The following is a 57,671-nucleotide window of genomic DNA, read 5'->3' as shown; positions in this document are numbered from 1 at the left end:
TCATTTTCGTATATAGTTCTACTTTTGCGCCTGTTGTTTTTTCAATTAATTCTTTTTGTCTCTTATCTATATCGAGCAACAATGGTTTATATTTTTTCATATCATCTACTTTTGCTAATGTTACAGTATGTTCTGTTCCTTGAATTCCTTTGTAATGCTCTTCATCTGCAATTCTTACCGGTTTTCCGTTAAACTGATTATGTGTAATTTGTATCTCTCTTACAACCGCATCTTCCCAATCTTTTGGCATACGAGGAAGCTTATTCGCTACTTCAGGAGCTTCCAAAGCAGAATAGACAGGTTCAGTTAAAGGTGTAGCCACACGTTTACGAGCAGGTTCTTTTAAAGTCTTTGTATCAAAATGATCTGAAATAAGTGGTGGTTTTTCAGTTAAGTCGTTACGTAAATAATAAACCGCTTCTCCATCTACTTTATACTTATACTTGCTTTCTTCAACAATTTCCATTTCTTTTAATGCCGCTTTATCTTGCTCATTTGGATCATGAATTACGACATCATATACACGTGAGAAGTCTGTCATAATGCCTACATTCTTTTGAAACGCCATACCTGCTGTCATTGCACCTGCACCTAATGCAATTAACATCGCTACAGTGCCTAGTACCCTCGATAAACTAGTTACTCGAAAACGTAACTGTGCATAAGTAAAACTATTTAATCCCGTTTCATTTCGTTTTTTATTCCCCTTAATTTTCATTACAAAAAGTGGGAGCAACGAGCTAAAAATGAAATACGTTCCTACTGTCGTAACAATTGTCGCTATTATAAATCCTAGTTCAGCAAACATTTTTATATTCACCATAAAATAGTATCCTGTACTTACTAGCAATACACCTAGTACTGTCATAATAACAGTGCGAGTCTTACTTTTCTTCACCTCATCTTGCGTTTCATCTTCACGTATTAACTCTAATTCTGTTTTACGTAATAATCGGAAACTATTCATTAAACCAGTAATGAAAAATAATATTAAGAAGAAAATAGATGTAACTAATATAGCTGGTGTGTACACAGATGCGTAATTACCTTTTGCTGAAATTTCCATTCCATTCATTAAAAAATTTCCTGCTACACTAGCAAGTACTATTCCTACTAAAATACCGATAATAATACTGACAATCCCCATACCAAAAGTCTCAATAAATAATAATTGCGCTACTTTTTTCTTTTTCGCTCCAAGCATCATGTACATACCGAGTTCTTTTCTTCTTAATGTAAGTAAAAAAGAATTGGCATATATGATATAAAAAACTGTAATGAAAGAAAGCAATATTGCACCAACCCAGAAGACGAGCCTAATACTACTAATAAGACTATTATCTTTTGTAAATTCACTATTCATCGCCATCGTTTGGAACATGTAAAAAATACTAATACTAATGACTAGACCAATAAGTAAAACCATATAATCCTTTAACATTTTTTTCATACTATGACGTGATAATTTGAATAACATAGTCTCGCCCCCCTTACTTCGACTCAGTTGCTGAGCCCATTTGGGCAAGCACACCTAAAATATCTTGATAGAAATTTTCTCGTGTTCCTTGACGTTTTAACTCTTTATAAAGAAGTCCATCCTGTATAAATAAAATACGTTCACAATAGCTCGCACTAAATGCATCGTGTGTTACCATCAAAATACTTACATTGTGATTTTCATGTAAATCTTGCATCGCTTCTAATAAACTTTTTGCATTTTTACTATCAAGTGCTCCTGTCGGTTCATCTGCTAATACGATTGCCGGATTATGTACTAAAGCTCGTGCTGCCGCTGTTCTTTGTTTTTGTCCACCAGAAACAGCAGTCGGATATTTTGTTAAAATTTCAGTAATCCCTAATTTCGTCGCAACCCCATTTACTTTTCCAGTAATCTCACTTGACGGTACGCCTTGCAGGGAAAGTGGTAAAGCGATATTTTCATAAATTGATAAATTTTCTAGTAGATTAAAGTCTTGAAAAATAAATCCTAGTTTTTGAGAACGAAAATCTGATAATGCATTCCCCTTCATAGAAGTAATATTTGTGCCAGCTATTGTTACACTACCACCTGTCGCTTGATCAAGTGTACTAATCACATTTAATAATGTCGTTTTACCAGATCCAGAAGGACCCATAATCCCTACAAACTCTCCTTCTTTAATACTTAATGAAACACCCCTTAATGCTTTTGACTGATTCTCATTTCTTTTCCCATACGTTTTTTCTACACTTTCTACAGTAACTACATTTGTTGACATCTCTTTCACTCCATCCCTTTTGTATAGTATAAATTTCCCATATATTTCTTATATTTTTCTCATAAAAATTCTTAAGAATTTTTAAATTTTCCAAATGCAGATTGAGATACATAAGAAATACAAACGATTTCTCTGCTTAATATTCTCACTTTTCTAAAATCCTTTCATTCGATTTCCCTTACATTTACCTTACATTTTTGTAAGGTTAAAAAAAACAAACCACTTCATAAGAGCATTTCTTTGGAATGAGAAATGCTTTTTATTGTTATCAAAATTTAAAAGATATTTCAATAAAAATAATAACGCAATAAAAAACAATATATTTTTATTGCAAAACGATAAATCGCATGATAAAATCATGTTGTTATTACATAAGTGAGGTGCTTTTTATGAAACAAGTTACGACACTCTTTTTAAAGCTAGCTATTATTTTTATAGGATTCCCAGTTCTTGCATTGTGCATATTTTTGGTGCCTAAGATTGGGAATTTCGCTGGAGAATTGTATCCAGATATTGCTTATATGAAATCTCTCGTTTTAATCGATATGTACGCGGCAGCGATACCTTTTTACTTTGCTCTGTATCAAGCTTTTAAACTTTTAAGCTATATTGATAAGAACCAAGCGTTCTCGGAATTATCGGTAAAGGCTTTAAAGAATATAAAATACTGTGCCATCACGATCAGTACCTTGTACTTGCTAGGTATGCCACTCTACTATCTCATGGCGAAAAAAATTGATCCTCCAAGTTTCATACCAATCGGATTGACCATCATTTTCGCCTCTATGGTGATTGCCGTTTTTGCTGCTGTTCTCCAAAGGCTTTTACAAGAAGCTATTAATATAAAATCAGAAAATGATTTAACGGTCTGAGGTGGAGAATATGACAATTATTATTAATATTGATGTGATGTTAGCAAAACGAAAAATGAGCGTAACGGAGCTTTCGGAGAGGGTTGGGATTACGATGGCGAATCTTTCCATTCTGAAAAATGGGAAAGCAAAAGCGGTTCGTTTTTCAACATTGGAAGCGATATGTAAGACTTTAGATTGTCAACCAGGTGATATTTTGGAGTACAAAAGCGACGAATACACTCAATAAAAACAAATAACAACTTTCTTCAACCAATGGGATTAGATTGTGAAATTAAGATGAAGGGATAGCAATTAAGCTATCCCTTCTCTGCGTTTATTATTGTTATTTAATATACCTTTAATTACTTTAACTTCAGTATTACATATTAATGGTGTGTTTTATTATCAATCTCTATTTCCTATTTTTAATTTCCTCTTTCATACTTTCCACAAACGCATCTAGTTCAACAACTTCTGACTTCTCTTCACCATATTTCCGTACATTTACAGCTTCGCTTTCCATTTCCTTATCCCCAATAACAAGAACATACGGAACTTTTTGCATTTGCGCTTCTCTAATTTTATATCCTAACTTTTCATCTCGTATATCTCGTTCGACACGAATTCCGGCTTGTGCTAATTTATCTGCAATCCTATTTACATATTGTTCATGCACTGCATTTGAAACTGGAATTACTTTCACTTGAACTGGTGCCACCCATGCTGGGAACGCGCCTCCAAAGTGCTCAATTAATATTGCTAAAAAACGGTCTAAAGATCCTAAAACTGCTCGGTGAATGACAACTGGTCTTCTTTTTTCATTATTTTCATCTATATAATTTAAATCAAATTTTTCTGGCATTTGGAAATCAAGTTGGACTGTTCCGCACTGATGACTTCTATTTAAAGCATCTTTAATATGGAAATCAATTTTCGGACCGTAGAATGCACCGTCACCTTCATTTAATCTATATTTATAATTTAATGACTGTAATACATTTTCTAATGCCAATTCTGCTTGCTCCCATAATTTATCATCACCCATTGAATCTTCTGGACGAGTAGAAAGCTCTACTTCATACTCGAAACCAAAAGTTTTATACACATAGTCAATTTGCGCCAACACTGATTTGATTTCATCTTCAATTTGTTCTGGTGTTACAAATAAATGAGCATCATCTTGGCAGAAAGTACGAACTCTTAATAATCCGTTTAAAGCGCCACTAAATTCATGTCGATGCACTTGACCGAACTCACACATACGAATCGGTAATTCACGATAAGAATGTAATTTATTTTTAAACATAAGCATATGGCCTGGGCAATTCATCGGTTTTAACGCAAAACTTTTATGATCTACTTCTGAGAAATACATATTGTCTTTGTAATGTCCCCAGTGTCCTGACTTCTCCCATAATTCTTGATTCATCATAAATGGAGTACGCACTTCTTGATAATTGTACTCATTTTGAATTTCTCTTAAAAATGCTTCTAATTCATTGCGAATAATCTGTCCTTTTGGCAAGTAAAAAGGCATTCCCGGAGCCTCTTCCGAAAACATAAACAATTCAAGTTCACTACCTAATTTCCGATGATTTCTCTTTGCGGCCTCCTCAACAAAATGTAAATACTCTTCTAATTTTTGTTGAGAAGAGAAAGCAACACCATATATACGCTGAAGCACTTGATTGTTACTATCACCTCGCCAATATGCACCAGAAACATGAGTTAATTGAAATGCTTTCAAATAACCAGTAGATGGCAAATGTGGTCCTCTACATAAATCTACAAATTCACCTTGTTTATACAGTGTTACACTTTCTCCATTAGGAATTGCTTCTAAAAGCTCTAATTTCAAACTATCATTCATTTCTTGAAACAATTCTTTTGCTTCTTCTCGAGAAACCTCAACTCGCTCTATCTTTACATTTTCATTTATAATATTTTTCATTTCTTTTTCTATTTTCGGTAAATCTTCTACGTTTACACTACTTTGAAGATCCATGTCATAATAAAATCCATTTTCAATGACTGGCCCTACACCAAGGTTTACATCACCATAAATTCTTTTTACAGCTTGCGCTAATATATGTGCCGCAGAGTGTCTTGCAATTTTTACCCCTTCATCTGAATCCATAGTAATGATTTCAACTTTCGCACTTTCTTCAATGTTTCGTCGTAAATCAAAAGACTGATCATTAACTTTTCCTGCGACTGCTTTCTTTTTCAAGCTACTACTAATTGCCCCAGCAATTTCTTCTAAAGTAATGCCTTTCACAAATTCTTTAACGCTACCATCTGGAAATTTAATTTCGATCATCTGTTCTTTCATTTTTCATCTCTCCATTTCATAATAAAAAGCACACTCATCCCTAAAATAGGGACGAGTGTGCTTTTACCCGTGGTTCCACCCAGATTCCCATCGCAAATATACAATGGCTTCTTTTACGGTAACGTCGTTTACACGGCACTAGATACTTGATTTCCCCAGTGCAGCTCTAAGGTGGTAAGTTATTTTACTGCGTTAGGAAGTTCTCAGCTTTTCTTCCTTCTCTGTATAACCGTTTAAAATAACTCGTGTCCTTTTCTTCGCTTATTATGAAATAAAATATAAAAAAGCATATTCATCCCTAGTAAATAGGGACGAATATGCTTATATTCGTGGTTCCACCCAGATTCCCATCACAAAAAACATAATGGCTTCTTTTGCGATAACGTCGCTTACACGGCACTAGATACTTGATTTCCCCAGTGCAGCTCTAAGGTGGTAAGTTATTTTACTGCGTTAGGAAGTTCTCAGCTTTCCTTCCTTCTCTGTATAACCGTTTAAAATAACTCGTGTCCTTTTCTTTGCTTTTGTAACAAATACATTTATTGTTATTTAATATATCCTATTCATTTTATTTTTACAAGTGTTAAAAATATATCTTTTATTCAAAAAAAAGAAACCAAAAACATTTTTTGGTCTCCCCTTCTCTTTTTTACCAATCTTGTGGTTCGTAATTTAAGTCTGAAAATAGGCGTTTTTTCTCTTTTTTCGATAAATCTCTCCACTGTCCGACTGGTAAATTATTCAACTCAATATTCATAATTCTCGTACGTTTTAACGTGTATACTTGATAACCCAAAGCTTCACACATACGGCGAATTTGACGATTTAGCCCCTGTGTTAAAATAATTTGGAACTCATATTTTGATAACTGTGTTACTTCACAAGGAAGTGTTTTTGTATCTAAAATTTTAACACCTGCTGCCATTTTCTCTAAAAACTCCGGTGTAATCGGCTTATCTACTGAAACGATATATTCTTTCTCATGTTTGTTTTCAGCACGTAAAATCTCATTAACGATATCGCCATCATTCGTTAACAAAATTAAACCATCTGAGTCTTTATCGAGACGTCCGATGTGATTAATTCGTAAAGGATGATTCACTAAATCGATAATATTACCTTTTACGGCTTTTTCACTTGTACATGTAATACCTACTGGTTTATTTAAAGCGATATACACATGGTCTCGAGCAATACGAAGTTGCTCTCCATTTACTCGTACGTCATCACCTGGATTTACTTGGTCACCAATTTTTGCAACCTTACCGTTAATAATTACTTTTCTCTCGTTAATTAACTTATCTGCTCCACGTCGAGACGCTTTTCCAGCTTCACTAATAAATTTATTGATACGCAAGTTAGGCACATCCTTTTCATAAAAAATTTCAAGCTCACACTGCTTCTACCGTACAATACAAAAGGGTAAGCCTCCTATTATAACTTAAATATATTAACATGAAAGGGTATATGACGTCTTCACTTAATTACATGTTTACACGAAAATAATTGGTCCTCTTTTCCTTTTCACCTCAAACTGTTTAGCAGTCAATAGATTAACCCTTGAATATAACATCATTTATTTACTTTTTTCATAGATAATATACCGATATAAGTTTGATTAATCATGCCTAAATAACTCACAATATGTGAAAAATAAAAAAGAACCCTTTTGAAAATAATCAAAATGGATCCTTCTTCAACTAAACGAATACTAGTTTTTATACAAAAGTGTTCAATAATTATAATCTTTGATAGAAAACATCGTTCAACAAACAAAATAATCTCGAACTCCCCTAATTTTTACGCTTCACTATTTTCTTCACATACTCCAAAAAGAAGCCCTTGATTATCTATACAATAAGCAAAGTAACCCATATTAGGAATAGCAGTTTTAGGTACAACTACTTGTCCACCATTTTCAATAACTTTATTTATGTACTCATCAACTGAAGGTACTTCAATCGAATTAGTTGTCCTAGTAGCACCATCAGGTGATTTCATTAATCCACCATCGATACCAGGTCTATCACTCTCACCTGTAATTATGAACCAATAGTCATGTGGCCCAGGCATTTTTTCAAACTTCCATCCAAAACTATTTGTATAAAATTGAATAGCTTCTTCAGGGTTTGGGACTTGCAATTCAAATCTTAAAACTCTACTCATTTAAATATCTCCCCTCTTATTCTTGTACAAAGTAATTATACAAGAACTAATGTTCTGTATCGAATTTTTCGAAACTAGCTACTTTAATAAGTTCTAACTTTATTTAGAAGCGGCAACAGACCATTCTTCCTCCCGAATAACTCTCTTCCCATTTATATTTTCAACATACTCATTTACATTTGCTAACTGATATAACTCTGGGAAAATTTCTTTCATATAGAGTTCATGTGCTATTTCATCTTGCCAATACGTTAATACTATGTAACGATTTTCAGTCTTTAAAGACTTCCCAACAACTCCACCTAACATTCCTTTTGCATTTTCCATTCCTTTATTCCAAATTGTTTCTTGCGTATGTAAAAAATACTTTTCTTTTCCTTCTTTCACATCGCAAATTGCAACTCTTACAAATGATCCTTGTGCAGTTACGTCTTTCAAAGGAGTTTCTGTTATATCATACAACGTTTGAAACATTTCAATATTACAGGAAATATATGTGCCTTCTTGATTACTATTTAAAAAAATTGTATCATGAGCATCATTCATGAATGATTGATATGCATTTCTATCTTCCCATAAAGTATATACACACGCTTCCCCTTCATTCCACCCACCAAATTGTCCATAGAATCCGTCTAAATACTGTAAATCACGCCATTTTTCTTGCGCATCAGAAAACAATTCCCTTTTCTCTTCTTCCACCTTGCAAAATATTGTTTTTAATAGCATTTCTAATCCCCCTTATGATACGGTTCATTTCCCACTTGCAATACTTTCTATTTTTCCACCAACGCAAACATTAATTTTACTCTCAATCACCTCTGCTTCTATATGTATTAGAGAATGGCGATTTATCTCATCCCCTTGTCCAACATGCATATTTATCTTTTTCGTTCCAAGATAACGATATTTTATAAGATACGCCGCTAAACATCCATTTGAGCTTCCTGTTGCCACATCCTCTGTGATTCCATAATAATCTGCAAAATCACGGACATTAAGATCATTGATTTCCCAACTAGAAAATCCCTAATTTTCCATAAATAACGCAAGTTGATTACCTGAATACTTGCCTTGCGAGAATACATCCACAATGTAAAAATCCCAATATCTCTCTTCTATTCTTCAACACAATCTGTTTACATAATGAAATTATAGTTTATTAAATTTGTATATTTTTCAAAGAATCCTCTGCTTTTTCTATCAACCAATCACCAAACGTATCTAAAAATGATAAGATTTCTTCTATATCTTTTATCGGTTCAATTACATATTGTAGTGCTTTCCTCATATTTTTTTCTTGTTCGGGAAAATGCTTACTAAATAACTCATATGCTGGATATAAGTCCCTGGAATACAGCCCTTCTCTATCAATTGTTAATGCTAGACCTGCCCTGACTACAATCTTCATGATCCAACGACAACAATCCTCTATATCATCCACGTCCTTATTATGAATTAACTCTTCGTGTGTTTGTTCAATTTGTTTCCGCAAATGAATGAGATGTTCATACGCTATCTCCTGACTTACTTTATATTTAGGTAAATATAATTTTACGTCTTCACCTAATATACATACACTATGTGTCTGAATCATAAATCCTATAAAAGAAAAATCCTCTGAGTTTATTACTTCTTTTTCACTATAAAAACTTAATTCCACTCCTGATATACAATTAAACTGCTGTGTAATTTGGACTTCTAGCTCCTTGCTCCAGCTTAAGTCAATTACTTGAGGATTCTTTCGAACTAATATAATCATATCTACATCTGCAACCCCTTCTATCCCAATCCCTCTTGGAATAGAACCCCTTATATAAACACTGTGCAAATCATCCCGCAAAAATTGACAACAAGTATCCTTTATTTCTTGTATTACCTCCAAAAACACAGGCTGAATTTTATTAAAATGTGCATCGTTTATAATAAATCCTTCATCATCCACAGGACAAAAACGCCCTATTTTTTTTATTCTTGGCAATTTATCAACTCATTTCCCTATAAAATATTGGTTTATTCCACACATACAACAATTATAATTCAAATAATTCAGAATTGAAAATTTGAAAGTAAGACATAAATAATCCTACATTGTTACGTCCTATCTCTTTTATCACCATTCATTTTTCGAATATATAATAAGTAATCTCTCCTGAGATCATAAAATAGAAGATAAATTAGGAATACCAAAAAAATAAGTTTATTTACTATTTCAAAATAAAAAATGATTGCATTTCACTAATTGTATATCTATAATGTTTTTATTGATTCTATACAGAATCAATGCGTTTAAGTTTTTAATTTTATAATTCGGATGAACCATTCAGGAGAAGGTCTATTGATCTACCGACGGGGCAAAAAGTTGCTGAACCAACTTTGAAACTCTCAGGTCTTGTTTACAAGTAGAACTGCATGGGGACGAATCTCTGGAGAGACTCCCTCTCGCTTAATATAGCGCGGAGGAAAACGAGCACCGAAGGAGCAAATCCGCTAATCTAGCGGATAATCTCTCAGGTAAAAGGACAGAGACAAGCGAAAGAAAATGCCGATTTGTATCGGTTTATTTTTCTATCCCTTGTTTCTCCAGAGACCATTTCATTTCCTTGAAGTGGTTTTTATTTTTTCTAAAAAAGGAGAATACAGATGGAGACAGTAAGTAAAGTATTAGAACAAATTAATCAGTATGTGTGGGGGTTACCAACTTTGTTGCTACTTGTTGGAACTGGTATCATTCTCACAGTGCGCTTAAAAGGTTTACAATTTAGTAAACTAATATACGCTCACAAACTAGCTTTTAAAAAATCAGAGGATACATCATCTTCTGGAGATATTAGTCACTTCCAAGCACTGATGACAGCTATGGCTGCAACGATTGGTATGGGAAATATAGCAGGTGTCGCAACTGCTGTGACAATCGGTGGACCCGGCGCAATCTTTTGGATGTGGATTACTGCTTTATTTGGAATGGCAACAAAGTATGCCGAAGCAATCCTTGCGGTGAAATACCGTGTTAGTAATGAAAATGGTGAATACTCCGGTGGACCAATGTATTATTTAGAACGTGGTTTAGGGAAAAAATGGCTGGCTGTTTTATTCGCTATATTCGGCACAGCTGCTTCTTTCGGTATCGGTAATATGGTTCAATCTAATTCGGTTGCAGAGGCAATGCGAATCAATTTTTCTTTCCCTCCTGCATTAACTGGTATACTCATGTCATTCTTAATCGCTATCGTTATTTTGGGCGGTGTAAAAAAGATTGGTAGAGTTACTGGATATATCGTTCCTATTAAAGCATTCTTTTATATAATCGCTGGCCTTATTATTATTTTCTATCACTTTGATCAAATTCCAGAAGCATTTTCACTTATTTTTTCTGGTGCATTTCAAGGTACTGCAGCTGCTGGTGGTTTTATCGGAGCAACAGTTGCATCTGCAATTCAAATAGGAATGGCACGTGGTGTATTTGCTAACGAGGCTGGTTTAGGAAGTGCTCCTATTGCTGCGGCTGCTGCCAAAACAGATTCACCTGCAAAACAAGCTTTAGTTTCTATGACTGGTACTTTTCTAGATACATTTATTGTATGTACAATTACGGGGCTAGTATTAATTACTACAGGCGCATGGAAATCAGGTAAAACTGGTGTTGAAGCTACAACATTAGCATTCCAATCCGTATTCGGTACTGCTGGTAGTATGATTCTCGGTATCGCCATTATATTATTCGCCTACTCTACTATTTTAGGTTGGTCGTATTACGGAGAGAAGTGTGTAGCTTATTTATTTGGACAAGGTGCTGTACGATATTATAAAGCAATCTTTATCGTTATGATTGCAATAGGTGCTAATTTAAAGCTAGGTGTCGTATGGACATTTGCCGATATTGCAAATGGACTTATGGCGATTCCAAACTTAATTGGTCTAATCGGATTAAGTGGTATTGTTGTCGCTGAAACGAATCGCTTTTTACAAGCAGAGAAATTGAAAGAAAGTCATAAAAAACAGGCAAGTTAATCACTAAAACAAGGAATGGCTCATTTATAATAAGCCATTCCTTTTTTCTCTATTTCAATTCCTTTCCCTCCTGAACCATATGTAAATAAAGTACAAAATCCATCATTGTAGATGAATAACCAAGTTGACGGATCATTGCTGTTATATTCCCTCTATGATATGTACCATGATTTACGACGTGTTGCACTAACTCTAAAATGGAAGTGTCTAATGCACCTGCATATGGGTTCTCAATAACAAATACAGTATTTACGTCTTGTATTCTACTTAAAAATTCTTTATATTGATTTGCCATGTTTTCAAACATTTTTTCTAATTCATGTAACGATTTAGTTTCGATTTGTTTTCGTAATTTTTCTCGGTCTTGTATTACTTCACTCATACTTTTACCATGCAATATGTGTAACCACACTTGATCTGTAATATAAATATGTACAAAAGTATCCTTAATTGATGGGAATACACTCTGTATCTGTTCATTAAAAATTGTCTCATAGTTTGGTAACTCTTTTAGTCGGTTGAATAATCGTGTATTAGCCCAAGCATGGTAATCAAACTGTTTTAACATGTAATCTTTCAATCTAAATCTCCTCCTTATTGTATGAAACGAATGTTTTGCTTCTTCATTTCCGCTTCTCTATCAGCTTTTACAATCCCTTTTTCTTTAACTTCATGTTTATTTATAGTTTTATATTTTACATATGTATAAAATTCCGTTTTAAATGGAAACGATGTAATTTGAATTGTTTCTTCATCCACCCATTCAGCTTGAATAGGCTTCTCCCCCTTACTATTAAACATTTCTGTTCCTTCAAAACCATCTTTAAATAAATCAATTTCATCTTTCTTTTTTACACCAGGTTTATTCATACATACATATAAAGAAAGTTCATCACAAAACTTTAATAATCTATAATGTTTATCAAACATCGCATATTGTTCTTTTGTTAACGTTTTCAAAATTCTTTTTTGTCGTTCCAATTCATTTTTATAAAAAGACATCATCTCTTCATCTTCCTCATTTAATGAAAATGATAAAAAGTGCTTACTACAAAGTAGCGCCCCGTATGGATTTGACTCTTCAATTGCATTCAAACCAATCGTATAAAAAACAAAGCGTAATGAACTTGGACAATCCATAAATGTATATGGAATATTTTTAGTATCATTCAAAATTGGTACTTTATCAAGCTCTATCCATCCTCTATCATGCTCATATATAGCATCAATTGTCTCTTTTAAGTATATTTTATCTTCAAAAAAATCTTCTATTATATGTCTTGCAATTTCACCAGCTAAAAAACCATGATCATGTTGACGTATTAATATACTTTCTTTCTCATTCTTTTCACGAAAAATCATCCGTATATTCCCCCTCATCCTCATATTACAGCTTGTTGTATGCATCAATTCTTAATTAATCCCTAAATATTAGCAGGGATTCAGTTTCTTTCAACGAAATTAACATAAACATACAGCATTCTTTCTAATCACAAAGTTAGCTTTATCTTTACTAACCATTATACTAAAACATTCATTCTAAAAAATTTTTTATGAGGTGAAAACATGAACAAAACAGAATTAGTTAAAAATGTAGCACAATCAGCTGATATTTCTCAAAAGGATGCTTCTGCAGCTGTACAATCCGTATTTGACACAATTGCTAATGCATTACAATCTGGCGATAAAGTGCAACTAATCGGCTTTGGAACTTTTGAAGTGCGTGAAAGGTCTGCTCGTACAGGGCGTAATCCGCAAACTGGAGAAGAAATTCAGATTGCTGCTGGTAAAGTTCCAGCATTTAAAGCAGGAAAAGAATTAAAAGAAGCTGTTAAATAAACAAGAAACCAGCCATTTTATAGGCTGGTTTCTTGTTTATTTCTTATTTAAGCAGTTCCTTTATATTCTCTGCATGATACACTTCACAAATATAAAATACACATTTGCAGTTACTTACAATTTGATATTTTCTAGTTGGATAAACATTCGCCGCAACAGAACATCCATCAAACAATTCGATAATATTTCCAGATGGCTGATATCCTTCATATAATACGTTTCTTCTTACTTCCATCTTTTCTATAAGGTTTTCAACAGGAATATTTCCACTCTCTAATTCACTCTTTATTGTATCCGGTAAAAACGAAGTGTCTGCAAAAATTAGATTTTCAGATAACACCTTACCTTTATAACTAACATTAGATACGCGATAAAGAAATGTTCCGTTTTTATCAAAGAAATTCTTTGCTTCTTTCGGAATGTATTGTCTATCGAGCGCTTCCTGTTCAAGTACATCAAACTGAACTGTATCTTTTACAAGTTTTTCTAAAGCTAGAATAGATGACGTATTTCTAGAAAACAACATATCTTTAATTGCCTGTACATTATAAGTTAATTCAGTTTTTCTATTTTCCGCTACTAACATGAGGAACACCTCTTCTATAAGAAATTTTATTAAAAATTAACGATGATTTAATAGCAATCCCGCGTCTAACTGCGTAATTTCAGTTACTTCTTTACTAAATATTGCAATGGAAGCCATATAATCTAAACTAGGTCTTACATCTTCCATCATTGTATTTTCTGCTAACTCTTGTCTATCTTTAAAAATCAACAATTTTGGAGGGTCATTTGGAGCTGATACTGTAATTTCTACTGGTGGGATCAATAGTCCTTCACCTGTCGCTTTCAGCACTGCTTCTTTTCGAGTCCAATATGTTAAAAATCCTTCTAGTCGCTGCTCATCAGGTAACTTCATAACTTGTGCTATTTCAATGTCTGTTAATACGCCCTCTGCCATTCTCATAACATCTACATTTGGATTCATTTGCTCAACATCAACACCCACAGGTGCAGATTTAGTAAATGCAACAACAACCCACTCACCCGAATGTGAGACTGATATTTGCGGCATCCCTTCTGGTAACTGTGGTCTGCCATGTTGTAATTTACATACTGGGCACATTCGATCAATTGGCACTTGAACTGGCGACATAGAAAGTACCTTTCCAAGTACTAATCTACTAATTACACAACCTATTATAAAACGCGCACGGTCTGCCGAATGATGATATGAATTTGCTTTCTCTCGCTCTACATCATTTAGTAAATTGCAATGCCATGATTGTAAATCTGAAATTCTTGCCCACCATATTTGACAACTATTCTCATTAAGGGTTGGTACAGAATCTACAACTTTACTCTCTATCATGTAAACTCTCTCCTTTTAAATGCCAATATTACTTTATTTCAAAAGAGTATTAGCATGCTGCAACTCATTCATTTACAACTTCTTTCTCTTTTTGTAATACAGATAACGGCTTTTTATTCTTCTTTGACATTACCTCTTTATCAGAAATACGTAAAGAAAATAGTAATGCTATGAGTAAAAATATTGCTGATCCAATTAATGCTGCTTGATATGGTAAAAAATCTGATTGTGCATTATTCTGTACGTTATTACTTCCAAAACCAGATAGTATACTAGCTAAAACAGCAACTCCTATTGCAGATCCTAATCGGTTTTGCACATTGAATATAGTAGTTGCTCTCCCCATAGAAGGTGGTGCAATATTGTTAAAAGCAGAAAATTGAACCGCACCGACAGATTGACCTAAGAAAATACCAATGCCAAACAATAGTGCCCGAATTTGCCATGGATTCGTATCATGATTTACAAAACTTAATAAAATAAAGATAACCGCCGTACTTACTAATCCAATAGAGATTACCTTTCGAGCTCCTAATTTCTTATATGACCATGGTATAATCTGCGAAGAAATCATTAATCCAATCGCCTCTGGGAATGTAGTAAGACCCGATTCCAGCGCGGAAACTCCTATTACATTTTGATACATAAGCGGAAAAATAAATAACATTCCTAGTAAACCAGCTGATGAAAACAACGAAATAAGACTCATTTTTCTAAAGACCGGTTCTTTTAATAAGTGTAAATCTAACATCGGTTGCTTTACTTTAAGTTCTACAATAATAAACAATGTAAGTAATACAATCCCAGCTATCCCAATACTAATTATTTCTGGAGAAACCCAACCTTTTGACGGGCCTTGACTGAGTGCATAGATGAGCATCGCAAAACCTGGTGCTGAAAGAACAAAACCGAGAGAATCAAAACGACCAGCCGATTTTTCAATATGCTCTGCTAAAAATAGAAGTCCAAATAGCAACGCAATGATACCAAACGGCAGATTAATATAAAATGCCCAGCGCCAAGACATTTGATCTACAAAGAAACCGCCAATAATTGGTCCGATCGCTGGTGCTACAGCAATTGGAAGTACAATAAATCGAGAAATTTTTGGTCTTTCCTCTGGTGAAAATGTTCGGAATAACATCGCCATCCCGACTGGTGTTAAAAGTCCGCCACCAGCACCTTGAATGATACGAAAAATATTTAATGAAGTAATATCATTAGCAATTCCACATAGTGCAGATGCAATTGTAAAAACGAAAAGGGCAGTTAAAAATACTTTTTTCGTACCAAAGCGATCTCCTAACCAACCAGAAATCGGAAGGAAAATAGCTAAGCTAACTAAATACCCAACATTTACAGTCCCCATTGCAGATGGGGGCACTTGCAGTTCTTTGCTTATCGTTTGCAGTGCTACATTCACAATCGTTGCATCCATCGCAGCCATAAACATCGCTGTTATATAAACGATGCTTACAACTACTTTTGGATTTATTTTTACTTTCATTATTGTTTTCCTACTAATATTTTTTCGCTAATTTGATTTTTTTTCGGCTCTAAATCATTCCAGTTAACTTCAACGTATTCTAAGCAAACTTGTCTGCTAGCTTCTTCATGTACGACATTCCATCCAATTGGTACATCGAGAAAGGCAGGCCAGAGAGAATACTGGCCCTCCTCATTCATTAATACTTTATATGTGTAATTATCATTTTCAAATGGATTCGTCATACTTTACTTACCCCTTTCTTATTCTGCAAATATTTCGCTAGCACTTGTCCAATTTCTGTAAGTGGACCTGGCTGACATAAATCTTTATGTCTACAATCAATGTCATGCTGCACGATTTCCCCGTCTAAATAATTTAGCCACGTATTTGGAGAAATAGGATCAAACCAGTCTGGTATAACAGTAGATCTAAAGAATAAAATATCCCCGTTATAAACTTTTGGCACGTATTTCCCTAACAACCCTACTGAATTTACATATGTTTCTTTCAAGTTTAAAATAGTCTCTTCCTCAAGACTTGCTAATGCACTTCCATCTTTGCGAAGTATTGCAACCGCACTTTCCATAGTAAGTGGTTTACCATCCATGTTATCTGGATCATATCCACCTAAAGCAAGTAATGCGATTAACGCTTCTTCTTCAGTAGGTGCTTCCGTATTCGGTAAGAAGTGACCAGGATACGAATCCAGCATAACGAGTAATTCTACTTCTTCCCCTTCATTTTGAAGTTGCGCCGCCATAGCATGAACAACATTTCCTCCAAGCGACCATCCGAGTAAACGATATGGTCCGTGAGGCTGTATTTCACGAACGTGTTTTAAATAATCCGCCGCCATCTCCTCTAAGCTTTTTGGAAGTTCTTCATTTTCAGCGATACCACGTGCTTGTACACCATAGATTGGATAATCTGTTCCTAAAGATTTCATAAGTCCTGCATAGCACCAACTTAATCCACCTGCTGGATGTACACAAAATAGTGGTAATTGATCTCCGCTTGCTCGTAATGGAAGCAACACATCAAGTGCACTTTGACCATTCCCCATTTCAAGTCTTTCAGCAAGCCCTGCAACAGTAGGTGCTGCAAATAAAGTTCCGATATTTAGTTCAACTCCAAGTGCCTCTTTAATGCGACTCATCAGCTGCACTGCAAGAAGTGAATGACCACCAAGATCAAAGAATCCATCATCAATTCCAATTTGAGACACACTTAAAACTTCTGTAAACAAGTCACATAACATTTCTTCTTGCGGTGTTCTCGGTCCGCGGCTAGAAGATGATGCAATAAATTCTGGAGCTGGCAATGCCTTTCTATCTAATTTACCGTTTGGAGTTAAAGGTAACTCATTTACTACTACAAAAGCGTATGGAACCATATAATCTGGCAAACTACCTCCAGCATACTGACGCATTTCATTCGTATCGATCGTTTCATTATTTGATGCGACGATATAAGAAACTAATCGTTTATCCCCTGGTTGATCTTCCCGTACAATAACAGCTACTTGTTCAACTTTAGGATGTTTCATTATTACCGCTTCTATTTCCCCTAATTCAATTCGGAATCCACGAATTTTAATTTGATGATCTGCACGTCCTATATAATCTAACGTCCCATCTTGACGCCAGCGCGCTAGGTCTCCTGTACGATACATTCTTGTACCTGGCTTACCAAATGGATCTGCGATAAAACGTTCAGCAGTTAATCCTGCTCTTCCTAAATATCCACGAGCGAGCCCTGCACCTGCAACATATATTTCTCCAACTACTCCAGGTGGCATCGGTTGTAAATAGTTATCTAATACGTATACTTTAAGATCCGGTATACTGCACCCGATTAAACTATTTGCTCGTAAAGATACAATACTTTCATCTAATTCAATATAACTAACATGTACCGTCGTCTCCGTTATTCCGTACATATTAATAAGCTTCGGTGCGTTATAAGGATGACGACTATACCAATCTTCTAATCGACTTAGTTCAAGTGCTTCTCCGCCAAAAACAACATATCGTAAAGATAATTTTTGACCAACCTCTTCATTTTCACGATCTGCTTGCATCAATTGATAGAACGCTGATGGAGTTTGGTTTAAAACAGTAACCTTTTCCTTAACAAGAAGCTGTAAAAATTCTTTCGGCGAGCGACTTACAGTATGTGGTACTACAACTAAACGCCCTCCATATAATAAAGGTCCCCAAATTTCCCAAACCGAGAAATCAAAAGCGTATGAATGGAACATCGTCCACACATCGTCTGCGTCAAATTGGAACCAATGATCAGTTGCTCCTAAAAGTCTTACTACATTTTGATGAGGTATCATAACCCCTTTCGGTCTACCTGTTGAGCCTGACGTATAAATAACGTAAGCAATACGTGAAGGAGATAACGGCTTCATGCGCTCCATTTCATCTATATTGTCTTCACTATATTTCTCAATTTCTTCTATTACGTTCACATCATCAACTAAAATCTTTAGTGCCTCATCACATTCAATTTCCACATCTGAATTTGTTAAAACACATGATGGTTTCGCATCGTGTAGCATAAACGAGATACGATCTGACGGATAATCCGGATCTAACGGAAGGTATCCCGCACCAGCTTTAAGAACAGCAAGTAAGCTTACAACCATATTTAAAGATCTCGGCATCGCTAAAGCAACAAGTTGATCAGGACCGATTCCTTTCGCTATTAACAAACGAGCTATTTTATTCGCTTTTCTATTTAACTCTTCATAAGTTAGCTTTTCATCTTCAAAGACGACAGCAATAGAATTTTGATTTACATGAGCCTGCTTTTCAAATAATTGTGGCAATGTCATTTCAGGTACAATTTGAAAACCACCATTCCACTTTTCTAAAACTGTATTTCGCTCTGCTAAAGTTAATATTTCTAATCTACCAATTGATTGATCCGGATGTTTCTCTGCATCATCTAATAATAGAATGAATCGTTCTATTAGTTTTTGAACCGTTTCACGTTTATATAAATCGGTACTAAACTCTAACAATCCGTATAAGCCGTTTGGAGTACCATCAACTCTGTTACTCTCGCTAATTTCAAATGTTAAATCAAATTTTGCAGAACCAACACTTTGAATTTCAAGGCTTGCTTCTAAATCCGGTACATTAAACGTTGCTTCTGGCGTATTTTGGAAAGCTAACATAACTTGAAACAGCGGATGACTATTTCGAGTTCGTACTGGGTTTAACACTTCAACAAGTCGTTCAAATGGAACATCTTGATTTTCATAAGCTGCAAGGTTTACCTGTTTCACTCTATTTAATAATTCTTTAAAACTTGGATCTCCTGATGTATTTGTGCGTAACACTAATGTATTTACAAATAAACCAACTATATCCGTGAGTACATCGTCGTTTCTTCCAGCAATCGGACTACCTAATGGTATATCAGTTCCAGCACCTAATCTTGTAAATAAGGCACTTAGTCCTGCTTGCAACACCATAAACAAACTAACTCCATTTTTACGAGCGAGCTCCACTAACCTACTATGCATACCTTCATCTAAATGAAAATGAATTGTTTCCCCGCGATAACTAGTTTCAATTGGGCGCTGATAATCTGTAGGTAACTCCATTTGATCTGGTAAACCTTTTAACTCTTCTTTCCAAAAATCTAATTGTGTTGAAATAATACTGTCTGGTTTTGTTTCATCACCTAATAGCTGTTGTTGCCATAGTGAATAATCTGCGTATTGAACTGGAAGGGTTTCTAGTTGAACACTATCACCTTGACATCGTGCTTTATAAGCCGCTGTAAAGTCTCTCGTTAACGCTTGTAATGACCATCCATCTCCTACAATATGATGCAAAAGAATTAGTAAAACATGTTCGTTTTCACTCACTTTAAAAAGTTGCAAACGAATTGCTGGTTCGATATCAAGATTAAAGCTATATCTTACAGCTTCAGACAGTGTACTTTCTAATTCATCCTTACATGTATTTGTTATAATCATTTTTAAATTCAATTTATCCATTTCTAGAATTCTTTGATATGAACTGCCAAGTGAATTCGGGAAAATCGTTCTAAGTGTTTCATGTTTCTCAACTACATCATAAAAGGCACCTTGCAGTGCTTCCTCATTCAATTTTCCAGACATACGAATGACTAACGGAATATTATAAGTAGGACTTGGACCTTCTAAACAATTTAAGAACCATAACCTGCGCTGTGCAAATGAAAGTGGAACTTCATTTGGCCTACTTACTTTCTTAATAGCTGGTCTTGCGCTTTTTGCACGATCCAACTGGTTCGCTAATTCAGCAACAGTTGGTGATTCAAATAGCTTTCCGATTCCTAATTCTACACTTAACGTTTCACGAATTCTTGCCATTAAACGAGATGCAAGAAGCGAATGGCCGCCCATTTCAAAGAAATTATCATCTATACTAATTCGCGAAACACCAAGTACTTCTGCAAATAAATCACATAGTATTTCTTCTTTCGGATTTCTAGCAACTCTCTCATTGTTCATTCCATTAAAATCAGGAGCAGGTAATTTCTTTCTATCAACCTTACCATTTGGTGTTAATGGTAATTCTTCTAGCACAACAAATGCTGATGGTACCATATAATTCGCTAAACTTTCTGAAACATAAGAGCGAATTTCTGAAAGATGAATCATTTCCTTCTCTTCGGCAACGATATACGCAATGATTCGTTTATCATTTGGACGATCTTCTCGTACCATTACCACTGCTTGTTGTATATTTTCATGTCGTTGTAATACCGTTTCAATTTCAGCTAATTCAATTCGGAAACCGCGAATTTTAATTTGATGATCTGCGCGACTAATGTACTCTAACACACCATCCTTACGCCATTTCACAAGATCACCTGTGCGGTACATACGTGCTCCAGCTTTTCCATAAGGGTTTGCAACAAACCGTTCAGCCGTTAACGCTGGTTTTCCTAAATATCCGTTCGCAAGTCCTTCTCCTGCAATATATAATTCACCGATAACTCCAGGTGGAACAGGCTGTAACCCTGCATCCAAAACGTACACTTCTGTATTCCAAATTGGTCTTCCAATAGGAGGTATACCATTTTCACTGTCATCAATATTCATGAAAGTAGACCAAATAGTCGTTTCAGTTGGTCCATATAAGTTAGTTATAGAGCAACCTAATTCTTTTAATTTATTTGCTAAATGTGCCGGAAGAGCTTCACCGCCAACGAGTACGTTTAGCCTTTGTAACCTCTCTGGATATTCAGTTATTAACGCCTGCCAGAGCGTCGGTGTAGCTTGCATAATTGTCGCTCTTTCTTCTTGTAACAATGTCGTTAATGCAGAAGGCTCTTGGATTACCTCTTTTTGTGCAATTGTTAAACTTGCACCACTAATAAGAGGTAAATAAATTTCTAGAGCAGAAATATCAAACGCAAACGTTGTAACTGCTAATAAATGATCGTTTTCATTTAATGAAAACATATCTTTCATAGCTAATAAGAAGTTACTTAAACCTTTCATAGTAACAATTACACCTTTTGGATTTCCGGTTGATCCTGAAGTGTAAATTGTATAAGCTTGGTTTAAAAGTGATTCATCATTTTTAAATGGTAGATTCATATGAGAATATGTTTTTAACGCTATTTTCGTTTCTTCGCTATCTAATATGATTTCTTTAATATCATTTTCTATAACTAAAGTAGATGAAACAGATGAATGTGTTATGATACAAACTGGATTTGCATCATTTACTATATAATGAATTCGCTCGGCTGGGTATTCTGGATCTATCGGTAAATACGCTGCACCAGCCTTTAGAACTGCTAGCATACTAACTACCATTTCTATTGATCTTGGAAATACTAAGGCTACAAACTGATTTACTTCTATTCCTTCTTCTAATAAATAGTGTGCTAGTTCATTCGCTCGTTCATTTAGCTCTTTATACGTAAGTTTTATCCCGTTACAAGTAACTGCTATTTTATTTGGATTTTTTTGTACTTGTTTTTCAAATAATATAGGTAGATTAATTAGCTCTTCAGCTTTCTTCGTTTCATTCCATTCCAATAAAACTTTATGATTTTCTTCAGGAAGAGTAATGTTTATTTTTCCAATCGGCTCGTCTTTATGATAATTATTTATCACTAATTCTAATAGACTCATAAATCTTTCTTTATGCAATGCTAGTTCCGCGCCGTTATATACTTCCGGATTCGCATCAAAATGAATCATTAACTCATTTTCATCGAAACGTTTATATACATTTATCGATAAATCATCAACAGGTCCTGCTGATAAATTATGTGTAATACCACGATTCCCAGCAAAGTTAAGCCCATAATCAAAAGGCATAACATTCACTAACGGCCCAAACAACCTTTGATTTTCACCTAGTAACTTTAAGTCTCTTCTTAATTCCTCATGACGATATTTATGATGACGACGTACGTCTCGAATTTCTTTAGAAACTTGCTGTATTAATTCTGCAAAAGTTATATTTGGAGTTAACTTTAGACGAAGTGGAACTAAATTCATTACCATGCTTGGTGTATGAATAGATACAGAACCAAGACGCCCCATCATCGGTAAACCTAAAACAATATCATTTGCACCTGTTAATTTATGCATGTAAATACTCGTTACGGCTACAACAAATTCGGGCCAACTCGTTAACGAAATATTAATATCTTCTAGTAAAGTTTTTGTACTAGCATTTGATAGATAAGCAGTTTCTCGTAAAAATCCATTTGATGTTCTCGGCGCTCGTTCTGCTAAACTTATAACTTCCGGTTCATCTGCAAACTTTTCTAGCCAAAAAGTACGATCTTCCTGAAATTGTTTAGATTCACGATACTCATTATCTTCTTGTACAATTTTTGCAAGAAAACCAAATGGCTTTTCATTCTTATTTGTTTCTTCTATAAGTGATGTATACTCATTCGCTACCTTTTGGCTAAGAAGTGAAAATCCATAGCCATCCATCACAATGTGATGGATGCGCTGATACCAAAAGAAACGATTATTTTCAACTTGAATAAGTGCTTCAGTAAATAATTTATCTTCTTTTAAATCTATCGGTACAGATAAATCATTTTTCATCCATACTTTAGCAGCTTCTTCAGGATTTTCTTCTTTACGAACGTCAATAAAATGCATATGAAACGTTGACGATTCCTCAATAACTTGCCATGGGCCAATTTCATCCTCTTCGAAACGAACATGAAGTGCTTCTGCTTCTTTTACCACTTTACGTACAGCTAACTCGAAAATTTCATGATTAATATTTCCGTTTATTTCTATATATTCCCCAGTATTATAAATCGGATTAAGCGGATCTAATTGTTGCGCAAACCACATACCAGACTGCGCAGATGATAACGAATGACGAATCTTTTGACTATTAGGCATTCTTTACTACCCCTTTATTATGTAGTCTATTTGTTACAGCACTTGTGCTGCTTGTGAAGATAGTAAACGGTACCAATCATCAACAGTTGGACGTTCTGCTAAATCTGCAAAAGTGATTTCTTTCCCTTCGCGACGCCATTTCTCTACTAAACTCATAATTCTGACCGAATCAAGTCCTCTATTTAATAAGTCTTCATCAACTTCAATACTCTCTACTGGCTCACGGAGTAGTTGTGCAACTAGTTCATGTACTTTCTGTAAAGTGATTCCTTCACTCTCATCGCTTTTTACACTTTGTAAATCTTTTAATAGTAAGTTTGTTGATGTCGTTACCGCACATCTATTTGATGCATACTGCAATGCTTGTTTATGATGCTCTAGTGAAAAATCAGCAACTGCATCTGCTACAAAAAATGGCTCTATACCATCCATAAATGCTTCACAAGCTGTTAAAAGGCAGCCAATATGCGCATAAATACCGCAAATAATAAGTTGATCTCTTCCCTGCTCATTTAAAATTTCTAATAGATTCGTCTTTTTAAATGCACTATATCTCCATTTGGTTAGGAATATATCATCCTCATCTGGAGTAAGCTCATCGACAATTTTCTTTTTATCTGGTCCAGCAGGAATACCGTCACCCCAAAAGTCTTGTAATAACCCTCGTTGTTCTAACGTTTGTCCACCAGGTTGTGCTGTATAAACAACTGGTATACCAAGTTCCTTGCATCTTTCTCTTATCACCTTAATATTTGAAATTAGTTCTACTTTTGGCGATTCTTTATCGCTATATGCATCAAGAAAATATTCTTGCATGTCATGGATTAGAAGAACCGCACGTTTCGGATCTGGCGTCCAATTCACTTTATTTTTTGGTAGTTCTGATTCAATTGGCATTTTATATACTGAAATAGATGGGATAGCCATCTAATCACTTCCTTCCGATTTTTATTATTGTTTTACTGTAATAAGTTTTTCAGCAATGACTTTACGTAATTCTTTTTTGCTTACTTTTCCAACACCTGTTTGTGGGAATGATTCAATAAATTCAATTCGATCTGGAATCTTATAAGCTGCTATACCACGTTCTCTTAAGAACATTTTTAATTCGTTTGCAGTTAGGACTTGTCCACGAGCGATAACAAAAGCGCAAGTGCGTTCTCCTAAATAATCGTCAGGCATAGATACAATTGCTACATCATGTACTGCATCATGTGCTAATAGATGATTTTCAACTTCTTCCGCAGCAACCTTCTCACCACCACGGTTAATTTGATCTTTATCTCTTCCTTCTACAATGATGTAACCTTGTTCATTTACTTTTACAAGATCACCTGTGCGATAAAAACCATCTTCTGTAAATGATCTTACATTATGCTCTTCCGCTTTATAATAGCCACGAATTGTATATGGCCCTCTTGTTAATAAACTACCTACTTCACCAGGCTTAACATCATTATCATGTTCATCAACAACTCGAACTTCATCAAATGTAGACATCGGTCTACCTTGTGTATGAATAATGATTTCTTCTGGATCATCTAGTCTTGTGTAATTTACTAACCCTTCCGCCATACCGAACACTTGCTGTAACGTACATCCGAATGTAGGGCGTATACGCTTCGCAACTTCGGCACTAAATTTCGCACCGCCTACTTGAATAACTTGCAGGCTTGATAAATCGTTATTACGGGAAGATACCGCATCAAGCCAAATCATTGCTAATGGTGGAACGAGCGCTGTAATCGTAACTTTTTCTTTTTCTATAAGAGCAAATGCCTCATCTGGACTACCTCCAGTTGCCAATACTACTTTTCCACCGGCATAGAAAGTTCCAAATGTCCCTGGAGAACTCATCGGGTAATTGTGTGCTACTGGAAGAACTGCCATATAGACACTTTCTGCATTTAAATTACAAATGTCAGCGCTAACACGTAAACTATAAATATAGTCATCATGTGTTCTAGGAATTAATTTAGAAAGTCCTGTCGTCCCTCCTGATAATTGGAGAAACGCAACATCACTTGGCTGAACTTCTGGTAACGGAATCGGATCCATATAAAGATCAGTTATGTTCACGAATTCTTCTTCTTCCCCCACTACGATTACATGTTGTAAAGCGGGAACTTTCTCTTTCACTTCTCTTGCTAGTTTTCGATAATCAAAGCCGAGAGCCTTATCTGAAATAACGTAAGCACTCGCTTCACCAAACTCGCAAAAATAACTAATTTCACTACTGCGATGAGAAGGTAGTGCAAAAACAGGGAGTGCTCCAATGCGAAATAGCGCAAAGCATATTTCGAAAAACTCTATAATATTAGGTAACTGGATTACAACTCGGTCTTCTTTCTTTATTCCTAAATTCAGTAAACCTGAAGCTAAGCGATCTACCTTTTTATCAAGTTCACTATACGTTATATGCGTATTACTACTTACAACCGCAATTTGATCCCCATATTTTTCAGCACGTTCTTTTAACATCGAACCAAATGTTTCTCCAAGCCAACACCCTTCTTCTCGATAGCGATTGGCAAATTCTTTTGGCCATTCCGTATAACCTATTAACATTCTTTCTTCCCCCTATTTTTCATTCAGCGCATTATCTCTTAACCCTAAAGCCTTCAACATTGTTTGGAACTTAGCTGATGTTTCTGCTAACTCATCTTCTGGCTTTGATTCAGCAACAACTCCAGCACCTGCATATAAGCGAAGTGTATTCTCTTGCACTTCAGCACAACGAATTGTAACAATCCATTCGCCATCTCCATTTAAATCGCTCCACCCTAACATTCCTGTAAAGAATTCACGGTCAAATGGCTCAATTTTTTGAATAGCCTCTCTCGCTTCTTCCATTGGAGTTCCACAAACTGCTGGCGTAGGATGAAGAGCAATTGCTAATTCTAAAGAAGACGTATTTGGGTCCTTTAGTTCACCTTTCACTTCCGTAGACAAATGCCACATTGCTTCACTATGAATAACTGAGGGTTTTTCTGGAACATGTAATATATGACAGTAAGGGCGAAGCGCAGCGGCAACCGCTTCAACTACTACCGCATGTTCATGTAAATCTTTTGGAGAAGAAAGTAATTCTTCTGCCCTTCTTTTATCTTCTACTGGATCCTCACTTCGTGGTCTTGAGCCAGCCAACGGATTAGAAATTACTTGCATACCATGACGTGAAACAAGTAATTCAGGACTTGCTCCAATTAACGTCTTACTGTACTCGTTTTCATCTTTCGGCAAATTAACAGCAAATGTGTAGCCGTGCTTATTATGTTCCGCTAATTCACGAAGTAGTTTTTGTTGATCAATTTTCTCGGAAGACTTAACATCCAACGATCTAGATAGAACGATTTTTCTTAAATCTCCGTCCTGAATTTTTGCTATTCCTTGCTTCACACCATCCATATAAACTTCAGGAGCTGGAACCGGTGTCATTTCAAATGTCAGTTTCTCATTTCGTTTTATCTCATTTGTTGTCTCTAACTGTAAACGCTCAGTAATTCTACTATGTTCTGGTACGATAAGTTGAACTTCTTTTCTACGATCAAAAGGCAAAGCACCAACAACGATAGGATTCGGATTTCCGGCTTGTTTTGCATTACTTAATACCGCTTGTACAAGTTCTGGAAAACTTTCAATTTCATGATGTTTTACTGTAGTAAACTCTCCTTCTGTCAATATCGTTCGAGTTGGTGAAGCGAAAAAGAACGAAGATTCAGTTTTATAATCTTCTAATAATTTTTCTGACAGTTCCTTTACGGCTATAAGTTCATTCATAGTATTAAAACCTCCTGAATTTTTTATTAAACTCCTAATGTAGCTCCGCCATCGACACATAAATTGTGCATTGTAATATGACTCGCTTTATCAGAAGCTAAAAACAATACTGCTTCAGCAATTTCTGAAGGTTGTGCAATTTTTTGTAACGGAATACCGAGTCTATATGTATTTTGAGAACCAGCAATTATATTTTCAGCTCCATTCTCATCAGCCCATAGTAATCTTTGCATTTCAGTTTCAGTAGAACCAGGAGAAACTAAGTTGCAGCGAATATTGTATGCTGCAAGCTCTAATCCTAAACACTTCATAAACATTGTCGTTGCAGCTTTTGATGCAGCGTACGCAGCCATTTCCATTCTCGGAGTATTTGCCGCATTTGAACCAACTGTAACAATTGCCCCTGACCTTCTTTGCATCATATGTTTACTTACTGCTCGAGACATATAGAAAACTCCTGTAGAATTTACAGAGAAGGTTTTATTCCAATCTTCATCACTTAAAGAGTGAATCGGTCCCATACGTAATACCCCTGCAACATTTATTAATATATCTATTGTTGCTATATCATTTTCAATACCGTTTACCATATCTTCAACAGCAGTACTATCACTCACATCTAAATGAAATGTTTTCATACGTGTTTCATTTAATTCATTTTCATTTAAGAGTACGTTTAACCCCTCTTCATTTTGATCAACCGCAATAACTGTAGCTCCTCTTTCTAAAAACATTTTGGCAACAACACTGCCTATACCTTGAGCTGCACCTGTTACTAAAACCGTTTTTCCATCAAATTCCCCTAAGTTCATTTCCTCTATCCTTTCATTTGAAAATTAATCTAATTAAACAAATAGCGATAATGATAACGATTATCACTATCAATGTAAAAAATAATACACTTACTAAACTAATTGGTCAAGTGTACTTTTCATCAAAATATTATTCATTGATAATGTTTTTCATTTAATATTCTTACACCGAAATGATAATCTTTCTCAATAAACTTGTCAACCTATTTTTATTTTTCAGATAAAATATTTTAGTACTTCTCAATACAATTACATCTAAAAGCATTAATAAGTACTTACATTAAAAAATTTAATTCGTACTCCTCTTTTTAAAATTGAAGAAGATAAACTGTAGATACCTTCATTTACAAAGCCTTACCAAAAACTCAAGTATATACTTTCTCAACATTTTTCTGAAAATATCGAGAAAGTATATCTTGCAATTACCGATGCATGTCGTGTTTATAATTTAAGATTTAATAAGTATTTCGAATATAATATATCAATTTATGATATTCCAATATAATCCAAACGGATACTTTACTCATTTTTTGCCTCTAGAAAATTTCACATGTTGTAATTCATAAAAAAGCACCCTATTAAATAGGGTGCTTTTTAGTAAACATAGTGTTAAAGAAGATTTATATACTTACGCTACACTGCGATACTCTTCTTCTTTTTCTTTTTTCTGCTTAGGCACTTGGATTAAAAGTGCGATAATAAATGATACGACACATAATACGCCGATCACCATGAAAGTTGGTTTGAATCCACCTAGAACTGCACCGATAAAGGAACCAGCGAGCGCTCCAAATCCAAATCCTTGATACACAATTCCGTAGTTCTTACTATGGTTTTTCATACCGTAGAAATCACCAACGATAGCTGGGAAAATAGTGATATTTCCACCAAAGCAAAACGCTACACTTGCTACACATACGAAGTAGATACCATAATTTAAATCTACGAAACTTAAAACCAAGACTGAAGCTGCCATAACAACAAATGTACCAGTAACGATTTTTAAACGGCCGATTTTATCTGATAACGGTCCTAAAATAATACGACCTAATGTATTGAAGATTGCAACCATAGCCACCGCATTAGCTGCTGTCGCTGCGCTAAGCCCTACAAGTTGAACACCAATGTCTTTTACCATACCAATTAAGTATAAGCCACTCATACATGATGTAAATAACATAATAAATAATAAGTATACTTGTTTTGTGCCTAACATTTCTTTCGTTGTATATTCCTGAGTTTTTGTTTCATGAACTGCTCCTTGATCTGCAGCTTGATGGATTAAACAAGCGCCAAGGACAATCATAGCTGTAACAATTAAACCCCAGTATATAAACGCTTGTGATACACCAACTGATTCAATTAACTGTGCGTTAATATATTTAAAAATTAAACTACCCGAACCATATGCAGAGACAGAAATACCAGCAATTAAACCTTTACGCTTTGGAAACCACTTTATTAAATTGGATAATGAAGTGATATATGCTGTTCCATCTGCATAACCTACAACAACCCCTGCTAGTACATAAAGCAATATTAATGAGGAAGCTTGTGAACTAAGTATTAATCCACTTCCTAATGCTAGTCCAGCTATCATAATAAGTTTACGAAGTCCCCATTTTTCTTGCAATTTACTCGCAAACAAAGTTGAAAACGCTAAAGACAGGCTAGTAATTGAGAAAGTTATAGCAACAGCGTTAAGACTCCAACCGTATTTACTCACTAAGGGCTGATTGAATAAACTCCATGTATATATCGTACCAAGCCCCATTTGTACTATGACTGTTCCAAGGACAACAAGCCATGGATTAACCGATGATTTTTTCATACCATCTCTCCTCCTCTTTCTATTTCAATGCTATTCGCTAAATATGCTTTTTTTATTTTTATTTTCGCCACCTCATTCGACTTAACAACTTCATTGTATAGGATGTTTTCGCTTATGTAAGCACTTACAAGATGGAGCGTCAAAAATATGGAATCAGTTACAGAAAACGAAGGGTGAAATACAAAAAACTACTTGTTAAATACGTAGTAGTTTTTATAATGTTTTACATCAATACGACTTACGGAGCTTTCACATCCTCTTTTACCAAAAAAATTATCGAATTATCCATGGCTGGACTTCAATATTTTGCTTATCCTATTCTTATTTAACTCTTCAACGTTTATAACATGTTGCGTCTGTATTTCTTGATACAAATCATTTAATAGTCTTGTAATCAAAAATTCCATCTTTTATACATTTTAACTTCCATATATCTTGTTTTTTAACGAAACATACAGAATTACAACGTTTTTTTACAATTTTATACATAAAAATAGAAAATATATAATTCATTTACATAATGTTGCACTTTAATTTTTACTAAACAACAAATATTTTATTGATAAATAAAACTAAACATTCACTAATATATCTATACGTGGTTTAATATATATAATAAACAAACATTTCTGACTTTTATAAGGAGGTACTATGAAAGCAAACGTAGGCGATACTATACTATTTCAACGAAATAACTTAAAGATCACAGCATCTGTACTAAAACTATACACTGAATCGGTCTTAGTTGAAGTCACAGATGTAAGCGGTGGTACTTTTGAATTTGACCGAACAATTGTAAATCATAAAAACTATAAAATTTTAAATGCAAATAAATAAAACAATACAATACAAAATAGCCCCTGCTTAACAGCGGAGGCTATTTTGTATAATAACAATTCATTAATTTACATATCCTAAAACACTAACAATCTCGCTTGCTTTTAAATTATTAATATAATAATAAATTTCTAACCCTCTTCTCTCAGCTCTTAGCACTTTACCTTTCATTTTTGATAAATGCTGCGAAACAGTCGATTGAGGAATATTCAATATTTCTGTTAATTGTGTTACATTACAAGTTTTGCGTGCACTTAATTCATTTACAATTTGTAATCGTATTGGATGCGCCATTATTTTTAAAATATCCACATCTTCTTCAGTTACTAAACTTTTTTTTATCTCGCTCGTATATGTTGTCATAAGACATTCCCCTTTTATTTGAATTCCTTTTTATTAAAATCTGCTTCTAAATAAAATATTATCTCTAAATATACAATTAAGACCCTTATATAGAAATAATAGGATTTTGATTATTTAAAAACAGCAATACTATACAATTTCATCTATTTGGTACATATACATAATACAATTTCAATTTGTGCTCTATGTGAAGTTAGCATAAATTTATAATGAAGATTTTTCAAACAATTCACATCTAACTATATACTTCCTCATAATACTATCCAGTGATTTTAACATATTTTAGGCATTTGTATATACTATTGCAAAACACATTCTTATTGAGGGGGACTTTATATGCCAACACCGTTACAAGAACAAGTTGAAGAAGCTCGTGAAACGTATGTCAGTCGTATTATTTTAGTTGGTGGTTCAGCTTTATTTTTAACAGGTGGTGTTATATCTGCAATTTCAGCCTTTAAAAGTTATAACCGTTTGGCAAATACGCCACCTTCTTCAAATGATTCATAATTGCATCATTCATTCCTTTAAATAATAAAGATGCCGCCTCTACTATAGAGACGGCTTTATATAAAAACATTATTAAATTCATTTGAACTTAATTGAAAAAACGTTATAACAATTTGGTACAATGTTCAAAGTAAGGATAGATACTTTCAATTTGACAAGCTTATTTCACCACAAACCTCGTCTGACTACACCCATCCTTCTGCTTCGTTACCTCTAATACAGCTGGCATTGCGTTTTTCAGTTCTTGAACGTGTGAAATTACACCGATAAAGCGACCTGATTTTTGCAAGTCGATTAGGGCGTCAACTGCTTTCGTTAATGACTCTTCATCTAATGAGCCGAATCCTTCATCGATAAACATCGTTTCGATGGAAATACCACCCTCATACGCTTGAATTACATCTGCCATTCCAAGTGCTAAGCAAAGTGATGCGTTAAATTTCTCACCGCCAGATAATGTTTTTACATCTCGGGTTTGACCTGTATATGCATCATATACATCTAATCCTAATCCACTTTGTCGATTCCTCTTTTCAACTCGTTCGCTTCGTTTTAAATAAAATTGTCCATTTGATAATTTACGTAGTCGTTCGTTCGCAATTTGAACAATTTGTTCTAAATACTCAATTAAGATGTAACGTTCAAAGGATATACGACTATCATTATCCCCTTTCATTACTTCATATAAATCAACAAGTTCTTGGAATGCTTTTTCTTCCTCATGAATTTGTTCATCAATTCGTTTAATATTTTCATGTAAATCCGTAATATATGATACGGCGTTTTGAGCACGTTGTCGTTTTTCTTTAATAATATCAAGGCTAATTTCCAATTCTCTCACTTGCTCATCTAATGAAGAAATGTCCATATACTCTTTATCTTTTAAGTCTGCTTTTAATTCGTCAATTTGTTTTGTAAGTACTTCTAGAGATGAGTAATAACTTTGGATTTCTTGTTGTAACTTATCCATCTCAGCATCATTTAATTTGGATTCTTTATATGTTAATTGATCTGTAAATCCACTTTGTTCTAGCTCTTTCATAAAGCGTGTAAACGTCTCTTCTTTCTTCTCTTTTGCACTATTAAATTGATTAGAAGCATTATCATGTTCTGCTTGAATACGTATATTTTCATTTTGCCAATGTTGATACGCCTCTTGTACTTTCTCCCATTCATCTTCCATTAACCTAAGTTCTTGCAGAGCTTGGTCAAACTGTACTTTCCAAGCTTGTACCGTTTGCAAGCTTTCCGGAATATTTTGCTTATCATGTTCATATGACGTACGAAGCTGCATACACTCCATTTCAGTACGGTGCTGCACAGTTTCTACTTCACGCTTTTGTTTCTGGAGTTCTTCTACTTTTTCTTCTACGCTTTTTATATTCACAGCAATTTGCTTACGCGTTTCTTCACTTGCTTTTAACGCATTAACTTCTGCTGCTAATTGCTTTCCTTTTTGAACGAGCGCACTATATGTTTCTACTAATTCTTCTGAGCGATAGCCTCGCTTTAGCACTTCTTCTATCACTTGTTCATATTGAACTCGATAGAAATTCCACTTTTCTTCTAATTGAACATGTAATTTTTCCGCAATATTTTTCTTTTCTCTTAGCTCATTTAACTCTTTTTCATCAATTGCATTACTTTGCTCTGTAGCTTTTTTCGGGTGGTCCATACTACCACATACTGGACAAGATTCACCATCATGTAAATGAAGAGCTAATATACCAGCTTGTTCACTTAACCAGCGGCGTTCAATATTTTCATATGTACTAACTGCCTGTTGCATCTTATGAAACGCACTTTCTTTTTCTAGCTCGTATTTTTGTTTTTCTTGCCATACATCATATGCCTGCTTTAATACTTTTGCATCTTCTCGCATATTCGTTAGTGCTTCTACTTTAGCTACATATTGTTCAAGCGCTGCTTCTAATTGCTGTAATTCGCCAGACATTCTTTGTTTTTCATTTTTATGCGCTTCTAGTTGTTCATCTAACTTTTGCATACCTTCTTTTAATTTTCCTATTTGAATTTCAGCATTTTGCAAATTTAACTTTTTCTCAGCTAATGATGCAATAATTGGCTGTAACTCTTCTAGTCTTTGAACTTGTTTTTTAGCATTTTCTCGCTCGGATGCCTTATTCTTTAATGCTTCATATTTCTCCTGAGCAAGTGCAAAACTGTTCATTATATGCTCTTTTTTTGCGATTATCTGTTTTAACAAACTTTCAGACTGCTGTTCATATTGCATCGCTTCCTCATACCATTGCTCAAATGGTAATAATCGCTTCGCCTGTTCCGCATGTTTAAAAGATTTTTCTTTCATTTCGATTACGGCACGGTTTTCTTGTAAAATACTGTACTTCTCATTCTTTTGTTCTAAATCTTTGAATTTCTCATTTACAGCTTTTGCTGCATGAAAACGTGCCTCTGCTTCTTTTAATTGTTTCGTTTTGTCATTTTGTTCTAAGTGTAATTGCTCAACCTCTGCATTGTACCAAACTGTTTCTTGTTCTAATGCCTCTACTACTTGATGTGTATTTACATGCTCTTGTTCCACTAATGTCTCTAATAATGCCCCATCACGTATTGGTAATTTAAATACATTACGGAAATATAGCTCACGTTCTTTTTGTTTTTCTTGTAAGACGTCTTTCCATTGTTTGCGCTTTTGATCTAATATCTCACGCATTAATTTATAACGATCTGTTTTAAAAATGCGGCGTAGTATTTCTTCTTTATTTTCCGTTTCAGATGTTAATAATTTTCGGAACTCTCCTTGCGGTAACATGACAATTTGGCTAAATTGATGTTTACTTAATCCAATTAAATCTTCAACTTTTTTATTTACATCCGTTACATGAAAACGATCGACACATGGAACTTTTTCCTCATCAATTACTTCATATAATTCGACTGCATGTCCTGTAATTGTTTTATTTCCTTGTTTTTTATGGCCCAGTTGTCGTTTAATTTCATAACTTTTTCCTTTTAATTGAAAAGTTAATTCCACACTTGTATAAACATCATCATCAGCAAATTGGCTACGAAGCATGTTTGTATCACTGCGCTCTTCTCCACTAGCCTCTCCATATAATACATAACAAATCGCATCAAAAATCGTTGTCTTTCCAGCTCCTGTATTTCCAGAAATAGCGAAAATACGATGCTCACCAAGATCTTTAAAATCGATTACTTCTTTCTGTTTATATGGACCAAACGCGGTCATTATAAGCTGAATCGGTCTCATCCTCGCTCACCTTCCCGTTCTTGCACTGTTTGCAAAACATCTAAAAATAGACGTTCTTTCTCTTCTGATAAATCTAGCCCTTTCATTTCTTTATAAAATGCTTTTAAAAGAGATAAATCATCCGTTTTATGTCTTGAAACAGTTACTTCATTTTCATCTGTGAACTCTCGTCTTTGAATAGATCTTTCAACATGCATTGCATTTGGGTATACAGAACGTATTTTTTCCATTGGCTGCAAGACAGGATTTTCATCTAATAATTTCACAAATACATAATCTTCACTCACTGGATGAAGCAATAAATCGTCTATTTTCGCTTCTACTGTACGCATTTTACGACGTGGTGTAAGTAAACGTTTTTCAATTGTTGTTTCACCTTTTTCATCCAGTTCCACAATATAATATCCTTTTTTATGCTTTTCTTCAGAAATAGAATATGCAAGTGGTGAACCTGAATAACGAATTGTCTCATTACGTACAAAATGCGCTTGATGTAAATGGCCAAGCGCCGTGTAATGAAACTTATCAAAATAATGGCTATTTACATATTCAGCACCACCAATTGAAAGTGGTCGTTCCGCATCACTCGTATTTTCCTCTGCCTCTCCTGAAGAAGTTACAAATGCATGTCCTACAAATATGTGTCTCGCTTCTTTATCCATCGTTTCAGAGAGTTCGTTCATAAAAATACGCATCGCATCATCATGAGAACGAACATCTTCATTTTTCAATATATGTCTAACAATACTTGGATCTGCATACGGAACGAGATAGAAATGAACCTCTCCGTATTCATCATTTAAAACAACAGGATTGTATGGAAACTGGAATTGTCCAACAATATGTAATCCTTGTTTTTTCATTAAATTACTACCAAAATGTATGCGGTCCGGACTATCGTGGTTTCCTGCAACTGCAATTATTGGTGTTTGTAAATCAATAACTATCTTTTGTAATACATCATTTAATAAGTCTACTGCTTCTGTAGGTGGAATTGCTCGGTCATATAAATCTCCTGCAATAATTACAGCATCCGGTTTTTCCTCTTCAACAGCTTGTACAAACTGATCTAACACAATTTTTTGATCTTCAGTCATATATACACCATGAACAAGCTTACCTAAATGCCAATCCGCTGTATGAAAAAACTTCATATTACCCTTCTCCTTTTAGTTTACTGATTGTAGTGAAACAAGCTGATAGTTTAGTGTAGTTTTTCCGTTCTCCCATTCTAACTTTTGGACAATTGCACTACCGATTCTTTCTTCGTTTGATTTATATAAAGGCAATATTTCTTGAATAGTAAATAGATGATAACCATCTAAAATTAATTGAAATAAATTATCTTCTATATGTAATCTTACTTCTTTTTCATTTGAAATAATTTTTGTATGCATCTCAAATTTCATGCTAGATACAACCCCTTTTTTCTAATCTCTACATTTTAATAGTATAGTGGTCATGCAAGATTGACAAGTAAATACACCGCGATGTACATACTTTTTTAATTATAAATATTTTATGTTTTTTTATATGAAATACGGTATGTGAAATTATTAATCTACAAAAATAAAAATGCCCTTTCAGGCATCCTTATTTTTGTAAGTACTCTTTCATAACGTAGTACAATACAGTTATTAAGACAATCGCTACAAAAAACGCAAATACGGCCACAACATACCCATCTTTATTTAATAAAAAGCATATGGAAATAGATATTATAAAAATCGGAAACACGAGACGTACCTTAGCCTTCACTTCTTCTGTCGTATCTGTATGATGAAAATACTGTGTAATTCCTACCATAAGAGATGACAAAATAATAACCGACAATAGTAAAGGTCCTGGCATTCCGATCTCTCCTTTCTCTATTTCTAATTATATACAAACCCCGCGCTCTTTAAAAGTTAGATAATTCAGCCTTTTAACTTTTTCTACATCAACTCTTTAATTTACGCCACGTATACTAACTCAATATAAGTTATACATATAATAGCGCCTTCAACACGACATTTTCAAATAATAGCACTTACAGTAATGTTGTAATATTCCTCTTCATTCTCTGAAATCCTGCAAATATAACTCGTCAAAATATGCGATAAATACTAACACTAAGCACCTAATTTGGACAAAAATTATAGAGGACATTTCAGCATGTATCAAGAAATAAGAATAGAAAGATAAGTAAGGGAGGATTTATAATGACTGAACACGTTTTATTTTCTGTTAGCGAAAACGGCGTTGCATCTATTACTTTAAACCGTCCAAAAGCACTTAATTCTTTATCCTATGACATGTTACAACCAATTGGGCAAAAACTTAAAGAATGGGAGCAAGATGAGCGTATTGAACTCATCGTTTTAAAAGGAGCTGGGACGAAAGGTTTTTGTGCAGGTGGTGATATTAAAACGCTATACGAAGCACGTTCTAACGAAGTTGCATTACAACATGCAGAGCAGTTTTTTGAAGAAGAATATGAAATTGATACATTTATTTATCAATACAAAAAACCAATTATCGCTTGTTTAGATGGAATTGTAATGGGCGGTGGTGTCGGTCTGACAAATGGAGCGACGTATCGAATTGTAACAGAGCGTACGAAGTGGGCAATGCCTGAAATGAACATCGGTTTCTTCCCTGATGTCGGTGCTGCTTATTTCTTAAATAAAGCGCCTGGATATACTGGTCGATATGTTGCTTTAACAGCATCTATTTTAAAAGCTCCTGATGTATTATATATTAACGCTGCTGATTACTTTATGACATCAGATTCATTACCAAATTTCCTTACCGCACTTGAAAATGTAAATTGGAAAAAAGAAGATGTACATACTCATTTAAAAGAAGTTATTCGTACATTTGCAACTGCTCCAAACTTAGATGGCAATCTTTCTTCTTCAGTAGAAGAAATTAATTCGCATTTTGCATTCGATACAATTGAGGGAATCATTCAATCGTTAGAGAAAGATCAAAGTCCATTTGCCCAAACAACGAAAGAAAAGCTATTATCCAAATCCCCTGTTTCATTAAAGGTAACATTAAAACAGTTTATTGATGGCCAAGAAAAGTCAGTTGAAGAATGTTTCGCGACAGATCTTATACTCGCTAAAAACTTCATGCGACATGAAGATTTCTTTGAAGGAGTACGCTCCGTTGTAGTTGATAAAGACCAAAATCCAAATTATAAATATAAACAATTAAGTGATGTTTCAGAAGAAGATGTAAATCGATTCTTTAACTTACTTAACGCTTAAACAAAGAGGCCATATATTGTAGCACACTCTCAGCTACTCTATATGGCCTCTTCTTTTTAGTTAAATATAATTTAATTTTATTTAACTACAATGTATGTTAAACTAACGTTAATCGAATTTTCTAAAAACAACAAAGGAAGGCGGATAACATTATGGAAAATTTTTTTCTGTTTATTATTATGTCTATATGTCTTATTATTCTACCCGGTCCTGATACAGCAATGGCTACGAAAAACACATTGATTGCCGGCAAAATCGGCGGCGTAAAAACTGTTTTTGGTACTTGTGTTGCGCTTTTAATTCACACTTTAGCTGCTGTAATTGGTCTTTCAGCACTTATTGTAAAGTCTGCTCTTTTATTTTCTATTTTTAAATATGTTGGTGCTGTATATTTAGTCTATATTGGTATTAAAGCCCTTTTAGCAGTAAGAAACACAGAAGACTTAAATACAAATGACGTTCCAATAAATAATGACAATAAACATACTTCTTGCTTTCGCCAAGGGTTTCTTACAAATTTACTAAACCCTAAGATTGCAGTCTTCTTTTTAACTTTTTTACCACAGTTTTTAAATCCAAATCATAATACATTTATACAACTTCTCATTATGGGACTTACTTATCTCATTTTAACCGTCATTTGGTTTGCTTTTTATATATTTTTAATTGATAAAATTAGTGCTTTTATGAAAAAACCGAAGACACAGCGTTATATTCAAGGGATTACAGGAATCGTCTTAATTGGGTTTGGTATTAAATTAGCCTTTGAAAGAAATAGTTAACACAATGCACCCCACAATCATTATCATTTCACTTTATTAAAACCAGCGCTCAGTTACAACTTTTTTACGTGTATAAAATTGAACGCCATCCGTACCATTTGTACCAAGATCTCCAAAGAATGAAGCTTTGTTTCCTGCAAATGCGAAGAATGCCATTGGTGCTGGAACATTAACGTTTACACCAATCATACCAGCATCAATATTGTCTCGGAATGTTTGTGCATGTTTTCCATTTGATGTATAAATAACAGCACCATTCGCAAATTTCGATTGATTTGTCAGCTTAATACCTTCTTCTAAATCTTTTACTCTTACAATACTTAATACTGGAGCGAAAATTTCATCTTGCCAAATTTTCATTTCTTGATTTACACCATCAAAGATTGTTGCACCAACAAAGTAACCTTCTCCAACTTCTTCATTGATTTTACGGCCATCTACTAGTAAAGTTGCTCCATCTACTACACCACTATTAATATAGCCTAAAACACGTTCTTTATGAGATTCACGGATTAATGGTCCAACATAATTATCTTCGTTGAAACCGTCACCTACTTTTAACTTCTTCGTTTCCGCTACTAATACATCAATGAATTCATCAGCAATTTCATCAACTACTGCTACTACTGAACATGCCATGCAGCGCTCTCCACTACTTGCAAACGCAGACCCAATTACACCTTGTACTGTTTTCTCAAGGTTGCAATCTGGCATAACAACTGCATGGTTTTTCGCACCTGCTAACGCTTGTACACGTTTACCATTTTTTGTACCAGTTTCATATACGTAGCGTGCCACTGGCTCAGAGCCAACAAACGAAACTGCTTGAATATCTTTATTTTCTAAAATACTATTTACAACATCTTTTCCGCCTTGTACTAAATTTAATACCCCTTTTGGAAAACCAGCTTCATAGAATAACTCTACAAGTCGCTCAGCTAAAAGTGGCGTTCTTTCAGATGTTTTTAATACGAATGTATTACCGCAAGCAATTGCAAGTGGGAACATCCATAATGGAATCATCATCGGGAAGTTAAACGGTGTAATACCAGCAACAACTCCGATTGGGTAGCGCCAAATCGATCCATCAATTCCACTAGCAATATTCGGAAGAGCTTGTCCCATCATTAAATTTGGTGCTGATGTTGCAAGTTCTACCGCTTCAATACCACGCTGTACTTCACCAGTTGCATCCGTTAGCGTTTTACCGTTTTCTAGCGTAATGATTTTTGCAAGCTCATCTTTATTTTCTTGTAACAGTTGTAGATATTTGTATAGTTGTCTTGAACGATTTGGAACTGGCACTTTAGACCATGTTTTGTATGCCGCTTTTGCCGCTTCAACAGCTTTTTCAACATCTTCTTTTGGAGAAAGTGGAACGTAAGCGATGATTTTTCCAGTTGCCGGATTCGGAACCGCTTCTACTTCCGTACCAGTAGATTCTACCCATTCGCCATTAATATGATTTTTCACTCGTTTAATTTCAGTTGTAATCATTATATTCTCTCCTTTTTTATCATGGTTTTTATAAGTGCACTATTTTTGATTAGAAATTAATTGTTCGCTAACTTTCTTATATAAAGCAGCCATATCGTTTTCACCATATCCTGCCTCACTCGCTTCTTCATATACATTTAATAGCATCTCACTTACCGGTAAGTGAAGTTCACTTTCTTTAGCTAACTCTATCGCAAATCCTAAATCTTTCTTTAATAAATTTACAGTAAAGCCTGGCTCATAATTTTCTGATGCAATGAAACTTTTATAATTACGCTCATAAATTCTACTTTGACCGTAACTTACATTTAAAATATCAAACATTTTATCTAAATCCATATTGTTCTTTTTCGCTAATGTTAAAGCTTCACTCACACCAGCTGTATAAAAACCAATTAATAGATTATTAATTAATTTAACAGTTGTACCACTATCAATCTGCTCACTAACATGGAAAACATTCGCTCCAAGCACTTCCATGACAGATTCAGTTTTCTCATATACTTCTTTCGATCCACCAACCATAAACGTTAATGTACGGTTTTCTGCACCAATTACCCCACCGCTAACAGGTGCTGCTAAAAAGTCTACTTTCTTTTCCTTCGCCGATTCCTCTAATTGTTTGTTTAATTGTGGAGATACTGTACTTGTATCAATTAAAGCTACATTCGAGTGGCTATTTTCAAATAATCCTTCTTCCCCAAAATATACCGCTTCCACAGCACGAGGTGAAGGCAAACTTGTAAAAATCACATCGCATGTCTCTGCTAGTTTTGAGATTGATAGGCCGATAATTCCTCCTTCTTTTTCAAAGGAAGCTTCCGCCTCTTTATTCAAGTCCACTCCATATACTGTGTAGCTAGATTTAACTAAATTTTTAGACATTGGAAGACCCATGTTACCTAAACCGATAAAACCAATCTTTTTCATATCGCTTTCCTCCTATTTACACAATATATTTCCCGCGATTTATAATAACTTTCGCAATATCTCTCTTTTTCGTAAATAAGTTTGAGTATAAAGGCACTAATAATTGACGGATTTCAGCTAATATTTCTTGTCTATTTTGTTCTTCTGTGACAGCTGCTGAAAGAATGGAAATCGCAGCTTCTTCTACTTTACGATATCCTTCTTCACAAATAACACCTGTTATCATTTGCTTCGTACGCTCTTTTTCCTCACCATTTTTACTAACTGCTTTCCTCGTACGTAAAAATGCTGATTCCATGACGTACACGTCCGTCAACATATTTGATAATACGCGTGAATATTCTTGCTCTTGCTCAATTTTTATTCCTGGAGTTTTAGAGAGCGTTTTCAAAGATTGTTTCAACAATTTTTTCGCTAATAAAATGTAACGATGGTTTCTTTCTACATTTGCTACATCAATTTCTACTTCAGCATCTTCTATTTGCTCGATTTGCTTCATTAACATTTTTGCAACTGTTAATCTATTAATTTCATTCGTTCCTTCAAAAATACGACTAATTCTAGCATCACGATATAATCGTTCTACTTCGTATTCTTGCATATAACCGTAACCACCATGAATTTGTACAGCTTCATCTACGATATAAGCAAGTGTTTCAGAAGCGTTTACTTTATTCAGTGCACATTCAATTGCAAATTGGGACATTTTTTTCATAAGATCTTCATCACTCTCATGAATTGCTTCATCAATTACACCCGCTGTACGGTAAGCTGCACTTTCTGCTCCATATGTAGAAATAATCATATTGGCAATTTTCTCTTGAATCATCGTAAAATCTACTAATTCCGTTTGGAACTGTTTTCGCTCTTTTCCATATTGAACTGACAAACCGATTGCTTGTTTTGCTGTTCCAATATTTCCAAAAGCAAGTTTTAGTCTAGCGAAGTTAAGAATATTAAGAGCTACGTGATGCCCTTTCCCAACTTCCCCTAAAATATTTTCAGCGGGGATGACAACATCTTCTAAAATAAGCGTCGCTGTTGAAGATCCTTTAATCCCCATCTTCTTTTCTTCTAATCCTATTGATACACCTTCACATGTTCTTTCGACAATAAACGCTGTCATTCCTTTATTTGTCTTCGCAAAAACAACGTATACATCTGCCATATGAGCATTTGTAATCCACTGCTTCTCACCATTCAACTTCCAAGCAGTACCATCTTCATTCAATACTGCACTCGTTTTTGCACTTAATGCATCAGAACCAGCATTTGGCTCAGTTAAAGCATAAGCCCCAATCCATTCTCCCGATGCGATTTTCGGTAAATATTTTTCTTTCTGTTCTTTCGTTCCATAATATATGTAAGGCAATGTACCTACACCGGCGTGTATATTAAAAGAAACGCTAAATGCACCAGCGTAACCCATTTTCTCTGCTACAAGACCTGAGACAGCCTTTCCTAACTCGAATCCGCCATAATCTTCTGGTACCTCAATGCCTAATAATCCAAGTTCCCCAGCTTTCTCAAATAATTGGCGAGAAACTTTATAGTTATGTTGTTCAATATTCTCAATTTGCGGGACAATTTCTTGTTTAACGAATTGTTCTGTCGTTTTTGCAATTAAATCTTCATCCCCTGAAAAATCTTCTGGTGTAAAGAAAGTATTATTCACATCTTTATTGAGTGAAAAAAATTCATCCCATGGTAACTTCGTTTTCTCCATCTGAATCCCCCTATCATTTCGGCCTTCGTTGATCTTTGCATATGCTCGTCTACGATGAGTGGAATATCTTATTATTGAAAACAGAAGGCGATGATTTTTCACATCAAGCAGTTCGTTTTGCCAAAGATGTATTTTCATCGCCTAAATCCTTCTACCTATTGATCTTCAGATAATACTGTTTTTGCAATTCCAGTATCTAACTCTTCAAAGTCATGATATGAAATTGTTTCATATAATTCACTTCTCGTTTGCATATTAGAAAGTGCATCTTTTTGAGAACCTGTTTCCTTAATTAGCGTAAACACATTCTCATATGCTTTTGCAGCAACACGAAGTGAAGTTACAGGATAAATTACCATTTGGAAGCCCATATTCGCAAATTCCTCTGCACTATAATATGGTGTTTTTCCGAACTCAGTCATATTTGCTAGTAAAGGTGCATTCACTTTGCTAGTAAATAAACGGAATTCTTCTTCCGATTGAAGCGCTTCTGGGAATATTGCATCTGCTCCTGCTTTTACATATGCATTCGCTCTTTCAATCGCTGCATCTAATCCTTCCACGCCGCGAGCATCTGTGCGTGCTACAATATATAAACTTGGCGCAACTTCTTTAATCGCTTTAATTTTTTGAACTAATTCTTCTGTAGTAACAAGTTTCTTACCATTTAAATGTCCACATTTCTTTGGTAATTGTTGATCTTCAATCTGAACAGCCGCAACTTTCGCTTCCACCATTTCTACAGCTGTTCTCGCTACGTTTAGTACTCCACCAAATCCTGTATCAATATCAACAAGAACTGGTAAATCTGTAGCTCTAACTAGATCCCTTGCTCTCTCTGCTACTTCAGTAGACGTCACGATTCCTAAATCTGGTAGTCCTTTACTTGCAGTGTAAGCAGCTCCCGATAAATATAGAGCTGAAAAACCTGTATTTTTCGCAACAAGAGCCGCCATTGCATCATGAGCACCTGGAATTTGCAAAATTTCATTTGCTTCTACTAAAGCTCGGAAGCGATTCGTAAGCTCCTCTTGTGTCGACTGTTTATTCACAACCCAAGCCATTCTAAATTCCCCCTATTATTAAATTAAGAATAGATCTACAAATTCGTTTACATTCATATTTTCTAGTTTTTCTTCATTTAGACAAGCTTCATGGATTTTTTCTTGTTGCTTACTAGAATAATGACCTGCCATATTTGCAGTGAATTTTCGAACAACTTTTGGAATTGCTTCGTCTCTACGGAAACGGTGGCCAAGTGGATATTCACATTCCACATTTTCTGTTACAGTACCATCTTTAAAATGAACTTGAACAGCGTTGGCGATTGAGCGCTTGTTCGGGTCAAGGTAATCTAAACTGTACTGTTTGTTTTCAACAACAACCATCTTATTACGTAATTCATCTACACGTGGATCATTCGCTACTACATCCTCATAATCATCCGCAACGATATCTCCTTTTAATAAACCTATTGCCGTAATGTATTGTAGGCAGTGATCGCGATCAGCTGGGTTATTTAATGGACCTTCTTTATCGATAATACGAATTGCTGACTCATGAGTTGTAATTGTAATACGATCAATTTCATCTAATCTTTCTTTAAGTTCCGGATGTAATTTCACTGCACATTCTGCAGCTGTTTGTGCATGGAATTCTGCTGGGAATGACACTTTGAATAATACATTTTCCATTACATAAGCTTCTAGCGGTCTTGCTAATTTTAATTCTTGCTTGTTAAATAACACATCTTGGAATCCCCATCCTGGTGCAGATAATGCCGTTGGGTAACCCATTTCACCTTTTAATGCAGTCATTGCAAGATGAACACCGCGGCTCGTCGCATCACCTGCTGCCCATGATTTACGTGAACCTGTATTTGGAGCATGACGATATGTACGAAGACTAGAATTATCAATCCACGCATGTGATAATGCATTAAAGATTTCCTCACGCGTTCCGCCAAGCATTTTTGCAACTACTGCAGTCGTCGCTACTTTTACGTATAATACGTGATCAAGACCAACACGGTTTAAACTGTTTTCTAAAGCAAGTACGCCTTGAATTTCATGTGCTTTAATCATCATTTCTAGTACTTCCCGTACTTTTAATGGTTCTTTTCCTTCTGAAATACGAACGCGGCTAATATAATCTGCAACTGCTAAAATTCCGCCTAAGTTATCAGATGGATGTCCCCACTCTGCTGCAAGCCAAGTATCGTTATAGTCTAACCAACGGATCATACATCCGATATTAAATGCGCCTTTTACTGGATCTAGCACATAAGATGTTCCTGGTACACGTGTACCATTTGGCACGATTGTTCCTGGTACAACTGGTCCTAATAATTTCGTACACTCTGGGTATTGTAGTGCTAAAATTCCACATCCAAGTGTATCAAGTAATACGTAGCGAGCCGTACTGAATGCCTCTGCACTTGTAACCTCTTTATTTAATACATAGTCCGTAATTTCTTCTAATAATGCATCTTTTTGTTTAATTTCATTTGTTTTAATCATGCTATTCTTCCCTTTCTGTCGAAAATTCGTTATTATTAATGATGGGTGTCGGTCAAACACCCATCTGGCGGGCGGCGCTAACAACTCCCCAGTTGTTTTTATTTACTAAATGCATGTCGCTCGCCAATATAATTTACACGTGGACGGAACAAACGATTGTTCGCATGTTGCTCAATTACGTGTGCACATAGCCCTACTGTTCTAGAACTAAAGAAGATTGGTGTGTAAAGTTGAATTGGAATACCAAGCATCCAATATACTGGAGCAGCATAATAATCAAGATTCGGATAAATCCCTTTTTCCTTCTCCATAATTTTTTCTCCAGCTTCACACATTTCATATAGTGTATAATCGCCTTTCACATCACATAACTGCTTTAATGCTTCCTTCATCATAAGTGCTCTTGGATCCATCTTTTTCATATAAACACGGTGTCCAAAGCCCATAATTTTTTCTTTGTTATATAGTTTCTTCTGTAATAACTCTTCAAATTTCTCAACATTACCAGCTTCTAAAAGCATGTACATAACCGCTTCATTCGCACCGCCATGAAGACTTCCTTTTAAGGATGCAACTGCTCCTGTTAAAGCACCGTATAAGTCGGATTGCGTTGATGCAATAACGCGTGCTGTAAATGTAGAGTTTGGCATTTCATGTTCACTATATAAAACAAGGGAACGATCAAAAATTTTCTCTTCAAGTTCAGTTGGTTTCTTTCCAGTTAACATATAGAAGAAATTCGCACTATATGACAATTCTTGAAGAGGCTCAATTGGTTCCTCATTATTTAAAATATGGTAGCTATTCGCTACAATATTTGGCACTTTACTTAAAAGCTTGTATCCTCGACTTTTATTCACTTCTAACGAGCGGTTTTCGATATCACTATCGTAACCAGCTAATGCAGACACACCTGTACGTAGCCCATCCATAGGATGCGTTTCCTTAGGCAATGCCTTTAGAACATTGAATACACCTTCTGGCACTGTATATTCTTCTTTTAATTTCTTTTCAATTGTTACTTTCTCATCCTCATTCGGTAAACGTTCTTCTAATAAAAGGTGCACAATGTCTAAATACTCTTTTGTTTTTGAGAGTTCGATTAAATCATACCCTTGAATTACAATTTCACCTTTTACTGTGTCAAGAAACGAAATTTTCGTTTCCGCTGCTACTACACCATCTAATCCCGGGGAAAATTTTTCTTCAGCTTTCATCATTATTTCCTCCAATCCTAATAGATCTTCGTGCACATAACTGTAAGCCTTTACAATAATATGAAACTACATTTCCATTTCAATGTATCAGAGTTTTTAGAAGATTTCAATTTATTTTATAATGATAAGTTTCCTATACTTTTACCGATGTAATAATACAATTTTTCAAAAATAACTTTCATCTTTTATAAAGAAAGGACAGACATCCTTTTACAATTTTTTAAAACGAAATATAACAATTATCCATATAATCCCACTAAATATACCTTTAATCCCTTTTTCTTCAACAAACATAAAAAACCGAGCTGCACTCATGCACAGCTCGGTTTTTTATAATATTTATTTCATATTCCCATAAATATAATTCTTATATAAAATTTATTTATTTTTAATAAAATTATTATTTTACATAATTAAATTAAATTTCTTCCGTTTCTTTACGATAGCTTACAACTAATTCATAGTTTTGAAAGTACGAAAGATCATCAAAATCTATAAAAATAAACTACCGTCTTTCTCAACTGACACTATTTCCCGAACTGATTTCTCAGAAACAATCCCTAAAGAATATCCGGGCTGAATTGAGCTATTTCCTCCGTACCTTACAATACATCAAATAGATTCATCATGCTTTATACGCAAAATCTTTTTTGCCTAATCGTTGTTTTACAAAAATGACAAATATAATTAAAGCTATTAATCCTGAAATTGCACTACCTGCGAATAAAATACGGTAACCAAACATTTGTGAAACAACTCCAAGTAAAATCGCACCTAATCCAATACCTAAATCAAATGCAGTAAAGAATGAAGCGTTAGCAACTCCTCTTTTACTAGGATCAACAATTGTCAGCATCGCTGCTTGTAAAGCGGGCTGTGCTGAACCGAATCCAACACCATATAATGCCGCTGCAATCATTACACCTATCAAACCATTTGAAATCGTTAGTACAACTATCGCTAAAATAGTAATACATAGTGCCGGAAGTATGATAAAAACTTCTCCATACTTATCTAATAGTTTTCCTGAAATAGGTCGTACAATTGTTAAAGCAATTGCATATACAAGAAAGAATGTCCCAGGATTCACATCAATTGATGACGCGAATAACGGTAAAAATGTTGTTATTCCTCCATATGCAAATGATAAAAAGAAAACAACAACCGTTATTGATAAAACGGATTTTTCAAACAGCTGAATTTTCCCTTTTTCTTTTTGTGGCGTGAATGGCATTTTCGTTATTAACGATAATACGACTGCCATAAAGGATAAAAGAGTTGCTAACAAGAATAGACCATGAAATGAATAATTTTGTACAACCCATAATCCAATCATCGGGCCAATTGCCATCGCGATTGTCATCGCCATGCCATACCAGCCCATCCCTTCACCACGACGTGAATCTGGAATAATATCAGTTATCGCTGTTCCAACTGCTGTTGTAGAAACAGCCCACGTCACTCCGTGAATAACGCGTAAAACAGCTAAAAGGGCAATAGTCGATGCTAAATTATACGAATACATCGTTATCCCAAAAAAGATGAGTCCGAAAATAATAAAAGATCTTCTACCATATTGATCTAACATTCCTCCAATAATCGGTCGTATTACAACCGCAGCTATTGTAAACATTCCCATCATCAGTCCAACTTGTGATTCATTTCCACTAATCTCTTTAATAAAGAGCGGGAGCGTTGGAACAAGTAAATAAAACCCTGTAAATAAAAATAACATCGCGATAGTCATTTGAATAAATGATTTCGTCCATAATCGTTCCATTAAAATTCCTCCATAAACACGTAAAATATTGCAATCAACATATCAATTGTATATTTTTCATGTTCCCTTGCCCTCCGCTAATAGACGTATCTTTTCATAATAAATGGTCTATCCTCAATTTAAGTTGGTCTTACGACTTTATACCTATGTTTTAAGCAAAAACCCTATATATGTACCTTTATATGTTCTAAAAGAATATACTATTTTATTATTAAACTTAGGAGTGATCGTTTCATGTGGATATCACCAAGAATAACCGCCGTTGTCCCATCAGCTCCCTCAATACATGTTCCTGCCGTTCATACAGCTAGTTCTGATGTTGGTATCGAACTTCCTGCCGCTTGGCAACATTATCAATCGCCTGACCAAGTCACCCCTTCATTTTGGCATCATGGTACACACCCTAGTAGTAGTACTACTTTTTATAGCCCTAGTTATCCAATACCACCAACTCAAATTTTTTATCATTTCCCATCAATTTACTTTCAAAATTTCTATGGTACTTTTAACATTTAAAAATAATATTAACCTTTATAATATAAAAAGCACCAAAGGAACCGTTTTATCGGTACCTTTGGTGCTTTTATATACATTACTTATTGTCCATTATTGGCAGGGACTTCTCCTGTGTTCCCGCCAGTAGTTGGTGGCGTTGTTGCTGGTGGCGTTGGAGTTGTATTCCCTTGGCCTCCTCCACCGTTAGTCGGTGGGGTAGTATTTCCTTGATCCCCACCGTTGTTCGGTGGCGTTGTATTCCCTTGGCCTCCACCATTGTTCGGTGGTGTTGTATTTCCTTGGCCTCCACCATCGTTCGGTGGTGTTGTATTTCCTTGGCCTTCACTATTGTTCCTTGGCCTCCACCATTGTTCGGTGGTGTTGTATTTCCTTGGCCATTTCCATTATTTTGTTCATTTTTCTTATTTAATTCATCCTGTTTCTTTTGCTCTTCTTGCTTCTTTAGCTCTTCTTGTTTCTTAAGTTCATCTTGTTTCTTTTGCTCTTCTTGTTTCTTAAGTTCTTCCTGTTTCTTTAATTCTTCTTGCTTTTTCTCTTCTTCAGTTTTTTGCTGTTGGTCTTGTTTTGGTTGTTCTGTTGTATCCGGTACGCTCGTATTTGGAGATGAATCACGTTTTTCACCTTTTATACGTAACTCACTACCTTCTTGAATAACACTACTTGGCATTTTAAAGCGTGATTTATCTGTAGCCATCTCGCTCATCATTTCTTTAAAGATCAACTGTGCAATTTTCGTATTTTTACTACTAATATACTCGTCTTTACCATCTTTCGTATATCCAGTCCATACTGCCATCGTATATTGCGGTGTATATCCTGCAAACCAACTATCACGAGTTGCACTTTCTGGAATTCCATATTGTGCTAGTTGTTTTGAAGAATAGTTAGTTGTACCTGTTTTACCAGCTACATCTAAAGAGGCCACATTTGCCGATGTACCAGTACCTGATGTAACTACAGAACGAAGCATATCAGTAATCATATATGCTGTAGAATCCGCCATAACTGATTTTGGTTTTTGTCCAAAACTTTGTGACTTGCCGTCTGGATAAACTACTTTCTTAACAAAATGCGGCTTCGTATACTTACCGTCATTCCCAAATGCCGCATAAGCACCTGCAATTTCAGTTGGTGACGCTTCATTTGTACCGATCGCTGTTGATTCTGTCGGTGCTACATTAAATGTAATACCTAATTTCTCAGAGAACTCTTTCGATTTACTAATACCTACCTCTTTAGCTGTTTTAATAGCTGGGATATTACGTGACTTTGTTAGTGCTTCACGCATTGAGATTGGCCCTAAATGACTTCTATCTGCATTTCTAACTTCTTGGCCAGTTGAATACTTAAATGGAGAGTCATCAATTTGATGATAAGTAGCCCATTTTAAATATTCAATTGCAGGAGCGTAATCAAAAATTGGTTTCATCGTTGAACCAGCTGCACGATCTAATTCAATCGCCATATTATGCCCTTTAAATACTGCTTTATTTTCACCGCGCCCACTACCTATAGCGCGAACTTCTCCAGTTTTCGTATCCATAAATGTGAAAGCACCTTGGAACTTATCGTTTGGATAATTAATAATATTTGCATTTAAAAGCTGATCAGCAAAATCTTGCGCTTTTGGATCCAAAGTTGTATAAATTTCTAAACCGTCAGATCCAATATTAACATCTGGTATTTCTTTTTCTACTTCTTTCACAACTGCATCCATAAATGCAGTATGTGGCATCGCTTGTAGTTCAGCTGCACTCTTAATATTTTTATCCACTGGTACTTTCGATGCTTCTTCCATTTCTGCCTTTGTAATATAACCATGTCGATTCATTAACCCTAGTACAGTATTTCTTCTTTCTGTTGCCCTTTGAACATTTTCTTTTTTCGTTGGGTCATAGTTATTCGGTGCTTTTGGTAAACCGGCAAGCATCGCAACTTCTGGTAATGTTAAATCTTTCAATTCTTTACCGTAGTAGTTTTGTGCTGCTGTTGCGATTCCATATGAACGATTACCTAAATTAATTTTATTTAAATACATCTCTAAAATTTCATGTTTTGAATACTGTTGTTCTAGCTTATAGGCTAAATATATTTCCTGAACTTTACGTTTTGACGTTTTTTCCATCGATAAGAAGTAGTTTTTAATAACTTGCTGCGTTATCGTACTACCACCTTGAGAGCCATAATCTCCCTTAAGACTAACTAAAACTGCACGAGCAGTACCTTTAAAATCTACTCCGCTATGCTCATAAAAACGCGAATCTTCTGTTGCTAAAAATGCATTTTCTACCAATTTAGGGATTTGATCATACGTAACATTCGTCCGCTTTTCTTTCCCATATTCATATACCAAATTCCCGTCTTTATCATAAATTTTTGAGGATAACGGATTAACAAGTTTTGCTTTCTCAAGTTTTGGTGCATCCTTAATCATTACGAAAAAGGTAGCAACCCCTGCCACTAATCCTACAATACCAAGTAGTAAACAACTGATTAAAAATTTACGAAAAAACGATGTTTTACCTTTTGGTTTTGTTTTTTTAGAAGCTGGCTGTTTTTTCTTTTGAACTTGTCGTCGCTCCTCTCGAGAACGATAATTTTCTGACATGTTACTTTCTCCTGCCTTTCAATTCTCCCGTTGATTTACTTGAAAATATTGAGGTCACTTTCCCAAATACATTTAATCAAGAAAGTATATTGACCTGGATCATTCAATATTTTCCCAATTCACAGATTATACATTTTAGAATACTTCTTATACAAACTATTTTCACTTCTATTTTTTCTAATAATACTGCCCCTTAAAGCATAGAATGTAAGAAGTAAATTTTTAATACCTCGTATAAATAATATACCTTTTTTTCAAATGGTCAATATTTTCTTATTTATAAATCAAAGGTGAAATAAAAATAGCACAACGATATGTACTTCGTGTGAACTTCCTTATAATTACGTATAACAAACATTTAATATATTGCATATAAGTATAATACTCCTTTAATTATTAGGATTTCAACACGACAATCCCCTTCTCTACAAGAAACCATCTAAAATGAAAAATAAGGAGTTGCGTAATGATGAAGCTATCTCCCGTTATTTCAAAAAAATTAGTTGCTGTTGGCTATAATCCTTTTTCTATGATTTTACGTATTCAACTAAAGAATGGTATGTATGATTTCTTTAATGTGCCAGAAAGCATTTACACCGGTTTATTAAACGCACACTCTAAAAGTTATTATCATAATACTTATATTAAAAATTCTTACCGCTATACTAAAATTTAAACTTGATTGGCATACAAAAAAGAAAGGCGAATCAAATCCCCTTTCTTTTTTGTATGTCAATCGCAATTTACCTTCTATTTCTTTTATTAATTTCATCATACGCTTGAACTTGTTTTTTAAGTCGCCTGTCGGCTTTTTTATCATGTACGACAAGAACTGCGTGTATCGCGCCTGGAACCCAAAAAATTAAGGTTAAAATGAAATTAATAATCGCTTGAAACGGCTTTCCGCAAAATAAAACAGCTACCGGCGGAAGTAAAATTGCTAATAAGTACATCATGTCTGAAAAACTCCTTAATGTTTATTTTTCGATTCTTCCCCATCCATCTCCTACACTATCAAACCTATGAAATCATGTTATTTCTAAAAGCGTATATAAGAACTCATCATTACAAAAATCACATATAATAGTATAACTAAATGAGAAGCCTCTCACTAACGTTAACAAGTTATTTTCACCTGTTCATTTATATGTATATTCTACGCCTATATGAAAAAGCCTACAAAAACAATTAACACATCCATCTTGTCCTACTTCTAAAATTGAAATACTCCAAACTTCATTGAAATGAGTATTTCATCACCTTTTCTTAGTTTCCAATCGTTGTTCCTCTACTATTTCGGTTAATCCAATTGCTGAAATTACAGTACCTATTGCCTGTATCCAAATACCTATTAGCCCTATTATACGTTGATCTTCTTTATCTATATTACTGTCTTCTTTTCCCTTTTCTTCTTTTGGTATATTTTTAATACCTTCATATGCTTGTAATCCCGCACCTAAACTTTGCATTGAATTCCCTAATACGATAATCCACTGTATTCCATTTATCTCATTCAATGCTACTTCTACTCCTAAAAAAGCGCCAATTGATTGCAAACTATTTCCAGTAATTATAAGGAAATCATTTTCTTTCATTTGTTCATTGAGATTAAAATACGTTCCTATTACATTTGAAATATTACCTAAAGCTAATAACTCAATCCCCGTTTTCGCTAGCGCTTTATTTTTATTATCTATAGTTACCTCTTGCTTCTCACATTTATCTTCATCTTTCGCATCATTAGTTGCTATAATTTGTAATATATATCCGAGAGCTTGTAATGAACTCCCTACAATAACGAGATCCGACTCAATCTTTTCTTCTCCTGCAAACCCTCTAGTTGTTCCAATTGCCGCTATAAGATTTCCTCCAACTTGAAACCATGCCCCTGTCAATTCTAAATCGCGTAGGTTCATTTTCCATCACCTATATTAAAATTTTCTAGTACATTCGAAATAAACAAATATCACCTTTAATTCATTATTCTATTTTTCATATGTAATTTTGTGCATCACATAATGTACTAATAATACAAAAGAGCACCTTTCTGGCGCTCTTTTTGACAAGGAGTTTCTCAATGAATGTATGCCGGACATGTCAATGACTCACCGTTTTTATCTATTGATATATTTAATATATAATGAATTGCTTTATGTGACCACATTTCAGGTGTAGGAGATTCTTTTACATATTGAGGTGCACATAAGTGAAGCATTGGAGTGCTAATACTGCCACCTGGATCTAAAGCAACTACTACCATACCATTTGGTAGTTCCATTGCCATTGACTGCGTGATACCTTCAACAGCAAACTTCGAGGCACAATATGGCGCAAGTTCAGCCTCGCCTTCTCTTCCCCAACTAGAGCTCATGTTAATAATAATTCCTTCTTTCCTAGCTATCATCGCCGGGACGAACGCCCTAATGACATTTACTACCCCGTTCACATTTACACTCATTACACTTTCAAATTCTTGTGCGGTAACTTTCCATAGAGGTGCATTTTGATTAACAATCGATGCATTATTTATTAACATATCGGGAGCCCTATACTTATTAAGAATACGACTTGCCCATTTACTAACTTGGTGATGATTTGAAACATCAATTATTTGAAAATCATGTGAAGCACCGTAATATTTATTAAGCTCTTCAATTTTATTTTTTGAGCGTCCACACCCTGCTATGTTCCACCCCAATTCATGAAACCTATCAACCATTGCACGTCCTAACCCTTGCGTTACTCCAGTAATAATTACAAGTTTCCCAATGTCGTTTCGCTCCAACTTCATCTCCTCCTTTCCATTAATATTACTCTTTTTATTCTTATTCAACTTCTCACTTAAGTATCAATTCATTTCATACTTTAGAAGTATTTTTGATATTACATATTACAAACAAAAAGAGTAACCATCATAGTTACTCTTTTTGTTTGTATCGTTATTATTTTTAAATTGTATCTTCTATTCTCTACATTTCTCACATCGATAAATATAGGTTACACCTTAATGAAAGTATATTTATGTTTACGGTTCGATTTATCCAAATACTTTTCAATCCACTTTTTCAACTTAACAGAGCCCACCTCTATCAATAAATTTCCACCTAGTCTTATAACATACTTTTATTTAAATTCTCAATCTCATTTTGCAACTTTTTAAATTGCTCAAAATGCATTGTTATAGATTGAATACTATTCCTTTCAACATTTTGCTTTACTAATAAAACGCCTGTATCGTGAAAAATTGCTTCAAGTTCTTTCCTTATAGATACTTTCGCAATATATGCGGTTTTAATTGCCGATAAAATTGCTATTTCATTAAACTTTAATTTTATTTCATTAGGACAAAATGCTTTTTCGATCAATGTGACATCATTACTATAAATATAAGCAACAAGTTTACTTGATTCTGCATCTGTTAAATCCACTGTTTTTATAACATTATCCATTACATTTTGCCTCCTTTAATTCCATATATATTAATTATTCAAATTTATTCTTTTTAAAATTCAGCTCTTCATTAATTTTAACATACTTTTTGCTCGATTGATTAAACAAAGCTTCAAACATTTTTCTATTCCGGAATATTTGTCAAATGAACCAATTAGACTATACCTTCATATAGTAATGCAAACAATTACTTATAAAGTAGGTGAAAATTATGCCCTCAGTTGTTGGGAATTTAGTTGTACAAAATAGTAACGGATCTTTCAACTTAGGTGATTTCTACAATGTTTCTCCAAAAGAGAATACGAAAGCTTATAACGGCTCTGGCGCATCTAACGTTGGTTTCGTAGTGAACACTTTTAGTGGGGTTAGCGCGACTAATACATTTGATTCTGATCTAGCAGATCAAAACCAAGTTGGTACGGCCTAACCAGATCTGTAATCATTTTTGTATAACATTTTAAAATTTGTCTATACTATACTCAGGCTGATACACAGCTATCATTGATTTTTTGAGTGTCAATCTTTTTCTCCCTTTCCCTGGGGCTAAGCAGTTAGCTTGCAGCTAGCTGCTTTTTCATTTAGTTCTTCACCTCTTCAAAAAATTAGGTTTTAACAGGTAGCCTGACTCACAGCCGAATTTTGAGGTGTGAATCTGCCTGTCCGTAAATAGCTAGATAAATTAAAGAAGCTAAACTTCAAAATTCAGCTTCTTTTAGGTTACATCAATTATGTCCATTGCAGAAAATATATATGTTTTATAAAATGCATCTGTACATTTTACAATTTGTTGAATTGGATTTATATGAACCACTGTCATATAACTCGTAAGTATGTATCCTTCTTCAAAATATGTCACTAACATCTCTTCTTCAGACAATAATGAAGTTAATAATTTGTCTGAAATGCTGTCTTTCGCTTCATTTGTTATTAGCGGTCTTTGGACTTTTAATTTCTCTCCAATAATTTTTTTCATACTTAATAATTGTTCCGACATTACTGTAAACGGAACCCACTCTCTTCCTTTTTCCTGTATCTTTACATAATTCATTTTCTTTACTCCTCAATTTTCTATATCTATCCATTCTTGAACTACCCCACTTTCACTTCGTTTAGAAGTGGGGGATTCCTAAGTAAAGAGTTCTATCGAACTCTACTTTATTAGGCTATCTCCGCAGTCCTTGCGGTTAGAAGCCTTATCGCTTCATTCTTTAGATTGATACTTGCGTTAATATCCCTATCATGATGTGTACTACAAGAAGGGCAGTCCCATTTACGTAGGTTTAGATTTTTAACGTCTTTGTTTTGATATCTACAACAAGAACATAATTGGCTTGAAGCAAATGTTTTCGATACGACAATGACTTGTTTGCCGTATCATTTTGCTTTATATTCCAACATGGTTCGAAACTGTGACCATGATACCTCACTAATTTCACTTCTAAATACACTTTATCCATCTCTTATTTATATGTAGCGTAGCTTTCCAATTCAAAACTATTTATGAATTTGTAGAAATCTCCACTCCGAAAGAACATTTGTTCTAATTATACACGAACGAACGTTCTTACGGAAGTGCAACTTTAATATATGAAGTTTATTCATACTCATTTATTACTCCCTTTTATTAATCAAATTTCTTAGCACTTCCTATCGCATCATAGAATACGTGTAGCAACAATAAAAGCGACTCCACCTAATGTGAAGTCGCTTTTATTGAACTAATTATATTTCTAATTTTACTTTTCTATCCTAACTAACGTTCTTTCTGGAATACAAATTTCAGCTATATCTCATTAACCATCCTTCAACAAAAGCATACACTTTTATTATGAACGAACTCACAAAGCTTTAGAAACTTATGATGTAAAACAATTCATTCCTCATAAGTTTCATACATATCGACAATTACTACCATTTATCCTGCTATTTGTAGGCAGTAAGATTCACACTCATCAATTTTTCACTTTCTTTATTGAATATGCTTGGGTTGCATTATAATATGTAATTCTCTTTCTGTTTCTGTTTTTTTCGGATTCCGATAATATTCCAGTTTATATTCTAATACTTCATACTCAACCATCCCAATCTTTATCCCTTTTGTTTCTTTTAATACAGCTAATAGAACGCTTATATTTTCATTAGATGATTCAAAAATTTTCCCTCCGCCTTCTCTCTTAAAAATAACTTTCATATATTCTCCCCCAAATTAATTTAATAATCTAGTAAATATAAAAATATTCATCCTATTTTAATAAAGTGAAGGCTAATAATCAGTGGGGGTTTTGTCCA

Annotated in this window: 49 protein-coding genes, 3 pseudogenes, 1 riboswitch and 2 other annotated features (1 of these 55 running past the window's edge); of the genes and pseudogenes, 11 read left to right on the top strand and 41 right to left on the bottom strand. The window is 34.6% G+C overall.

What is annotated here, in order from left to right:
- Positions 1-1,477, bottom strand: partial view of an ABC transporter permease gene (locus tag DN408_RS16310; protein WP_078178806.1) — the 5' portion only. 407 nt of this gene lie to the left of the window's left edge; the window shows 1,477 of its 1,884 coding nt (coding positions 1-1,477); the start codon lies at positions 1,475-1,477; its stop codon lies off the left edge, out of view.
- 13 nt (positions 1,478-1,490) lie between these two features.
- On the bottom strand, positions 1,491-2,258 hold the full coding sequence (locus DN408_RS16305; protein ID WP_002127303.1) for an ABC transporter ATP-binding protein: 768 nt from the start codon (positions 2,256-2,258) through the stop codon (positions 1,491-1,493).
- Positions 2,259-2,647: 389 nt separating this feature from the next.
- On the opposite strand from DN408_RS16305, the gene DN408_RS16300 reads away from it, so the two are divergent.
- Complete coding sequence (locus tag DN408_RS16300; RefSeq protein ID WP_002127302.1) at positions 2,648-3,130, top strand: DUF2975 domain-containing protein; 483 nt, start codon at positions 2,648-2,650, stop codon at positions 3,128-3,130.
- Between the two features lie 10 nt (positions 3,131-3,140).
- Positions 3,141-3,359, top strand: a complete 219-nt coding sequence (locus tag DN408_RS16295) for a helix-turn-helix domain-containing protein (protein ID WP_002127301.1) — start codon at positions 3,141-3,143, stop codon at positions 3,357-3,359.
- 165 nt (positions 3,360-3,524) lie between these two features.
- On the opposite strand, the gene thrS is transcribed toward DN408_RS16295, so the two are convergent.
- From thrS to DN408_RS16265, 6 genes are all read right to left on the bottom strand, one after another.
- Positions 3,525-5,444: a threonine--tRNA ligase gene (gene thrS, locus DN408_RS16290; RefSeq protein WP_078179266.1), complete on the bottom strand. Its 1,920-nt coding sequence runs from the start codon at positions 5,442-5,444 to the stop codon at positions 3,525-3,527.
- A 44-nt stretch (positions 5,445-5,488) separates the two neighbouring features.
- Positions 5,489-5,711: a binding site (T-box leader), on the bottom strand.
- Between the two features lie 37 nt (positions 5,712-5,748).
- Positions 5,749-5,972: a binding site (T-box leader), on the bottom strand.
- A gap of 121 nt (positions 5,973-6,093) precedes the next feature.
- Positions 6,094-6,801, bottom strand: a complete 708-nt coding sequence (locus DN408_RS16285; RefSeq protein WP_002085707.1) for a pseudouridine synthase — start codon at positions 6,799-6,801, stop codon at positions 6,094-6,096.
- 443 nt (positions 6,802-7,244) lie between these two features.
- Complete coding sequence (locus DN408_RS16280) at positions 7,245-7,610, bottom strand: VOC family protein (RefSeq protein WP_002031902.1); 366 nt, start codon at positions 7,608-7,610, stop codon at positions 7,245-7,247.
- A 99-nt stretch (positions 7,611-7,709) separates the two neighbouring features.
- Positions 7,710-8,339: a YdbC family protein gene (locus DN408_RS16275; protein ID WP_002085712.1), complete on the bottom strand. Its 630-nt coding sequence runs from the start codon at positions 8,337-8,339 to the stop codon at positions 7,710-7,712.
- A gap of 24 nt (positions 8,340-8,363) precedes the next feature.
- Positions 8,364-8,621 (bottom strand): PhzF family phenazine biosynthesis protein, encoded by a 258-nt coding sequence (locus DN408_RS16270; protein ID WP_078178853.1) that lies wholly within the window; start codon positions 8,619-8,621, stop codon positions 8,364-8,366.
- A gap of 151 nt (positions 8,622-8,772) precedes the next feature.
- Positions 8,773-9,591, bottom strand: coding sequence for a hypothetical protein (locus DN408_RS16265; protein WP_002168437.1), 819 nt, complete (start codon positions 9,589-9,591; stop codon positions 8,773-8,775).
- A gap of 435 nt (positions 9,592-10,026) precedes the next feature.
- A riboswitch (glycine riboswitch) is annotated at positions 10,027-10,146 on the top strand.
- Between the two features lie 107 nt (positions 10,147-10,253).
- Between DN408_RS16265 and DN408_RS16260 the strand changes: the two genes are divergently transcribed.
- Positions 10,254-11,621: an alanine/glycine:cation symporter family protein gene (locus DN408_RS16260; protein ID WP_002012784.1), complete on the top strand. Its 1,368-nt coding sequence runs from the start codon at positions 10,254-10,256 to the stop codon at positions 11,619-11,621.
- Positions 11,622-11,670: 49 nt separating this feature from the next.
- Here the strand turns inward: DN408_RS16260 and DN408_RS16255 are convergent, their stop codons facing one another.
- Positions 11,671-12,201 (bottom strand): DinB family protein, encoded by a 531-nt coding sequence (locus tag DN408_RS16255; RefSeq protein ID WP_002085719.1) that lies wholly within the window; start codon positions 12,199-12,201, stop codon positions 11,671-11,673.
- Between the two features lie 14 nt (positions 12,202-12,215).
- Positions 12,216-12,983, bottom strand: a complete 768-nt coding sequence (locus tag DN408_RS16250) for a DUF3891 family protein (RefSeq protein ID WP_078422255.1) — start codon at positions 12,981-12,983, stop codon at positions 12,216-12,218.
- Between the two features lie 204 nt (positions 12,984-13,187).
- Between DN408_RS16250 and DN408_RS16245 the strand changes: the two genes are divergently transcribed.
- Positions 13,188-13,460, top strand: coding sequence for an HU family DNA-binding protein (locus DN408_RS16245; RefSeq protein WP_002012780.1), 273 nt, complete (start codon positions 13,188-13,190; stop codon positions 13,458-13,460).
- Positions 13,461-13,503: 43 nt separating this feature from the next.
- On the opposite strand, the gene DN408_RS16240 is transcribed toward DN408_RS16245, so the two are convergent.
- From DN408_RS16240 to DN408_RS16195, 10 genes are all read right to left on the bottom strand, one after another.
- Positions 13,504-14,046: a hypothetical protein gene (locus DN408_RS16240; RefSeq protein WP_002012778.1), complete on the bottom strand. Its 543-nt coding sequence runs from the start codon at positions 14,044-14,046 to the stop codon at positions 13,504-13,506.
- A 36-nt stretch (positions 14,047-14,082) separates the two neighbouring features.
- On the bottom strand, positions 14,083-14,832 hold the full coding sequence (sfp, locus tag DN408_RS16235; RefSeq protein ID WP_078178851.1) for a 4'-phosphopantetheinyl transferase Sfp: 750 nt from the start codon (positions 14,830-14,832) through the stop codon (positions 14,083-14,085).
- A 64-nt stretch (positions 14,833-14,896) separates the two neighbouring features.
- Entirely contained in the window at positions 14,897-16,339 is a 1,443-nt protein-coding gene (locus DN408_RS16230; protein WP_002185912.1) for an MDR family MFS transporter, read from the bottom strand.
- Positions 16,339-16,563 (bottom strand): MbtH family protein, encoded by a 225-nt coding sequence (locus tag DN408_RS16225; protein ID WP_000184075.1) that lies wholly within the window; start codon positions 16,561-16,563, stop codon positions 16,339-16,341. The genes DN408_RS16230 and DN408_RS16225 overlap by 1 nt, the downstream gene beginning before the upstream one ends.
- Positions 16,560-23,720 (bottom strand): amino acid adenylation domain-containing protein, encoded by a 7,161-nt coding sequence (locus DN408_RS16220; RefSeq protein ID WP_147740255.1) that lies wholly within the window; start codon positions 23,718-23,720, stop codon positions 16,560-16,562. The genes DN408_RS16225 and DN408_RS16220 overlap by 4 nt, the downstream gene beginning before the upstream one ends.
- 33 nt (positions 23,721-23,753) lie before the next feature.
- Complete coding sequence (locus tag DN408_RS16215; RefSeq protein WP_002012770.1) at positions 23,754-24,647, bottom strand: isochorismatase family protein; 894 nt, start codon at positions 24,645-24,647, stop codon at positions 23,754-23,756.
- A 24-nt stretch (positions 24,648-24,671) separates the two neighbouring features.
- Positions 24,672-26,288 (bottom strand): (2,3-dihydroxybenzoyl)adenylate synthase, encoded by a 1,617-nt coding sequence (locus tag DN408_RS16210; protein ID WP_002168442.1) that lies wholly within the window; start codon positions 26,286-26,288, stop codon positions 24,672-24,674.
- Between the two features lie 12 nt (positions 26,289-26,300).
- The gene (gene dhbC / locus DN408_RS16205) at positions 26,301-27,500 is read right to left on the bottom strand and encodes an isochorismate synthase DhbC (protein WP_002127289.1); all 1,200 of its coding nucleotides are present in this window, start codon (positions 27,498-27,500) and stop codon (positions 26,301-26,303) included.
- 26 nt (positions 27,501-27,526) lie between these two features.
- The gene (dhbA, locus tag DN408_RS16200) at positions 27,527-28,312 is read right to left on the bottom strand and encodes a 2,3-dihydro-2,3-dihydroxybenzoate dehydrogenase (protein WP_002127287.1); all 786 of its coding nucleotides are present in this window, start codon (positions 28,310-28,312) and stop codon (positions 27,527-27,529) included.
- Between the two features lie 628 nt (positions 28,313-28,940).
- Positions 28,941-30,143, bottom strand: a complete 1,203-nt coding sequence (locus DN408_RS16195; RefSeq protein WP_002127286.1) for an L-lactate MFS transporter — start codon at positions 30,141-30,143, stop codon at positions 28,941-28,943.
- Between the two features lie 651 nt (positions 30,144-30,794).
- On the opposite strand from DN408_RS16195, the gene DN408_RS16190 reads away from it, so the two are divergent.
- Positions 30,795-30,980, top strand: a complete 186-nt coding sequence (locus DN408_RS16190) for a YkvS family protein (RefSeq protein WP_002012762.1) — start codon at positions 30,795-30,797, stop codon at positions 30,978-30,980.
- A gap of 63 nt (positions 30,981-31,043) precedes the next feature.
- Here the strand turns inward: DN408_RS16190 and DN408_RS16185 are convergent, their stop codons facing one another.
- Complete coding sequence (locus DN408_RS16185) at positions 31,044-31,343, bottom strand: ArsR/SmtB family transcription factor (RefSeq protein WP_033730116.1); 300 nt, start codon at positions 31,341-31,343, stop codon at positions 31,044-31,046.
- 336 nt (positions 31,344-31,679) lie between these two features.
- On the opposite strand from DN408_RS16185, the gene DN408_RS31500 reads away from it, so the two are divergent.
- Positions 31,680-31,853: a hypothetical protein gene (locus DN408_RS31500; RefSeq protein WP_002031929.1), complete on the top strand. Its 174-nt coding sequence runs from the start codon at positions 31,680-31,682 to the stop codon at positions 31,851-31,853.
- 160 nt (positions 31,854-32,013) lie between these two features.
- Here the strand turns inward: DN408_RS31500 and DN408_RS16180 are convergent, their stop codons facing one another.
- The 4 genes from DN408_RS16180 to DN408_RS16165 form a co-directional block, all read right to left on the bottom strand.
- Positions 32,014-35,103: an AAA family ATPase gene (locus DN408_RS16180; RefSeq protein WP_002185915.1), complete on the bottom strand. Its 3,090-nt coding sequence runs from the start codon at positions 35,101-35,103 to the stop codon at positions 32,014-32,016.
- On the bottom strand, positions 35,100-36,257 hold the full coding sequence (locus DN408_RS16175; protein WP_078178871.1) for an exonuclease SbcCD subunit D: 1,158 nt from the start codon (positions 36,255-36,257) through the stop codon (positions 35,100-35,102). The genes DN408_RS16180 and DN408_RS16175 overlap by 4 nt, the downstream gene beginning before the upstream one ends.
- A 15-nt stretch (positions 36,258-36,272) precedes the next feature.
- Positions 36,273-36,512, bottom strand: a complete 240-nt coding sequence (locus tag DN408_RS16170; protein ID WP_002085739.1) for a DUF2584 family protein — start codon at positions 36,510-36,512, stop codon at positions 36,273-36,275.
- Between the two features lie 184 nt (positions 36,513-36,696).
- Complete coding sequence (locus tag DN408_RS16165) at positions 36,697-36,954, bottom strand: hypothetical protein (protein ID WP_002012747.1); 258 nt, start codon at positions 36,952-36,954, stop codon at positions 36,697-36,699.
- Positions 36,955-37,304: 350 nt separating this feature from the next.
- On the opposite strand from DN408_RS16165, the gene DN408_RS16160 reads away from it, so the two are divergent.
- Together DN408_RS16160 and DN408_RS16155 are read left to right on the top strand one after the other, a co-directional pair.
- On the top strand, positions 37,305-38,357 hold the full coding sequence (locus DN408_RS16160) for an enoyl-CoA hydratase/isomerase family protein (protein WP_002065275.1): 1,053 nt from the start codon (positions 37,305-37,307) through the stop codon (positions 38,355-38,357).
- 149 nt (positions 38,358-38,506) lie between these two features.
- Entirely contained in the window at positions 38,507-39,139 is a 633-nt protein-coding gene (locus tag DN408_RS16155) for a LysE family translocator (RefSeq protein WP_087995738.1), read from the top strand.
- Positions 39,140-39,175: 36 nt separating this feature from the next.
- Here the strand turns inward: DN408_RS16155 and DN408_RS16150 are convergent, their stop codons facing one another.
- From DN408_RS16150 to DN408_RS16115, 8 genes and pseudogenes are all read right to left on the bottom strand, one after another.
- Complete coding sequence (locus DN408_RS16150; RefSeq protein WP_078178873.1) at positions 39,176-40,636, bottom strand: CoA-acylating methylmalonate-semialdehyde dehydrogenase; 1,461 nt, start codon at positions 40,634-40,636, stop codon at positions 39,176-39,178.
- Positions 40,637-40,675: 39 nt separating this feature from the next.
- Positions 40,676-41,566, bottom strand: coding sequence for an NAD(P)-dependent oxidoreductase (locus tag DN408_RS16145; RefSeq protein WP_002012741.1), 891 nt, complete (start codon positions 41,564-41,566; stop codon positions 40,676-40,678).
- 16 nt (positions 41,567-41,582) lie between these two features.
- Positions 41,583-43,292 (bottom strand): acyl-CoA dehydrogenase family protein, encoded by a 1,710-nt coding sequence (locus tag DN408_RS16140; RefSeq protein WP_033713290.1) that lies wholly within the window; start codon positions 43,290-43,292, stop codon positions 41,583-41,585.
- A 155-nt stretch (positions 43,293-43,447) separates the two neighbouring features.
- Complete coding sequence (prpB, locus tag DN408_RS16135; protein WP_002168448.1) at positions 43,448-44,356, bottom strand: methylisocitrate lyase; 909 nt, start codon at positions 44,354-44,356, stop codon at positions 43,448-43,450.
- An 18-nt stretch (positions 44,357-44,374) separates the two neighbouring features.
- Positions 44,375-45,811 carry a 2-methylcitrate dehydratase gene (gene prpD, locus DN408_RS16130; RefSeq protein WP_002127277.1) on the bottom strand — a complete coding sequence of 479 codons (1,437 nt, stop codon included), beginning with the start codon at positions 45,809-45,811 and terminating at the stop codon, positions 44,375-44,377.
- 98 nt (positions 45,812-45,909) lie between these two features.
- Complete coding sequence (gene mmgD, locus DN408_RS16125) at positions 45,910-47,031, bottom strand: citrate synthase (RefSeq protein WP_002168449.1); 1,122 nt, start codon at positions 47,029-47,031, stop codon at positions 45,910-45,912.
- 415 nt (positions 47,032-47,446) lie between these two features.
- Positions 47,447-47,673: pseudogene (locus DN408_RS16120) on the bottom strand (HesB/YadR/YfhF family protein).
- Positions 47,654-48,808 (bottom strand): MFS transporter, encoded by a 1,155-nt coding sequence (locus tag DN408_RS16115; RefSeq protein WP_078179194.1) that lies wholly within the window; start codon positions 48,806-48,808, stop codon positions 47,654-47,656. The pseudogene DN408_RS16120 and the gene DN408_RS16115 overlap by 20 nt, the downstream one beginning before the upstream one ends.
- Before the next feature lie 234 nt (positions 48,809-49,042).
- On the opposite strand from DN408_RS16115, the gene DN408_RS16110 reads away from it, so the two are divergent.
- On the top strand, positions 49,043-49,324 hold the full coding sequence (locus DN408_RS16110) for a hypothetical protein (RefSeq protein ID WP_033733949.1): 282 nt from the start codon (positions 49,043-49,045) through the stop codon (positions 49,322-49,324).
- Positions 49,325-49,404: 80 nt separating this feature from the next.
- Here DN408_RS16110 and DN408_RS16105 read toward each other — a convergent pair.
- A pseudogene (locus DN408_RS16105) lies at positions 49,405-51,932 on the bottom strand (transglycosylase domain-containing protein).
- Positions 51,933-52,398: 466 nt separating this feature from the next.
- Here DN408_RS16105 and DN408_RS16100 point away from each other — a divergent pair.
- Entirely contained in the window at positions 52,399-52,608 is a 210-nt protein-coding gene (locus DN408_RS16100) for a KTSC domain-containing protein (RefSeq protein ID WP_002085762.1), read from the top strand.
- Between the two features lie 67 nt (positions 52,609-52,675).
- Here the strand turns inward: DN408_RS16100 and DN408_RS16095 are convergent, their stop codons facing one another.
- The 4 genes from DN408_RS16095 to DN408_RS16080 form a co-directional block, all read right to left on the bottom strand.
- Complete coding sequence (locus DN408_RS16095) at positions 52,676-52,888, bottom strand: YqaE/Pmp3 family membrane protein (RefSeq protein ID WP_002085763.1); 213 nt, start codon at positions 52,886-52,888, stop codon at positions 52,676-52,678.
- A 300-nt stretch (positions 52,889-53,188) separates the two neighbouring features.
- Entirely contained in the window at positions 53,189-53,848 is a 660-nt protein-coding gene (locus DN408_RS16090; RefSeq protein WP_002185920.1) for a DUF6944 family repetitive protein, read from the bottom strand.
- A gap of 158 nt (positions 53,849-54,006) precedes the next feature.
- Entirely contained in the window at positions 54,007-54,717 is a 711-nt protein-coding gene (locus tag DN408_RS16085) for an SDR family oxidoreductase (RefSeq protein ID WP_147740254.1), read from the bottom strand.
- Positions 54,718-55,042: 325 nt separating this feature from the next.
- Positions 55,043-55,381, bottom strand: coding sequence for a hypothetical protein (locus DN408_RS16080; protein ID WP_147740253.1), 339 nt, complete (start codon positions 55,379-55,381; stop codon positions 55,043-55,045).
- A gap of 212 nt (positions 55,382-55,593) precedes the next feature.
- Between DN408_RS16080 and gerPF the strand changes: the two genes are divergently transcribed.
- Complete coding sequence (gene gerPF, locus DN408_RS16075; protein WP_001141569.1) at positions 55,594-55,809, top strand: spore germination protein GerPF; 216 nt, start codon at positions 55,594-55,596, stop codon at positions 55,807-55,809.
- 285 nt (positions 55,810-56,094) lie between these two features.
- Here the strand turns inward: gerPF and DN408_RS16070 are convergent, their stop codons facing one another.
- The 3 genes and pseudogenes from DN408_RS16070 to DN408_RS16060 all read right to left on the bottom strand — a co-directional run bounded on the left by DN408_RS16070 (position 56,095) and on the right by DN408_RS16060 (position 57,573).
- Positions 56,095-56,430, bottom strand: a complete 336-nt coding sequence (locus DN408_RS16070; protein WP_002085766.1) for a YolD-like family protein — start codon at positions 56,428-56,430, stop codon at positions 56,095-56,097.
- 110 nt (positions 56,431-56,540) lie between these two features.
- Positions 56,541-56,813, bottom strand: a pseudogene (locus DN408_RS16065) (zinc ribbon domain-containing protein); the annotation flags it as partial.
- 538 nt (positions 56,814-57,351) lie between these two features.
- The gene (locus tag DN408_RS16060; protein ID WP_002012623.1) at positions 57,352-57,573 is read right to left on the bottom strand and encodes a hypothetical protein; all 222 of its coding nucleotides are present in this window, start codon (positions 57,571-57,573) and stop codon (positions 57,352-57,354) included.
- Between the last annotated feature and the right edge of the window lie 98 nt (positions 57,574-57,671).

It is taken from the genome of Bacillus sp. AR13-1 (genome assembly GCF_008042285.1).
GTDB lineage: Bacteria > Bacillota > Bacilli > Bacillales > Bacillaceae_G > Bacillus_A > Bacillus_A mycoides.
This window is presented reverse-complemented; position numbering and strand designations above follow the sequence as displayed.

Coding starts and splice junctions, on each gene's coding strand:
- DN408_RS16160 (WP_002065275.1), top strand. CDS start 37,305: ATGACTGAACACGTTTTATTTTCTGTTAGCGAAAACGGCGTTGCATCT.
- DN408_RS16150 (WP_078178873.1), bottom strand. CDS start 40,636: ATGATTACAACTGAAATTAAACGAGTGAAAAATCATATTAATGGCGAA.
- DN408_RS16305 (WP_002127303.1), bottom strand. CDS start 2,258: ATGTCAACAAATGTAGTTACTGTAGAAAGTGTAGAAAAAACGTATGGG.
- dhbA (WP_002127287.1), bottom strand. CDS start 28,312: ATGAACTTAGGGGAATTTGATGGAAAAACGGTTTTAGTAACAGGTGCA.
- DN408_RS16165 (WP_002012747.1), bottom strand. CDS start 36,954: ATGCCAGGACCTTTACTATTGTCGGTTATTATTTTGTCATCTCTTATG.
- DN408_RS16230 (WP_002185912.1), bottom strand. CDS start 16,339: ATGAAAGTAAAAATAAATCCAAAAGTAGTTGTAAGCATCGTTTATATA.
- dhbC (WP_002127289.1), bottom strand. CDS start 27,500: ATGAATGAACTTATAGCCGTAAAGGAACTGTCAGAAAAATTATTAGAA.
- mmgD (WP_002168449.1), bottom strand. CDS start 47,031: ATGATGAAAGCTGAAGAAAAATTTTCCCCGGGATTAGATGGTGTAGTA.
- DN408_RS16260 (WP_002012784.1), top strand. CDS start 10,254: ATGGAGACAGTAAGTAAAGTATTAGAACAAATTAATCAGTATGTGTGG.
- DN408_RS16060 (WP_002012623.1), bottom strand. CDS start 57,573: ATGAAAGTTATTTTTAAGAGAGAAGGCGGAGGGAAAATTTTTGAATCA.
- DN408_RS16090 (WP_002185920.1), bottom strand. CDS start 53,848: ATGAACCTACGCGATTTAGAATTGACAGGGGCATGGTTTCAAGTTGGA.
- DN408_RS31500 (WP_002031929.1), top strand. CDS start 31,680: ATGCCAACACCGTTACAAGAACAAGTTGAAGAAGCTCGTGAAACGTAT.
- DN408_RS16195 (WP_002127286.1), bottom strand. CDS start 30,143: ATGAAAAAATCATCGGTTAATCCATGGCTTGTTGTCCTTGGAACAGTC.
- DN408_RS16250 (WP_078422255.1), bottom strand. CDS start 12,983: ATGATTTTTCGTGAAAAGAATGAGAAAGAAAGTATATTAATACGTCAA.
- DN408_RS16180 (WP_002185915.1), bottom strand. CDS start 35,103: ATGAGACCGATTCAGCTTATAATGACCGCGTTTGGTCCATATAAACAG.
- DN408_RS16170 (WP_002085739.1), bottom strand. CDS start 36,512: ATGAAATTTGAGATGCATACAAAAATTATTTCAAATGAAAAAGAAGTA.
- prpB (WP_002168448.1), bottom strand. CDS start 44,356: ATGGCTTGGGTTGTGAATAAACAGTCGACACAAGAGGAGCTTACGAAT.
- DN408_RS16095 (WP_002085763.1), bottom strand. CDS start 52,888: ATGATGTACTTATTAGCAATTTTACTTCCGCCGGTAGCTGTTTTATTT.
- DN408_RS16275 (WP_002085712.1), bottom strand. CDS start 8,339: ATGCTATTAAAAACAATATTTTGCAAGGTGGAAGAAGAGAAAAGGGAA.
- prpD (WP_002127277.1), bottom strand. CDS start 45,811: ATGATTAAAACAAATGAAATTAAACAAAAAGATGCATTATTAGAAGAA.
- DN408_RS16245 (WP_002012780.1), top strand. CDS start 13,188: ATGAACAAAACAGAATTAGTTAAAAATGTAGCACAATCAGCTGATATT.
- DN408_RS16080 (WP_147740253.1), bottom strand. CDS start 55,381: ATGGATAATGTTATAAAAACAGTGGATTTAACAGATGCAGAATCAAGT.
- DN408_RS16300 (WP_002127302.1), top strand. CDS start 2,648: ATGAAACAAGTTACGACACTCTTTTTAAAGCTAGCTATTATTTTTATA.
- DN408_RS16115 (WP_078179194.1), bottom strand. CDS start 48,808: ATGGAACGATTATGGACGAAATCATTTATTCAAATGACTATCGCGATG.
- DN408_RS16210 (WP_002168442.1), bottom strand. CDS start 26,288: ATGTTAATAGGTTATACGGAATGGCCAAAAGAATTTGCCAATCGCTAT.
- DN408_RS16295 (WP_002127301.1), top strand. CDS start 3,141: ATGACAATTATTATTAATATTGATGTGATGTTAGCAAAACGAAAAATG.
- DN408_RS16140 (WP_033713290.1), bottom strand. CDS start 43,292: ATGGAGAAAACGAAGTTACCATGGGATGAATTTTTTTCACTCAATAAA.
- sfp (WP_078178851.1), bottom strand. CDS start 14,832: ATGATAGAGAGTAAAGTTGTAGATTCTGTACCAACCCTTAATGAGAAT.
- DN408_RS16215 (WP_002012770.1), bottom strand. CDS start 24,647: ATGGCTATCCCATCTATTTCAGTATATAAAATGCCAATTGAATCAGAA.
- DN408_RS16110 (WP_033733949.1), top strand. CDS start 49,043: ATGTGGATATCACCAAGAATAACCGCCGTTGTCCCATCAGCTCCCTCA.
- DN408_RS16225 (WP_000184075.1), bottom strand. CDS start 16,563: ATGACGAATCCATTTGAAAATGATAATTACACATATAAAGTATTAATG.
- DN408_RS16280 (WP_002031902.1), bottom strand. CDS start 7,610: ATGAGTAGAGTTTTAAGATTTGAATTGCAAGTCCCAAACCCTGAAGAA.
- gerPF (WP_001141569.1), top strand. CDS start 55,594: ATGCCCTCAGTTGTTGGGAATTTAGTTGTACAAAATAGTAACGGATCT.
- DN408_RS16185 (WP_033730116.1), bottom strand. CDS start 31,343: ATGACAACATATACGAGCGAGATAAAAAAAAGTTTAGTAACTGAAGAA.
- DN408_RS16220 (WP_147740255.1), bottom strand. CDS start 23,720: ATGCCTAATAGTCAAAAGATTCGTCATTCGTTATCATCTGCGCAGTCT.
- DN408_RS16175 (WP_078178871.1), bottom strand. CDS start 36,257: ATGAAGTTTTTTCATACAGCGGATTGGCATTTAGGTAAGCTTGTTCAT.
- DN408_RS16070 (WP_002085766.1), bottom strand. CDS start 56,430: ATGAATTATGTAAAGATACAGGAAAAAGGAAGAGAGTGGGTTCCGTTT.
- DN408_RS16100 (WP_002085762.1), top strand. CDS start 52,399: ATGATGAAGCTATCTCCCGTTATTTCAAAAAAATTAGTTGCTGTTGGC.
- thrS (WP_078179266.1), bottom strand. CDS start 5,444: ATGAAAGAACAGATGATCGAAATTAAATTTCCAGATGGTAGCGTTAAA.
- DN408_RS16190 (WP_002012762.1), top strand. CDS start 30,795: ATGAAAGCAAACGTAGGCGATACTATACTATTTCAACGAAATAACTTA.
- DN408_RS16145 (WP_002012741.1), bottom strand. CDS start 41,566: ATGAAAAAGATTGGTTTTATCGGTTTAGGTAACATGGGTCTTCCAATG.
- DN408_RS16240 (WP_002012778.1), bottom strand. CDS start 14,046: ATGTTAGTAGCGGAAAATAGAAAAACTGAATTAACTTATAATGTACAG.